Below are 57,671 nucleotides of genomic sequence, written 5' to 3'. Positions count from 1 at the left end.
GAGAGTATTGGTAGCAGGGGCATCCGGTGCCATTGGCGCCGCGATTGCTGAAAAGCTGAGTGATGAGGGTGATCAGGTTCTGACGATCAGTCGCTCGGGCGAGCCTTCATCGACGCATCTGGTGTGCGATCTGACTTCAGCCGAGTCTGCTGATCAGGTTTCGAGGTTTCTCGCAGAACGCGGACCGGTCGATGCCGTGTTCTGTTGCACGGGTATCCTTCACGGCGGTTGGAATATGCCGGAGAAGTCGTTGTCGCAGTTAACGGCAGAGTGGCTGCAGCAGAATATGTTGGTGAATGTGCAGACGCATATTCATTTAGCGCAGGCGGTTGCACCGCAGGTCACGCGTACCGCCCCCATCAAATGGGTGTCGTTGTCGGCGATGGTGGGCAGTATCGAGGATAACGGTCTCGGAGGTTGGTACAGTTACCGCATGAGTAAGGCGGCACTGAACATGTTTATCCGGAATCTCTCGATTGAATGGGGGCGTAAGGCACCGGGCAGTGTGGTTGTGGCGCAACACCCGGGCACTACAGAATCAGCCTTGTCAAAGCCATTTCAGGCAGGCATTGCAGATGGCAAGCTTTATACACAAGCGCAGACGGCGGAGCGTTTGATTGGCGTAATGCGCGGTTTGAACGCAGCACAGAACGGGCGCTTACTGCACTGGGATGGCAGTGTGATTCCATTTTGATGGATGTTTTGTATTGCGCTGGATTCCCTAGAAATTAATTCTCGCTTTCCAGCCCGGCAGTTTCATACCTTCTGCACTTAATTCAATGTCATCTGGCTCTGGCTGATTCTCTTTGTCGCGGTACGGCAGAGGGATGTTTTCTTTAGCGACGGCGCTCAGATACGCTTTTTGTTTCTCGCGTATTTTTTCATTTTTTGCGATGTACTGGTGCCACTCGTTCTGCGTGACCAGAGTTTGCAGGTGATCGCGACTTGCCTGTCCGCTGAGCACCCAAGCGCTGGCGTTATTACCGCCGAATCCTTTGCTGTTGATAAAGGCGAGCTGGATGTCGCTCTGTTCTTTGTGGGTGTGGGCGAACGGAATCTCCAGGTGCTCAAGTGTGACATCAGCCGCCACTTCCGGGGCTGTCGTAACACCGGGCAGAATACCGTAGTTCCAGCTTCCCAGCGTCATCAATAGCTGGTCGGCAGAAGCGGCGGAAATCGAGTGTCCGAGGTGAGCTTTAACTGCACAAATTGGCCAGCTTTCAATATCAAATGCTGTTGCCAGGCGGCTGAACATATCGGATTCGGTCGTTCTGTTCTGCGGGGTGCTGCTACCGTGGGCGTGAACAAAGCTCTGATTTAAGCAGCCTTTCCCCAGGGTGCGTTCTGCGCTCGCCAGGGCTTTTCCCATGGTGATGTAGTTGCCGATGCCGGGGGCTGAAATAGAGCGCTTATGGCCATCGGCGTGAATAAAGACGTCACCGACGCTTCCCAGAATGTTGAGGCCCAGCTCCAGTGCGGTTTCACGGCTGGTGAGAATAAAGCACTGCGCCGACTCGGCCATGGTAAAGCCAACATTCTGCGCGAAAGGGCGTGACGCTTTGCGCAGATCGGGCTGCTGATCGTCGCTCAGATTGTCCAGTTTTCTCAATCGCTCTTCGGTCGCCAGGGCGCCCATGGCATTAAAGCCCTCAACGATCCCCGGAATCAGTGGGGCCTCGCTGTTGCCTGTCAGCACCAGCTTGCGGCGTCCGCTGCGGATATCGTCGAGCGCCATGCGCAGGTTATAGAGGAAACTGGCGCAGGCACCGTTGTTGCTGCCTGTGCTGCCGGCGTTACCGAGCAGATACGCGTTAATAAAATCGGCCGGCATGGTCGAAATACCCATCGGTAACTGGCGTGAAGTATTACGCTGGCCGAGATAGGCAGAACAGAGCATGCCGCCGAAGCCTTCCATATCCAGCTGACCTGCGGTCGAGCCCATATAGACGGCGATATCATCCGGGTGCAGGTGTTGTTTGATGTCATCAGCGCTCATGCCAAGATTTCCAAGCGCATCAGCTGCCGCATACAGTGCCATCTGTAAACCGCGGGGATGATGGCGGGAGTTATATAAGCCCGACAGATTGAAGCCCCGGGGGAGTTGCCCGGCACTTTGTACATCGCAACGGCGGTGGTTTTCGCGATAAGTTTTTATACCGTTATCTATGTTCGATTTTTCACTATCAATGACTTCGTGATAGAGCATGGCCTCAGGATTCCAGCCACGCAGCTGCGGACAATCGCTGTCCCAGCGCCGGACCAGTGTGCCCTCCAGAGCTTCATGAGGCGGGCGCTCTGTCAGGTTGGCGATTTCATTCAATAGCTGTGCTTGTTGCACGGGTGAGAGGGCGTCAAAAACCACACGCCGGAATGCCTGGTGGCCGGAGCTGCGTCCTGCTGCATTGATGCCTCCTGCAGCAGCGATAACTACGTCAGTGATGTCGATTCTGGATTCAGACACAGCGGCCTCCGGCGGTTTCAGGTTGTGTGCCTGCACAGTGTGCGCCGGGTGAGTCTTGTTAATATAGAATAATAAAGACATATTATTGATCAATTAAGACTCTTCAGGGGCTGAAGATGCTGAAACGTGTGTCATTGCTGATGTTGGATCAGATGCTCTTTTCGAGCCTGGCGATGCCGGTTGAAATGCTGGAGACGGCGATCGCCCGTCATCGCGCAGTCAACAGGTCACAGACGGTGCGCCCGGTGATTGAGACGTTGGGGCTGGAAAAGCGCGTAACCCCGCTGGGCGGGTTTGGTATTCGCCAGGACCGGCTTATCAGTGAAGTGACAGCAACCGATCTGATCCTTATACCGGCCTTGTGGCGGAACCCCCGTAAGTCGGGAGCAGAGCAGCGTGAGATTCTGGATTGGTTAACTTCCCGGCATGCCGAAGGCGCAGCGATTATGACCATAGGCACGGGGGCCTGGTTGCCAGCGGCAGCGGGTCTGCTTGATGGTCAGGCGACCACCACACACTGGCATGCGCTGGATGCCTTTTCACAGCGGTTTCCGCAGATCAGACTGCAGCGCGATCATCTGCTGACGCAGTCTGGTCGGATTTATTGCGCCGCTAGTATTAACTCTGGCGCAGATTTGATGATTCATCTGATCGGTATCGTCTTTGGTGTGGATATCGCTCGTGCCGTTGAGCAACAGTTTTCTCCGGAAGTCCGCAACCCCTTTGAGAAGCGTGTATTCCGGGCTGACGCTCCCAGCCATGCAGATGAAGAGATGGCATTGGTGCAGGGGTATCTGCATCAACACTGGCAATCTTCACTGGATTCCTCCCGATTGGCAGAGCTTGCCGGGCTAAGCGAGCGCCAGTTGCTGCGCCGCTTCAGAAAGGCAACAGGAACAGCCCCCGGGCTGTATCTGCAGCAATTAAAGTGCCGTCACGCTCGGGAATGGTTACAAAGCAGTGACCTCGATATCACTGAGATTGCGCAGCTGTGTGGATTCGCAGACTCCAGCCATTTCGTCCGTACTTTCCGCCAGCAGAGTGGGGTGACTCCGGGGCAGTACCGCAAACAGGTCCGGGCGAAACTCTTCAGCGTCGATAAGACTCAAACCGATGGTCATTCGTAAGCGGGTGTACATTTCTAATACATTGTTCTGATAGGGTGCCCGGGTGCTGCGTGTTAGCGTTGTCTGTACATAAAAGGATCACTTATGTTGCGCAGGGGCCATAAATGGCGTCTTTCTGCGTATCAGCTAACCTTTAGTTACAGTTAACCGGATGACGGGGCAAGCGATGGCAGTGGCAGAGGATGCAGGGCTAACAGAGCTGAAAGCTGGCGCGCTCGATACTTTATTAGAAAGTACCGACCTGGGTATTGCTGTCTTCGACCACGAACTCAGGTACCGGCATATCAACCAGACGCTGGCTGGTTTTAACGGTATGAGCGCTGAAGACCATCTGGGAAAAACGGTCTGGGATGTATTACCTTCGCTGGCACCGGCGATTGTGCCTGAGCTTACCGCTGTTCTCGAAACCGGCATCGGCCTTCCCGATCTGAAGTTTAATCCTGGTGAAGAAAACGGTCAGGACTACTGGGAAGCCTCCTATCTGCCGATCAAAGACGAAGAGGGCCAGACCATAGGGGTGCTGGCTACCGCGACCAATCACACCATGGAATATGCTCTGGAGCAGGCGCGTCGCGAGTCGCATGATCTGGTACGGAGAATCATCGACAGTCTGTTTACCTTCGTGGGGATTCTGACTCCGGACGGCACTGTCGTCGATGCCAATCGCTCACCGCTTGAAGCTGCAGGAATTACCCTTGATGACGTCGTTGGCAAAAAGTATTGGGACTGCTTCTGGTGGAACTATTCACCGGCCGTGCAACGTCAGTTAAAAGAGGCCGTGCTGCAGGCGTCTGAAGGAGAGACAGTCCGCTACGATGTGGTTGTGCGGACGATCGGCGACACTCGCATCACGATCGACTTTATGCTCTCACCGTTACGCGATTCCAACGGCCGCATTACCTACCTGATTCCTTCGGCAAACGACATTACCGAGCGCATTGACCGGGAAAGCGAGCTCAGATTCAGTGAAGAGCGCTTCCGTCGGGTATTTGAGGCCACGGCAGATGGTTTGCTGATGATTGATGAAAGCGGAGCAATTACGCTGGTGAACAGCCGCGCCGCGGAAATGTTTGGCTATGAACAGAATGAGATGTATGACCTGAAGGTCGAAGATCTGGTGCCCGAAAGCCACAGAGAACGCCATCGCCACGACCGCACCCGTTATCAGAATATGCCGCAGCCACGAGCGATGGCCGCCATGCGCGAGCTGTTTGCTGAGCGCCGGGATGGCTCCCGATTTCCGGTCGAGGTAGGGCTGACGCCATTGGAATTCCCGGAGGGGACGAGGATTCTCGCCACAATCATGGATGTGTCCATCCAGAAGGATATCCAGAAAAGCCTGGTCGATGCCTTGCTGGAGAAAACCTCCTTGCTTAATGAAGTACACCACAGGGTGAAGAATAATCTTCAGGTGGTCTCAAGCCTGCTGAATCTTCAGTCGCGCGGTGTGCCGGAAGATGTGCGCAAACACTTTGATGAGAGTCAGGGGCGCGTTAAGGCTATGGCGCTGATTCACCAGCAGCTGTACGAGCAGAAAAGCTATGAGCAGATCGAGGCGGTTTCCTATCTGAAAAACCTGTGTGATCTGATGCGTCGGAGCTATACCGGGGTAACCAGTCATATTTCGATCGATATCCACTCAGATAATGGTCAGGTCTACCTGATGATGGATCAGGCATTGCCTTTCGGTCTGTTAGTCAATGAATTAGTTACCAATGCCATAAAACATGCATTTATCGGCCGGGAGAGCGGCACGATAGAAATCAGTCTTATTCAGGATGAAAAAATGACAGAAGTGATGGTCAGGGACGACGGCATTGGCCTTCCCGAAAATGTTGAGCTGAGTACCACAAGGTCACTGGGTTTTCAGTTAATCCCCGGACTGGCAGAGCAACTGGAAGCTGAACTGAGCTTGATCCGCTCGGAAGGCACGCGTTTTGAGTTCCGGTTTGCAACGCAGGCGGGCAGGAAATGAGCAAGCGAAGAATTCTTATTACTGAAGACGAGCGCATCACTGCGCTTGATCTGAAAATGGCACTCACCGATCTTGATTACGAAGTGGTCGGAACAGCGGATACTGGAGAAGATGCCATCATCGCAGCGAAAGAGCTGAAACCCGATCTGGTATTGATGGATATTCACCTGAAAACAGACATGCTGGGTACCGAAGCTGCCGCGAAAATTGTCGAAGAGCACTCTATTCCTGTTATTTTTCTCTCTGCATATTCGGATAAGAATATCGTCGACGAAGCAGGGAAAGCCCAAGCGTACGGTTATCTGATTAAGCCTTATGAAAAGCGCGAACTGGATGCTGCTATACGGGTTGCATTCGCCAAGCACTCAACGGACGAAGAACTCCGGCGTTCTGATGAACGACTGCGGATGGCGCTTGATGCCGCAAAAATGTCGATATGGGAGTGGGACCCGACCGGTGACATGGTGGCGGATGGGAAACCTCCTGCAGACAAAGGCGTGTTCAGTCAGTCACTCGATAAACTGGTCGAGAAAGTACATCCCGATGATCGCTCGATTATTTACGACAACCTGAAGGCCTCTTCCCGTATTCACTGTCAGATCAGAATGCGGTTTGAAGAAGGAGCAGACTACGATCATGCAGAGGTTTTCGCCGCGGTTTTTGAGTGGAACGATGGCAGCCGCAGGGTGATTGGTGTCGTACGCGATGTTGAAGACGACTTTCGTGCGCAGGAAAAACTGCGTCAGGCCCGAGCCGTTTTTGAATCAACGTCAGAAGGCATACTGATCACGGATAAATACCGCAAGGTAACAACTGCCAACCCAGCTTTTTTTGATATCACGGGGTTTTCCCTGGACGATATCATCGGGCGCGACCCCGATGAATTTTTACATGCCCGCCGCCACAGCGATCACTTTTATCCCCGCCTCACAGAAAAGGGATCTCACCACTGGAATGGTGAAATTGGCTGCAATAAAAAAGCGGGTGGGCGTTTTCCCGCCTGGGAGCATATCTCTGGAGTGTTTGATGATCAGGGGCAGCTGAGCAACTACGTATTCACCATATCAGATATCGGTGAACTGAGGCGGGCTGAAAAAAGTCTCGCGCGTATGGCTTTTCTGGATGCACTGACCGGTGTGGGAAATCGTGTTCATCTTGAGCGGACGTTAAAAGAAGCCCTCAGTCGCCGTGAAGAGACAGGTGAGCAGGTCGCTGTGCTGTACATAGACCTTGATGGCTTTAAAGCCATTAACGATACCCTGGGGCATGCCGAGGGAGATCGAATGCTACAGCAGGTGGCTGAGCGCTTTGTGACCTCGGTCAGAGACGATGACATTGTTACCCGGGTCGGCGGTGATGAGTTTGTGATTGTGGTACCCAGCGTCGATGATGAAGAAGGTCTTAAAGTAATGGCGTCCAAGCTGTTGCGCTCGGTATCTTCTCCCATGACGCTGGCGCGTGAAGTTGTCGAGGTCTCCGCAAGTATTGGTATCGCCATTTCAAGTAATAGTCTGTCTACTCATGAAGAGCTGATCACGGCTGCAGATACCGCCTTGTTTCATGCTAAGCACATGGGCAAAAACTGCTATTACTTTTACGATTTTAAACTCGCTATGGAATCCGGCGAGAAGCTCAGAATTGAGCGGAATATGAAAGGAGCCCTCAATAATCAGGAAATCTGCGTCGAATTTCAGCCTCTTATTGATCTGAAAAATCATCGGATATATGGGGCAGAGGCACTGTGTCGTTGGTACAGTCACGATCTGGGCGTTATTCCGCCGGAGAGATTTATTCCGATTGCAGAGCAGAGCAACATGATTCTGGAGTTGGGTGCGCAGGTGCTTGATGAAAGCTGTAAGGCACTGCGTAGCTGGATAAATTCGGGGTATAAAGACATGGTCGTTTCGGTCAATGTCTCGGCCCGTCAGTTAAACGACAAACGCTTCCCTGACATCGTCAGGGATACCCTGATCCGGCATGATGTTCCGGCGTCGGGCATTGAGCTCGAAATTACTGAAACCGCCATCCAGAATAATGATCGTGCCCGTGAGCAACTGGAGATTCTTGGTAAGCTCGGTCTGCGGTTTGCCATTGATGATTTTGGTACGGGATACTCTTCACTGAGCCGGCTCAAAACGTTGCCTTTTGACCGTGTCAAAATTGACCGGAGTTTCGTTACAGACCTGCCGGACAGTGAAAGTGATACCGAAATATGCCGGGCCATTTTTGCACTCTGCAATGTGCTCAAGCTCAGTGTGACGGCAGAAGGAGTTGAGAATGAGAGGCAATTATCTATTCTCAAAGAGATGGGGTGCGGCTGTGTTCAGGGATTTTATTTCAGTCGCTCAATGCCAGCGCAGGGCTTCCTGACCTGGGCCAATGATTACAACGCAAAGGCGGGCTGACACTCGCTCCTGAAGTCTGAAGTCGTTATCATAAAGCGATAGCAAACATCAGGAGTGGAGCATGGCAACACCACAAGCGGGACTTTTTAATGAGCCAGGCCGCAGTGCACAGTATCTTGAATATCAGTTTAATAATGCGACCGATCAGGACATCCGCTCAGCACTAAAAGCGGCTGCTACCCCCGTAGAGGGCGCCGCCATTCTTTTCGCTTTCAGTAAACATACCTGGGAAAGACTGGGTCCGGGTTGGACGCCGTCTGGCCTGCAGGATTTCACGGCGCTTTCTTCCGCAAAAGGCCACGTCATGCCAGCGACCCAACGAGATCTCTTTGTATGGATCGTAGGGGAAGATCGTGGCGATATCATGAATGCCGTCGTGCAGGTCACTCAGGCACTGGAACCTCTCGCTGAGCTAGTACTGGATCTCGATGGATTTAAAACCCGTGACGCCCGAATTTTAACGGGGTTTGTTGATGGAACGGGTAACCCTGGGACAGACGAAAAAAAGCGTGCCGCAGCGCTTATCCCTGAGGGTGAGCAAGGGGCCGGAGGCGCGTTTGTACTTGGCCAGAAATGGACACACCGTCTTGAGCCGTTCCTGAACCTCAGTGTGGTTGCACAGGAAAAAGTCATCGGTCGTACCAAAGAAACGAACATTGAACTCGAAGGCGCGGAACTGCCGCCTGAGTCTCACGTGGGGCGCACCGATATCGACGTCGAGGATGTTCCGATGAAGATGTACCGCCGCGGAACCCCCTACGGTGGTGGTTCAGACAAAGGACTGTATTTTCTCGCGTTTGCCTGCGATATGGGGCGCTTTACCCATGTTATCGACAGCATGTTGGGGAAAACCGACGGCGTGACGGACGCTATGATGGATTACAGCGATGCACTGACCGGCTCGTACTGGTTTATGCCATCGCAGGAAGATCTGGATTCTATGCTGGCAGGGTGATCTTCAGGGGGCTGGGTTCCCGCCCTGGCGGGAACGGCAGAGGCTGTGTCATCCCCGCGAAGGCGGGGATCCAATCAAGCGTTAACCGGTGAACCCCAAAGGTCATACTCATCCGAGTGTTCAATGGTTACTTCGACGAAGTCACCCGGCTGACAGTCAAAGAATTCGTTCAGATAAACCATGCCGTCGATATTGGGTGCGTCAGCGACCGTGCGGCCGATCGCTCCTTCTTCGTCTACTTCATCAATCAGAACCGTCATGCGGGTGCCAACACGGCGCGCCAGCTTACGGGTACTGATTTCCTGAGCTTTCTCCATAAAGCGGTCGTGACGTTCCTGTTGAATCTCTTCGGGTACATGGTCTGGCAGGTCATTCGCCTTAGCACCGTCCACAGGGCTGTATTTAAAGCAGCCGACACGATCAAGCTCCGCTTCATCAAGCCAGTCGAGAAGCGTCTGGAAGTCTTCTTCGGTTTCGCCCGGGAAACCCACAACAAAGGTTGAGCGCAGTACCAGTTCAGGGCAGATTTCCCGCCATTTTCTGATCCGCTCAAGCGTGTTTTCTGCATGTGCAGGACGCTTCATCAGTTTCAGAACCCGTGGGCTGGCGTGCTGGAAGGGGATATCCAGATACGGAAGAATTTTGCCCTCAGCCATCAGCGGGATGACTTCGTCCACGTGAGGGTAAGGGTAAACGTAATGCAGGCGAACCCAGACGCCCATTTTGCCCAGCTCCTGACAGAGTTCGAGCATACGGGTTTTCACGGGCTTGCCATCCCAGAAACCAGTGCGGTATTTCAGGTCGACGCCGTAGGCGGAAGTGTCCTGAGAAATTACCAGCAGTTCTTTTGTCCCGGCGTTGACGAGGCGTTTCGCCTCTTCGAGAACATCGCCCACTGGCCGGCTGACCAGTTTCCCACGCATGTCCGGGATAATGCAGAAGGTGCAGCTGTGGTTGCAGCCTTCAGAAATCTTCAGGTAGGAATAATGACGTGGCGTCAGCTTAACACCCTGTGGCGGAACCAGATCGGTAAATGGGTTATGTTCCGCTTTCTTTGGCGACCATTCATGCACGGCGGTCATGACTTCTTCATACGCCTGTGGGCCTGTGACGGCCAGAACGCCGGGGTTCTTGCTTTTAATCAGCTCGGCATCGGCGCCTTTCCCCATACAGCCGGTGACGATAACGCGACCGTTTTCGTTCATCGCTTCGTTGATGGCGTCGAGAGATTCCTGCTTGGCATCGTCGATAAAGCCGCAGGTGTTAACCACGACAACGTCAGCGTCGCCGTAGCTGTTAACGACATCATAGCCGTCCAGCTTCAGCTGAGTGAGAATACGTTCGGAGTCCACCAGGGCCTTCGGACAGCCCAGGGACACAAAGCCGACTTTTCCACTCGTCGGTACGACAGTACCTTCGCCGATAGGGGATTGAGAGTTCTGATCTGTCATGCCTTATACCTTCGCCGCGCGCCAGCTGTGTTGAATCCGGGGCGGCGATTGTACCTGTATTGAAAGAGATCGTCAGCAGCCCTTACAAACCGAGGCGCCAAGCCTGGAATCGCTTGAACAGGCGCCAGCGCCAGTGATTTCTCGGAGCGCCTGTTAACTGAGTAAAGTTGATTTTTCCACGATACAGCACGCTACGCGCATGACTGAAGTTCCTGAAACCTTCAACTCCATGGTAGTGGCCCATTCCGGAGGGGCCTACGCCTCCGAATGGCATATCATCGACTGATATATGGGTCATGCATTCATTAATGCACACTCCCCCAGAGATGGTTTCACTGATGACTTTATCGGCGCGGCTGCGCTTCTGGTCGAAGTAGTACAGCGCAAGGGGACGTTCGCGTTCGTTAATGTATCTGAACGCTTCGTCCAGAGTCCGATAAGTGATCACAGGAAGTATTGGCCCAAAAATTTCTTCGCGCGTAACACGCATATCGTCACTGGTATCGGAGACAAGCGTCAGTGGTCGTCGACATGGCTTTTCTGGGGTTTCGCCCGCAGGCCACAGAGCCTTGATTGTTGCACCTTTGGCTTCAGCGTCGGAAAGCAGGCCTTCAAGCCGATCGTCATGTCGGGTGTTGATGATGCTGGTGTAATCAGCGTTGTTGATAACCGTCGGATAACGGCGGCGGAATTCATCCTCTAGCGCTGCTAGCAGCTCGTCCTTTTTGCTCTCGTGAACGAGTACGTAGTCAGGGGATACACACACTTGCCCGCAATTGATGGCCTTACCGTAGACGATGTGGCCCGCTGCCGTCTCGACGGGATATTCCGGGTGAATCAGAGCAGGGGATTTGCCTCCGAGTTCAAGAGTGACAGGAGTCAGGTTGTCTGCGGCGGCTTTCATTACGGTAGGGGCGATGGTCGTGGCCCCGGTAAATACCAGATGATTGAAAGGCAGGTGTGTAAAAGCAACCGCAGTATCAATGTCTCCCTCAATAACACTGACCTCGTTGTCAGTGAAGGCATCACGGATCAGCCTGGCGAGTGCCGCCGATGTTGCTGGTGCGAACTCGGAAGTCTTTATCATCGCGAGGTTTCCTGCTGACAACGCAGTGACAAGAGGGGCCAGCGACAGATAAACAGGGAAGTTCCAGGGAGCAACAATGCCCACCAGCCCGACGGGCTGGTAAATAACCCGGGCGCTTCCGGGTTGCAGATGCATAGGTACATGCCGGCGCTGAGGTTTCATCCAGCGACGCAGATGGCGGCGGTGATATTGGATACAGGAGGCCAGGGCGTGTATCTCCGCTATTAAGGTGTCTGCCTCGCTGCGGCTACCATAATCCGTTTTCAGCGCCTCCTGTAATGCGTACTGATGCTCTTTCAGAGATCTCTGCAAACGGTCGAGCCGATTGATACGCACCGCCGCAGGTGTGTTGTTGGTATGTGCCTGTCGCAGTTTCTCGAAACTGCTGAGCAATGGATCAGAGGCAATAGCATTCATCGGCCGACTCCTTAATGTGAACCACTAAAGTACCGCCAATCATGAATGTTGGCCTATTCGGATATTTGGCTTAGTGTTAAAGAATATGAATAGCGATTGGTTTTTATTGGGTTACGCTATACAAAATAATTATTTCGGAGCGTGCTATGCGCATTAACTGTATGTACCCGGAAGGACGCTTGTCAGAGGACGATCGTCGTCTGTTTCAGCGGGCGCTGAAAGAAACCCTGGAAATATTCAACAGTGGCCGCAGTCCCCTTGTTCTCTGGTGCCGGCTAGAGGCCGACCACCTTTTCCGGGCTCGGGAGCAGTCAGGCCTTGTGTCTGTTTCTGTAATCCTGCCGGACGGAACAGATGCGAGAACCCGTACAGCTGTTCTTCAGTCAGTGAACAATCAATGGTTGGCTCTGGGTCACGATGACCGGGATCTGATGGTCGCTGCTCTTAACCAGTCCATGTTTGCGACGGTTCAACGGCAGATGCTGGCTCGCCTGAGCACATGCGCGCGCATCGGTTTCGTCCTGCGCACTCTGGTTAACCTGATCCGTAGTCGCCTCTCGACCGGACTGGCGGAATACACACTCAACTGAAAGGAAGTCTTTTTATGCCTCTCTACAATGTGGCGGTACGTGGCGAACTCACGCAGGCTCAGAGGAGTGCGGTTTCACTGGCAGTGATTAAGGCACACTGTGGCGAGACTGATGCGCCGGAACATTTTGTTAACGTATATGTTCAGGATCGGGTCAGCCTGAAAGCCGATACGCAATGTCACGTCAATGGCGTTGTGCGGTTGCGCGAAGCGTCGGATGCGAACTCCCGGATTGCGAGCGCAGTGTCCGCATCGATCGCATCATTACTGAACCTGGAAGAAACGACGATAGATATTGTGCTGACGGACATACCTGCCAGCTGGGCAATGGAGGGGGGCGAAATCCTTCCCGAGCCCGGCCAGGAGGGTGGTTGGCAAGGGTTGATGGAGCGTTATTAATTGGATTTATCTGATCTCTGGATTCTGGAAGTTATCTTCCGCGAAGGAAGTCTGAGCGAAGCGGCAGTTTCTCTGAATCTGTCGCAACCCACGCTTTCCCGTAAAGTCGACAGGATAGAGAGCCGGCTCGGCTTCAAGGTCGTACAGCGCGGTAGTACCGGCGCAAAGTTGACACCCGCCGGTGAGTTACTGATCGCTCAGGGTGCCTCTGTTCGACGGCAGATGACGGGGATTGAGAAACAGGCTCGTCAGATCGCCACCGGAGATCAGCGCAGTCTCACTGTGGCGATGGGGCCACTTATAGAACAACTGCTGTTTCCGAAGTTGCTGCAGGACTTTCTAGAAGAACAACCCGGCTGTCAGGTGTCACTGAAGCAGATGTCGGCTGACGACATGGTGAAGGCGGTAGAAGAAGGGACTGTGGATCTTGCATTGGGACCGTTTGACCAGGGGCAGGTTCCTGCTTCGTTGATTCGTGAAGCCCTGGTGTCTGCGCGCATCGTATTTGTGGCGAGGAAAGGTCACCCGCTGGATCAGGGTAGAGAATCACTGAATCTGTTCGACGTCATTGAATATCCGAGAATCGGCCCACCTTTGCCAGAGTACATGGCGAGGCAGTTACCAGAGAACCTGGTGAGGGGAGGTACTACTGTTGAGTGCGAGAACTATCGGATATGTAAAAACCTGGTCGCCAGCTCAGATTATCTCACCGGAGGTCCGGTTACTCTCTTCCGGGAAGAAATCCGACAGAACACTATGGTCGTGCTGCCGGTTAACTACCCGGTTGTGTGGCATTCATTTGCGTTATTCAGAAGCACCGGCCTGAGTGATACCGCCGATGTATTCTATCGTCTGGCGCGTGAGCACGCCGAGTATCTGAATCAGGATACGCCAGTCAGCCCAATTGAGTGAGTGGGCGAATTTCGTCCAGCATAGTACAGTTTCTGCCGGCATCTTTTGCCCGGTAAAGGGCATCATCAGCGCGCTTCAGAAGGGCACTGAAATCCGAGTCTGTATCCGTAAGTTCGGCAATACCGATACTGACAGTCACGGGGATCCCCGATGGGTGAAGCTCCGACACCTGATGGCGGATCACTTCTGCTTTGTAGTGCGCCTGATTGAGGCTGCAGGGCTCCATCAGGATCAGGAATTCCTCTCCGCCAAAGCGGGTGACGGTATCTTCAATTCGGCATTGATGGTTCAGAAAACCACCGACGTGTTCCAGAATCTGGTCACCGACGATGTGCCCGTGGGTATCGTTGATTTTCTTGAAGTGGTCCAGGTCAATAATCATCACGCTGAGCGGTGTGGAATGTCGACGGGCGCGGGCGATCTTACGGTCGACGGTTTCCAGCATGTAGTGCCTGTTGTACAGACCCGTCAGCTGATCGTGCATGGCTAGCTTGAGCAGGTGATCCTGCTGGCGCTTAAGCGTGATGTGTGTGTCTACCCGTGCCGAGAGAATCACCGGACGGATAGGTTTAGTAATATAGTCCACGGCACCGATCCTTAGTCCCATTTCTTCGTCTTCAATGTTGTCGCGCCCGGTAACGAATATGATAGGCACGTCCTGAGTTTCACTGAGGCGTTTCAGTTCACGACACACGTCATAACCACTGATACCGGGCATTTCAATGTCCAGCAGAATCAGGTCTGGTTTGTGTCGGATGGCCATTTCAATGCACTGCTGACCACTCGTGGCAGTCTTCACGCGATAGCGTTCCTGGAGGACGGCAGCCATCACACGAATGTTAGACGGCGAGTCATCGACAATCAGAACGGTAGACAGTGGCGAGTTACTAATCATTATTTTGGCTCTTTCATCTCTTCGAGCAGTCTGTTAAGCCTAGTCTGTGCCTGCGCGTTTTCAAATGCTGTGATCTCGCGCGCAAGTTTACTGAGTTCTTCTTCAATAACGGCGTCATTGTAGGAATAATTCAGGAATTCGAGACTTTTCTGACTAATGTAATCATTCTGCGCAAGATTACTGCGAATACTCAGCAGATTTGCCCGCAGGGTATGAGGGTTTCCGCGTTTAGCCGGAGGCTCCTGATCTTTGAAAAGAGTGACAAACCGTTCAGTTTCCTCTTCCAGCCTGGTCAGTGTCGCCTCGATATCTGAGGTATCTCCACTTCTCAGATCCGACTCAAGCTCAGCCGATATTGACTGTACATGTCGGATGCCGAGGTTACCGGCGACGCCCTTAAGGCTGTGAGCGATATCGGTGAGTGTGCTGTAGTCCCCAGCCTTGTATGCATCCCGCATTTCCTGGAGGCGGACAGGCTGTTCACTTCGGAACATGTTAATCAACTGGTTCAGCAGACTTTGGTTTCCGACAACACGGTTCAGCGCCTGAGCCCTGTCCCACACCTCAGTAATCTGTGGAGGGCGGTTCGCCTGCGCGAGGTCACCAGCAGGTCTTTCTGCTTCCATTGTTGCATTCCCCAACCAACGTTCGAGTAGTGTCAGAAGTTGCGAAGGATCCACCGGTTTTGGCAGATAATCGTTCATGCCGCTCGCCAGGCAACGTTCTTTATCGCCGGTCATCGCGTGAGCGGTCATAGCGATCACGGGCAGACTCTGGCAGATATCGCCAGCCTGACCATGGCGCAGTCTGCGGGTTGCTTCATAGCCATCCATGACGGGCATCTGGCAGTCCATCAGAATGAGGTCATAGGGAGGGGCCTTCTGCGACCCCAGAATATCCAGCGCCTGCTTACCATGCTCAGCGACATCCACCTGGATGCCAAAGGCAGTCAACATTTCTTCGGCGACCAGTTGGTTGACATGGTTGTCTTCGACCAGAAGCACGCGCTTGCCTGAAAATGTTGGCATACGCGCATTTTGGGTACTGTCCATAATATCGATCGGTGACTGATTCCGCTTACCCAGGAAGCTCTGCAGGTTGAGAATATTCAATGGTTTCTGGATATGACCGTGAAGATCGCCAGATTCCACAACGCGATAATTCTTCTGATAGGTGACCGGCACTGTCAGTAATCTCAGGGCGGTTTCACACGACGGTATTGTTGAAAGTTTTGCTGCGGTACGGCGCCAGTCGTCTCCTGGGATGTCGTAGTCCAGAAGAACAATATCGAAGGACTCCGTACTGGTTGCAGACTTCTGCGCTGCTTCCTGGCCATCCATTGCGGTCGTTACCTGGGCGCCGGATTCAGAAAAATGGTTGGCCAGAACCTCGCGTCCTTTGGGGTGGTCTTCAATCAGAAGAATCTTTTTGCCTTTCAGGCTTTCTCTGACCACCTCATGCTGACCAGCAGCCTGGCCCAGACTGACCGTGGCGGTGAAGCGACTGCCAACACCGGCCTTACTTTCTACTTCAATATCACCATCCATCAGTTCACAGAGGTTTCTCACAATGGCAAGGCCCAGTCCGCTGCCGCCGAACTGGCGGGTGGTGGATGAATCCAGCTGATTGAATGCCTTAAACAGATGCTCCTGCTTCTCCGGAGGAATACCGATGCCAGAATCTTCGACAATCAGCTTGGTCAGCCAGTGATTCTTCTGCCGCACCTGAGTCAGTGTCACAACAATGTGACCAGATGTCGTGAACTTCACGGCATTACTGATCAGATTCGTCAGAATCTGGCGTATGCGCCCGGGGTCGCCATTGACGAACGGGCTGTATAGCAGAGAAGTATCCACAATCAGTTCGAGACCTTTGACCTCCGCCTGACTGGCGAGGCTCTCGATACATTCCGTCAGTGTCTGGTTGATATCGAAATCAATGTGTTCCAGCTCCAGCTTATTGGCTTCGATTTTGGAGAAATCGAGAATATCGTTGATCAGGGCGAGCAGAGATTGCGCGCTGTTCTGAGCAATCCTGATCCGGTTCACCTGATCTTCAGACAAAGGCGTGTTCTGCAGCAGATTCAGCATACCCAGTACACCGTTCATCGGCGTACGAATTTCATGGCTCATGGTGGCGAGAAATTCACTCTTGGCGCGGGCGGCACTCTCGGCCTCACGCTTGGCCTGAAGAATGGCTTCTTCGCTTTCTTTCTGCTGTGAAATGTCGAGGTGCGTACCTATCATTCTTTTGGGTTTACCGTCGGCTGTCCACTCGACAACCCGGCCTGTATCGTGCACCCACACCCAGTGGCCATCCTTGTGTTTCATCCGCGCTTCGCAGGCGTACAGGTCGGTTTCTCTGTTCCAGTGTTTCTGCAGAGCTTCGTCGGAACGCTTAAGGTCATCGGGGTGGCATGCGCTTCGCCAGGTTTTGACATTCGCGGGCTCCAGCTCGGAAAGGTCGTACCCTATGATGTCGGCCCAGCGCTCACTGTAGGTCACTGCGTCCGTTTCGATATCCCAGTCCCAGAAACCGACAGCGGTGGATTCGACCATCAGCTGATGACGCTGAGCCTGTTCAATCTGCTGAGCTTTCGCTTTGCGCTGCTGTGTTATGTCCTGAAACGAACCGAACAGGCGTATACAGACGCCACCGGCCATTATGGCTTCACCGCGAGCGTGGACCCAGATGGGATTTCCTTTCGCGGTGACCAGTGGAAGCTCCAGTTCCCAGCTTTTGCCAAAAGAAACTGCCTCTTCAACGGCGGTACGAATGGTATCCCGTGCGGGCCCATCTTTATAAAAGTTGATGGCGGTAGCGACATCAGGCTGGTAGTCGTCATCGACTTCATGAATGACACGGGTCATGCGTGACCAGTGCAGCTCGTTGGTGCTCAGATCCAGCTCCCAGGCGCCGATTCTGGCCTGCTCACTGACGGAGTCGAGCAGGGCGCGCTGGCGGTCAAGTTCCGTATCTGTTTCGTGACGCGCAAAAGCATCTCCGATCCATTTGGAAAAAAGTTGAATCAGTTCGATTTCGCCAGAGCTGAAGGGACGTTCGCGAAAATCAGGTCCCGAAAAGTTAATGGTTCCGAAGGGAACGTCATTAACCATAAGTTGTGCGCCGATATAGGCCTCCAGGCCAAAACTTTTGTATGCAGGATGGCCGTTAAAATCACTCTCTGCGACGTGGTGGTACGCGACAGGAGCATGACAGGCCAGGGTTTGTGAGCAATAGGTGTTCCCCAGTTCGAAGGTATCTCCTGGGTTCAGGCCATCTCCGGGGGCGACACAGTAGCGCACTGTGTATGTATCGGTCGTAATGTGGGAAATGATGCCGATCGGCAGGTTAAATATCTCGCAGCCCAGCTCCAGAATCTGTTGGGCTTTCTGATTGACATCGGTCTCACGTGCAGAGGTGATTTCGTGCAGTCTGCGCATGGCCTCCAGCGTGCGGTGCTGGTCAGTGACATCAGTCCGCAGAGCGATATAGCCATCGGGATTACCCTGGTCATCCAAGAGCTGGGAGATGGTGGATTCTACCCAGTAGAGTTCGCCGTTTTTGCGACGATTACAGATCTCACCGCGCCATTGCCCTTCTTCATGTACCGCGCGGAACATTTCGGTGAAAAACTCTTTCGGATGAAAGCCAGAGTTAATCAGCCGGTGAGTGTTGCCGAGAATTTCTTCCCGACGATATCCACTGATATCGCAGAACAGATCATTGACGTAGGTGATCCGTCCCTGAAGATCAGTGATGGCGACGATGGCGTGCTTATCCAGCGCATATTTCTGCAGTGTCCACAGGCTTTGCTTTCCCTGTTGCACCGGGAGCTGGTCGGGCTTGGTCATTCACGACTCCGTTTTGAGACCTTGGGCGGTTTCCCGCGCTTACGCCGAAGTATAGACACTAATTCCGGTAGCGTAGGTTGCATCCTGAGCCTATGGTAGTATCCCGCCGTCTACTGGGAGATTTTGCGATGCGTTTCTGTGTGCTTTTGAGTCTGTTCGTCAGTGAGCTGGCACTCGCTGGAGGTGTGTATGTGTGCAAGCAAGCGGATGGCTCGACGCTTTACTCACAGATGCCGTGCCCGTCAGGCAGCGTGACCGCTGAGAAGAAGACGATTCAGGCTACGGCGCCCCAGAGTTCATTTTCTACGCCAGATCTTGATGCGATGGCTAACGATGTCGCAAATAACAATCGCCGTCTTGAGGCTGAACGAAAAATACGCAGCGCTGAGCGTCGGCTGACTAAGCTCGAAAAAGAGCGCGAAAGTATCGTCAGCCGGGGAACAGAACTGGCGAATTCTATCGCCGGAGTCAATGCAGCCAACCGCAGTCAGGCCGTGGTTGATCAGATGAATGCAGAGCGCAAGCGCGTCGACGACGCCATAAACCGTGAAAAAGAGGTCATTAACTCTGCTCGTGAGTCGATGGAAAGTGCGAGATCTCCCAGTGTAGAGCAGCATGAGGATGGATCGGTCCGTCTTGAGTACTGACAAACGTATTCTGCTGCTGTCTGCCTACCGCTCAGACAGTCATGCGGCATGGGTCACCTGGCTGACCCGACACCTCGACGTCGACTGGCGCGTACTTGAGTTACCGGGGCGGTATTTCCGCTGGCGCATCCGTGGAAACCCCTTATCCTGGCGCGAAGAACTCACCGAACTTTTCGCTGACTGGAAACCCGACCATATCCTGGCGACGTCTATGGTGGATGTCGCTACCCTGCGCGGGCTTCTGCCGGCGCTAGCCTCCGTTCCTCTGACCTATTACTTTCATGAGAATCAGTTTTCCTATCCGGTAGGTAAGGAACAACACTCATCGGTCGATCCGCAGATGGTCCAGTTGTACGGTGCGCTTGCGGCAGACCGATGCCTGTTTAATTCGCAGTACAACCTGAGCTCTTTCGTGTCCGGCGTGGATCACCTGTTGAAGAAGCTGCCCGATTGCCGGCCAGAATCCCTAAGACAGGAACTCGAAGACAAGTCGTCGTTGCTGCCTGTGCCGGTTGATGGCGTAGGCTCTGGGGCAAAAACTCAGGGCCTGATCGTGTGGAATCATCGCTGGGAATACGATAAACGCCCTGATCTGTTTCTCGCGATTCTGCAGAAACTGCGCCTGCAGGGCGTGCCTTTTACACTGGCATTACTGGGGCCGCGTCCGGCGAAAATACCGGCGACGCTGGAGGACATCCGCACGCAGTTTCACGAGGTGATTGTCGCCGATGGTCGCGTATCCAGAGCAGAATATTGCGAGCTGCTACGCCGGGCACAGGTAGTGATCAGTTGTGCAGATCATGAATTTCAGGGGCTCTCAATGATTGAGGCGGTCAGCGCTGGATGTATACCGGTCGCGCCTGACGCACTGTGCTACCGGGAGCAGTATCCGTCGGAGTGCCGGTATAAAGTGCATGATACCGACAGTGCGGTTGAGCGCATCAGGCTGGCATTTGATGGGCAGCTGCCTTCACCGGAGATTAGACGTTGGTTGTCAGAGGCGACCGCTGAACGTTGGCAACAATGGCTAAAGGACGACGTATGAATTCACAACAGGGCTCTATGCGCTGGCTGTCACCCAAATTCGTAGCAGCACAGATCATGGCCTTTGATGGGGCCGCAGAAGAGGAACGACGCGCGAGCCAGGCGAGTGACGCGGAGGGGCGTATTCGCGTCTGGAAGCTTCTGACCGTTGCTTGCTTGTGTCTGCTGCTGGTTCACTACGGAAAATACAGCGCCAACCTGACGGCTCTGGTGCAGTGGGCTGGCGATCTGACGGGCAATAATCAGCTCTATCAAGACTATCGGAAATACGAATTCCGGGAGTTGCTCGGCTATCTCTGGTGGGGAAGTATTAACCTGCTTGGGTTTATGATTATCCCGATGCTTACGGTGCGGTTATGGCTGAAGGAACCACTCAGCTATTACGGCTGGCAGTGGGGGACAGTGCATGAGCATTGGCGGGGTTATGTGTTTCTGGCCTTGCCTATCATGGTGTTTGCGATGATCGCGAGTTTCGGTGAAGATTTTTCCCGGCATTATCCTTTTTACAGTAAGGCCGAACGCAGTTGGTTTGATTTTCTGTCGTTTGAAGTGATTTACATACTTCAGTTTGTCGCGGTCGAGTTCTTCTTCCGGGGTTACCTGGTGAATGGATTACGACGGCAGTTTGGCAGTCTTTCTATCGCTATTATGTGTTTGCCTTATCTGATGCTGCATTTCCCGAAGCTGTGGCCGGAGTCCTTTGGCGCAATTTTATTCGGGTTCTTTCTTGGAGTACTCGCACTGATGTCGCGATCCATCTGGGGGGGAGTGGCAGTACACGTGTCGATTGCACTGACAATGGACATTGCGGCGATGCTGCAGACAGACGGACTACCAGATCACTGGTAGTCCGCCGGATTCAGACTCAGCGGCCGTTCAGCTCGTCGAGTTTGCGCAGCATGGTGCCCATGATCTGCTGATAAAGCATGTTGCCACTGTGCAGATCTTCGACGCCCATGTCGATACTTGGGTTGTCGTTCACTTCGATAATAACCGCCCGGTCGCCGCTGGCTTTCAGGTCAACGCCATAAAAGCCGGACCCCATGCATTTGGCCGCTTTCAGGGCAGTGCGGATGACATTCTTCGGCACTTTATCGATCGCGAATGCGTCTGCGTTGCCTGATTTATTAGCGTTACTTCGTGCGCTGTGGTTGTAAATCTGCCAGTGGCTTTTGGCCATAAAATAACGACAGGCATAAATCACCTGGTTATCAATAATACCTATGCGCCAGTCAAAGTCGGTCGGCATAAACTCCTGCAGAAGCAACAGCGCAGACCGTTCACCCAGGCGGGTAATGCATTCGAGCAGGTCTTCCCGTGTTTTGGCTTTCTCTACGCCAATGGAAAAAGAACCATCCGGAATCTTAACGATAACGGGCAGTCCGAGCTCTTCGATGATGTCGTCAATGTTGTAATTCTGCTGAACCAGAAGCAGGTGCGTCTTTGGTGTATCGACGTTATGACGCTTCAGGGTTTCATGCAGATAGACCTTGTTTGAGCAGCGCATGATGTCAGTCGGACTGTCGATAACAAACAGCCCCTGATTTTCGGCACTCTGCGCAATGCGGTAGGTGTGGTGATCTACCTGGGTCGTTTCACGGATAAACAGCGCGTCGTATTCTCCCACGCGGTTAGCATCGCGATGGGTAATAAAGTCGACATTCAACCCCAGCTCTTTGCCAGCTTTCTCAAACGCTTTCAGCGCTCCTTTATTTGAGGGCGGCAGCGCTTCTTCCGGGTTGACCAGAATCGCAACGTCGTATTTGTAGCGCTTGGAGGATCGGCGCGTACGCCAGATTTTATGGCTGAACGTATCCAGTGCTTCTGCAAACTCGGTTTGAGAAGCTTCTTCCAGCTCATCCAGTGCGCGCACCTGTACTGAGCTGATGACCCAGAGATTCGCCTGAACCCGGGTAAAGCTGACATCGACGACCGGAAAACCGAACACTTCAAAAATACGTCGCGCGATGGACGCCATTTCTGCGTTCTGCGTGATGCCAAAGAATGAACGCAGGTCCAGACGATCCGGATGGGTTTCGTCTTTGCGACTGATATTTTCCAGCGTGCGGCTGTGCTTCGGCAGCAGCGGCTGGCCGCTTTCGAAGCTGTTCAGTTCGCGGATCGCGCGGACACTCGGGAATACCTGCCCACCGCGGGCTTCCGCCAGCAGCGACCCGTAATAACCCGAACCAAGATAACTGTAATCGCGGCAAAGGTTGATGACGTAGCCTTTGGTTTCCGCATAGTCGCTGAGGTAGTCACTGATGGCGACGACCTGGTTGGTTGGGTAGTAGGGGCTCCAGTCGGAGATCTGGTCGACCAGAACGAGCAAAGGTTTCATAGGCTCCCTTATGATATGAGTTTTGTGAGTCCGCATATTAGAAACAGGTTTCCTGCTTCGCTAACAGTTTTTTTTTGTCGTAGAGAGTGATATTTCTCGTGAAACTCACTGTATCCCTGGTTTACTAAGGGCTCTACTATAGCGTTCATCACGAACTCCAGGGCTCTAATCCGCATGATCCCCAGACAGGCCGTCAGTGCAGACCTTCCACGACTGACCTCTATCGAAGAAAACTCTTTTCCGGGTGACCGTTTGTCAGCACGGAAATTCCGCCATTTTATCCGCAGTGAGCTGTCGGAGCTCTGGTGCGTGGGCGAGCCACTGTCTGCGTATGCGCTGGTTCTCTTTCATCGCGGGACGTCGCTGGCCAGGCTCTACTCCATAGCCGTTGATCCCGCCGCCCGTGGCCAGGGACTGGCGCAGCAGCTGCTTGAATGGTGCGAACAGCAGGCGGTAAAGCGCGGAGTGCTGTTTATGCGTCTGGAAGTCAGGCAGGACAATACGCACGCGCTGGCTCTGTACCGACGGGCAGGGTATTCCGTTATCCGTTCACTTCCGGCGTACTACGATGATGGTGCTGATGGCTGGCGTCTCGAGAAACACCTGTCACTTGGGCGTAAGGTGCCTGAGCAGCTGCCTTTTTATGCTCAGACCACCCCATTTACCTGTGGCCCTTCGGCGCTGCTGATGGCGATGCAGAGCCTGAACAGCGACAGAACTTCCTACTCAGTTCCCGACAGAATTCAGGAGCTGGATATCTGGCGTGAAGCGACAACCATATACCTGACAACCGGGCACGGCGGCTGTTCCGCACAGGGGCTCGCACTGGCGGCTGATAAGCGTGGGCTGGACGTCAGAATTCTGGTCTCTGATCGTTCTGTGCCATTTCTGGAAGGGGTCAGAAATGCGCATAAGCGGGAAGTATTAACACTGGTCAGTGATGAGTTTCAGAGGCGTTGTGATGATGCCGGCATTGAAACCCGTGAGTCGCAGTTTACGGCGGATGAATTGCGGGAGGCTCTGGCGGATGGTCAGCGGGTTCTGCTTCTTATCAGTACGTATCGCCTGAACCGCAATAAAGCCCCACATTGGGTCTGGCTGGTGGCGATGGACGACCGGTTTGCGTACATCAATGATCCGGATGTTGACGAAGAGCTTGATCAGGCAGAGGCCGATAATCTGTATGTACCGGTCAGCCTTGATAACTTTTCAGCCATGGTGCAGTACGGCAGGCGCAAATACATGGCCGCAGTTCTTTTAAAACGCTGATTATTGCGCCGCGTGAATGTAGGGCTCGGTGCGGCTGGGGTCGGCGAGTTCATCCAGTTCAGGCGTGCGTTCTGCGCGTAAGGCTACCCAGGCGGCAACATCTGCTTTCCACTCTTCATTGGGCCGCAGTTGTGGAGCTGCCAATAGCTTCGCTTCGGTACCGCGACCTGCGAATACCAGAATTTCCTGAACTTTGTATGCTCGTAATGCCATAAGGGACCTCTTTTCGCGCTGTTATAGCAAAGTGAGTGAGGGATCTCCAGTATCAGCTCGTCCGGTGAAAGGGGAGTTGTGTCCTGGCTGCCTGTTGATACTGAAGTATGTGCTGCCGCTCTTCCTGAACAAAGTCGCCCACGGCCTGATGAAATCCGGGATGCGCCAGCCAGTGGAAACTGTGTGTCAGCACGGGCTCGAAACCACGGGCGATTTTATGTTCGCCCTGGGTGCCGGGATTGAACGCTTTCAGGCCTTTCTCTATGCAGAACTCTATGCCCTGGTAGTAACAGGCTTCGAAGTGCAGGGCATCCGCGTGTACCAGTGCTCCCCAATAGCGGCCGTAGAGGTGGGTCTGATCGTAAAAACAGAGCGCGGCGGCCGCTGGCCCCTCGCTGTTACTGCAGATAACAAGCAGCATCTGATCATTCATCTGCTGCCGTAGCTGCTGAAAGAAATCTTCATTCAGGTAAGGCGTCGAACGTCGTTCCCGGTAGGTGTTCAGATAGCACTGGTAAAAAAAGTGAATATGCTCAGCCTCGATATCGGTTCCCGTCAGGCGCTGACAGCGATAGCCCTGCCCGGAGACTGAGCGCCGCTCTTTCAGGGTGTTTTTGCGTTTACGGCTGACGAAATGCGCCAGGTAGTGCTCGAAAGACTCGTAGTCGCGGTTAAACCAGTGAAATTGCACCCCGGTTCTCTGATGGGGGCCGTCAGGCATCTGCTGCTGTTTCAGCTGCTCTGTCAGTGCGCTGTTGGTGAAATTCAGGTGCCAGCCAGACAGCTGTTGGGAATGGCAATGTTCATTGAGCACAGCAGCGAAGTTGTCCGGAAGTTCATTACCCCCGGAGGTCGCCGGCCCCGGGACGGGAGTAAAAGGCACCGAGAGCAGCAGCTTAGGGTAGTAATCCATACCATAACGCGCATAGGCCTCTGCCCAGCTCCAGTCGAACACGTATTCACCGTAGCTGTGGTCTTTTACGTAGGCAGGTATGAGCAGGTCGTCGTTGCAGAAGTGAGAGGGTGTCCAGCCCGTGCCGGGGCCCACACAACCGTTTCGCTCAAGCGCGGCGAGAAAGGTCTGACGCATAAAGGGCGTGACTGGTGTGTTCGGCCAGACCCCCGCAGGAGCGCTCTCTATGTCACTCAAACTAATAAATTCCGTCATAAATCAGTGACCTGCGTTGGGCGGGGTTCTATTATTAATGTTTACACCGTGTTCCGGGCGAGTCACAGCCCCGGCAGTTGAGGAGAGTTATTATGTTCCGCTTAGACAAACGCCTGCAAGGCGACACCCTGTATCTGGGGCGTTTCCCACTGTGCCAGGCACTGATGATGAATGACAGCCGCTACCCCTGGGTAATTCTGGTGCCTTGCCGTAATGACATCCGCGAGTACTACCATCTTTCCCAGCAGGAACGCGCACAGTTAATGGAAGAGTCTGCCTGGGTGGCGGAAAAAATGAGCGATTTCTTTGAAGCAAAATCGATGAACGTTGCAGCACTGGGCAACGTGGTTGCGCAACTTCATGTTCATCATATTGCACGTTATGACGACGACCCCGCGTGGCCCGGACCTGTCTGGGGGCATAGCCCAGCGGTACCGTTTTCTGAGGCCGAGAAAGCGGAGCGTGTTGAGGCCCTGCAGGATCTGTTTTCCAGCCATTTTATTGATGAATCGTCACTTCATGACGACTCAGACGATACGGTTTACTGGTAAGCAGAGTCAGAAGGCGGGTAACAATGAAGGTGTTCCGACGTTTTATGCATAATCCACTCAGGAATTTTAATTACCTGATTGGATGTGAAGAAACAAAACAGGCGATCGTGCTGGACCCTCTTGATGGCGACGCAATGCTGGCATTGGCTGAGGAGCAGGGCTACAGCATACGGCTGATCATAAACACGCACGAACACCATGATCATATCGAAGGAAACCCGGTTGTTAAGGCGGCAACCGGCGCAGAAATCTGGGCGCATGAAAATGCGGTGAACCGGATACCGGATGTTGACCGGGGTCTTAAACCCGGCGACAGAATTGAGCTGGGCTCGCTGCGTCTGAAAGTTCTGCATACCCCGGGACACACCCCAGTGCATGTCTGCCTACTTGTTGAGGCAGAAGATAACAACGGAGTACCTGTGCTGTTTTCGGGCGATACCCTGTTTAATGCCTGTGCTGGAAACTGTCGTAATGGTGGCAACGTCGACGAAATGTACGACAGCTTTGTCTCGCAGTTGCAGCCGCTGCCGGACGAGACCCTGTTATATCCGGGGCATGATTATATGAAGAATAATCTGGCGTTCGCAGAAACGCGGGAAGCCGGTAACGCAATGATCTCTCATTGGCAGAAACAGGTAGAAAGCTTCGCACCGGATGACATGCCGGTAATGACGCTGGGGCAGGAGCGTACCTACAACCCGTTTCTGCGACTGCATGAGCCGGCAATTAAACACAGATTACAGGAAGAATTTCCGGCGCTTGGACTGGCCGACCCGGATGTCTTCAGAGCCCTGCGGCAACTGAGGGATCAGTGGTGAAACAGGAGTACTGACGTACTCCTGTCATAAGGCAGCGTCTGATCAGACGGCCATATCTTTCAGCTTCTTCAGAGGAAGCACTTTAACGCGGGTCGACGCTGGCTTAGCTGCAACATCCATGGTTTCGCCTGGGCGGAATGGGTTTGGCACGTTTTTGCGTGCTTTCTGTGCAGGCTTCTTGATGGTCTTGATTTTCAGCAGGCCTGGCAGAGTGAACTCACCCACGGCACGCTTTTTAATATGGCGTTCAATGACGATACCGAGTTCTTCCAGAACTGCGTTGACTTCCTTGCGTGTCAGGCCGGTGTTGTCTGCGATTTCATTCAGAATCTGAGTCTTTGTGTATCGCTCACTCAGTGCAGTCACTTTGCGGGCTTTAGGAGCTGCCGCTTTTGCAGGCGCTGCTTTGGCAGCAGGTGCTTTCTTCGCAGCTGGCTTCTTAGCCGCTGGTGCTTTCTTTACAGCCATAATCATTTCCTTCTTGTATTGGTAGCGTCGTTTGCGAACTCAATGAGAGCCGTGTTTTCCCTTCGATTGAGTGCTGTTCGATTTTTATGCAAAAAAAAGGGGTTAGCAAGCCGCTAACCCCTGTTTTTTCGGGCATAGATCACTTATCAGCCTAATTTTTTCAGTGCCCAGCCGAAAATATCGGTATAGCGCACCGGGAACAGGCGCTGAATGCGATCCATCAGACGGGCGTCCGAGCCGATCAGAATACGGCGCTTACCGTCTTTCACACCACTCAGAATGGTGTCAGCTGCCTGGGCCGGAGTCGTGCGGGCAATCTTTTCAAAGTGCTTTGCCTGCTGTTCGAGCGTCTGATTGTCGCCAGTCATGCTGGTTTTCATACGACCATTGCGCACGATATTGGTTTTGATGCCGCCAGGGTGAACGGTGCTGACAAATACGTTGGTATTTTTCAGTTCCTGACGCAGCGATTCGGTAAAGCCACGCACCGCGAATTTAGTTGCGTTGTACGCTGCCTGAGTGGGCAGTGCGATAATACCGAAGATGCTGGAGACGTTGATGATGGCCGCTTCCGGGCGTTCTTTCAGATGTGGCAGGAACGACTTAGTGCCGTAGACGACACCCCAGAAGTTGATGTTCACAATCCACTCCATGTCTTCGTAGCTCATGCGCTCGACCGTTTCAGACAGTGCAACGCCAGCGTTATTGATGATCATATCGACCTGACCATGATCGGCGACTACCTGTTCTGCGTATGCTTCCCAGGCTTCGCGGTCGGCTACGTTCAGCTGCTGAGTTGTGACCTTACCTGAGCCACGGAGCATAGTGCGGGTTTCTTCCAGTCCATCGAGATTAACGTCGGACAGAGCGAGGTGGGCTCCCTGCATGCTCAGTTGTTGAGCCAGTGCCCGGCCGATACCAGAGGCGGCACCTGTCACCACCACAACTTTGTTTGCGAAAGACTGCATGAAGCATACTCCTGAGTGAAAGTTATTATTCGTCGGGCGATGAGATTACCGGGATAACACGCCAACTCAAGGTGCGATTGTGTCGTACTTGGGTGGAATATGGGTTCCTGGCGCGAGAATGGCACTTCAGGCCCGGTGAAGAGTCCTTAACCCGGGCGCCCTGATTCGTTATAATGCGCGGCTTTCACTCGACAGCCGGTTGCCGTATGTTACGGCGCTGAACTTTTTACGACACCGGCGGCGAACGGGCCGCTTTATGACAGGATTGGGACATAGCGATGCGCACACATTACTGTGGTGATATCAACGAAACACTTATCGATCAGACCGTGACCTTCTGCGGCTGGGTACACCGTCGCCGCGACCACGGTGGTGTGATCTTCCTTGACGTGCGCGACCGTGAAGGTCTGGTGCAGGTAGTCTTTGACCCTGACACTGTTGAAGCATTTGCCACTGCCGACAGCGTTCGCTCTGAATTTGTCGTACAGATCACTGGCCGTGTTCGTGGGCGTCCGGAAGGCACAACCAATGCGAACATGAAGACCGGTATGATTGAAGTACTGGGCAAAGAAATCGCTATCCTCAACAAAGCGGTAACGCCTCCGTTCCCTCTTGATGGTTACACTGATGTGGGCGAAGACATCCGCCTCAAGTACCGTTACATGGATATGCGTCGCCCTGAAATGCAGGACAAGCTGCGCTTCCGCTCTAAAGTGACTTCTACCGCACGTCGCTTCCTCGAAGACAACGGCTTCCTCGATATCGAGACCCCGATTCTGACCCGTGCAACACCAGAAGGCGCGCGTGACTACCTGGTACCAAGCCGTACTCACGAAGGCTCGTTCTTCGCATTGCCTCAGTCGCCACAGCTGTTTAAACAGCTGCTGATGGTGTCTGGCTTTGATCGTTACTACCAGATTGCTAAATGCTTCCGTGACGAAGATCTGCGTGCTGACCGTCAGCCGGAATTTACCCAGATCGATATCGAAGCGTCTTTCATCAATGAAGAAGACATCATGGGTCTGGCTCAGGGCATGATCAAAGAGATCTTCCTCAAAGAGCTGAACGTTGATCTCGGCGACTTCCCGCGTATGCCTTTTGCAGAAGCGATGAGCAAATACGGTTCTGATAAGCCGGACATGCGTATTCCGATGGAAATCGTGGACGTCGAAGAATTCCTGCAGGACATCGACTTCAAAGTGTTTGCAGCACCAGCGAAAGATCCTAAGTGCCGCGTTGCTGCACTGAAAGTACCAGGCGGCGCAGAGCTGTCACGCAAACAGATTGATGAGTACACGAAATTTGTAGGCATTTACGGTGCAAAAGGTCTGGCGTGGATCAAGGTCAACGAGATCGAAAACGGCGTTGAAGGTCTTCAGTCACCGATCATCAAATTCATCGGTGATGACAACACCATGAAGATCATGGAAAAACTCGACGCGAAGAACGGTGATATCATCTTCTTCGGCGCTGATAAAACCAAGATCGTGTGTGATGCACTTGGTGCCCTGCGCTGCAAAGTGGCAGAAGACCTCAACATGTACACCTCTGAGTGGGCTGCTCTCTGGGTTGTCGACTTCCCGATGTTCGAAGAAAACGACGATGGTTCGCTGACAGCGCTGCACCATCCGTTCACAGCACCAAGCTGTACTCCTGAAGAAATGGCAGCGAACCCAACCGCAGCTCTGTCCCGTGCGTACGACATGGTACTCAACGGCTGTGAGCTGGGTGGTGGTTCTATCCGTATCCACGATCAGGACATGCAGGCCAAAGTATTCGACGTACTGGGCATCAGCGAAGAAGAACAGCGCGAAAAATTCGGCTTCCTGCTGGATGCCCTGAAGTTCGGTGCGCCGCCACACGGTGGTCTGGCATTCGGGCTTGATCGTCTGATCATGTTGCTGACTGGTGCGAACAGCATCCGTGAAGTGATTGCCTTCCCGAAAACTCAGTCTGCAGCCTGTGTCATGACACAAGCGCCGGGCGAAGTCAGCAACGCGCAACTGCGCGAGCTGAACATTAAACTGCGTGAGAAGGCTAAGCCTGCTGAGTAATCGGCCAAACGCTGTTTTTCTGAAAAAGCGCCTTCGGGCGCTTTTTTTGTATTAGACCAGCATGGACATGGAAAAGAAGGATGGCAAGGTGATTGCCTATGCCTTCTGACTGATAATCAATTTCTGTACAAGTGTCGCTATTTGCAAATATATCAATAAACACTTTGGAGTAGGCTGCTGGATGCATCATCCGATGCAGACAACAAGAATACACAAAGGATCTGATATGAAACTGCGACAATGGATGCCAGCGGCTCTTGCCATGGCCATCGTTTCTCCAACACTCGTTCAGGCTTCGACAGACGTCGACATTGATAATGACGGCCTGATTGAAATATCAACACTCGAACAACTCGACCTGATGCGTTATGACCCAGCGGGTACCAGCCTCAATGGTGATAGCACGGGTTGCCCAGCCACTGGTTGTAACGGTTATGAGCTGGTTGCTGACCTGGATTTTGACACCAATGGAAATGGTGTAGCCGATGAAGGGGATCTTTTCTGGAATGATGGTGCGGGTTGGCTGCCGGTAGGTGATACCGATGGCGCCGCTGCTTACGCTCAGAAGAAAGTAACTGGTGCGGTTACTGCAAAATTCAATGGTAATGGGTTTCAGGTATCTAATCTGTACATAAGCCGAAGTGATCGGAGCTGGGTGGGTCTTTTCGCGAATATGTACGAGAGTGAGGTCAGTAATCTGGTACTTAGAGGTGCTGAGGTTACTGGTGGCGATGCAACCGGTGTCTTGACCGGTGGTAGTAATAATACTGACATTAAAAATGTTCGCATTGTCGATAGCTCAGTTACCGGGATCGATGAAGTCGGAATGGTCGCTGGCCGAGTGTTTGGAGACGGAGATCTATTAAGTACGATTAATGTCGATGGAAATGTTCAGGGGGTTAAATACTCTGGCGGTGTTGCTGGCTGGGTTGAGTCTGACTCACAGTCTCTATCTGAATCACATCTTGTGTTCGGCGATGTAATTTCTACGGTGGAGATTACAAACAACTACTATACAGGTTGTATTTTAGGCCTCGGCCGAGGAGTGGCAGTAACTCAGATAATCTCAAAATGTTCGATAGATTCGACATCAAACTACAACGGTGGCGTTGTAGGATCTCTGAGCGATGGCTCTATCAATGATGCTTATATCGGTAGTCATATTACTGGTACGCATGACGTCGGTGCCGTTTTGGGAAGTGGCAGCGGTGTTATTATTAGAAACGCTTCTGTGGGTAGCGAGTCTTCAGTTTCAGCCAGGCACCCAGGTGGGATGTTCGGGCAACTGCGTAATTCTCACGTTTCCGATTCATATGCCTTTGGAGCAGTAATAGGGACCTGGAGTGCGGCAGGTCTGGTTCATCGTGTAAGAGAAGAAGTGACAATTGAAAATGTTTTTGTTGCTAACTATTTGACCGTTACCGGTAAAACTGATCCAGAGTTTAAAGCTGGATTAATAAGAGAGATTTATACGCCAGGGATTGCTCTGTCGGTAAATAACGCTTTCTGGGACGTTGAAGCTACAGGCACTGTTTTATCTGTGGAAGGCTATGGGGAAGGTAAAACTACTTCGGAGCTCACTTGTCCTACGCTTTATCCCGATGCTTCTTGTGACACGTCACTCTTCACTCTTTGGAGTAATGACGATTGGGACTTCGGAACGTCTTCTGACTATCCAGTTCTACGCTGATTATTTGTAGTATTCAGCAATAAAATGCGGGCACCTTGTGTGCCCGCTTTTTTTTCTCAGCGGGCATCCCCTCGTAACGCCTGAACTCTGTCTTTCAGAACCTCTGGCGTAGCCTGGTCGGCGCTGACGACTTCACCTGCAACAAGGTCGACTTTAGACCAGAAACGCTTTGGCCAACGCGTCATGGCAGGCTTGCCCATATGGCTGAAGAAACTTCCCCATAGGCCCCGTAATGCCATCGGTACGACCGGTACCGGTGTTTCTTCGAGTATTCTGCTGACGCCATTTTTAAATTCGTCTATCTCGCCATCGGTGGTCAGCTTGCCTTCGGGAAAAATACATACGACTTCACCAGCCTGAAGCTCTTCGCGGATCTGGGCGAATGCGCGCTCGTAACCTTCCGGATCGGCTTTCTTGCTATCAATCGGAATTGCTTTGGCCGTTCTGAAAACAAAGTTGAGCACCGGAAGATGATAAATAGGTTTGAAGGTCACGAAACGGACAGGGCGACGGCACGCACCGCCAATGATCAGTGCGTCCATAAAAGAGACATGGTTGCAGACCAACACACATGCGCCTTCGTCGGGGATGTTGTCGAGGTTGATGTGGCGTACACGGTAAACCGTGTGGGTGATCACCCAGATGATAAACCGCATCGCAAACTCTGGAATGGTCCGGTAGATATAAATAGCTACCAGGGCATTGAGAATAGCCAGAAGTAAAAAGAATTCCGGAATACTCCACTCCAGCACACCAAGGAAGACGATCGCGGTAATCGCCGAGACCACCATAAACAGCGCGTTCATAATATTGATCGCAGCAATAATCCGGGAGCGGTGTTTCTCATCGGATCGGGCCTGAATCATGGCGTAGAGCGGGACGATATAAAATCCACCAAAGACGCCTATCATAAGAAAATCAAACACGATTCTCAGGTTGCCAGCCTGGCTGAGAAACTGGGAGGCCGATATCAGCGTTGCTGAATCCGGGCTTGCGGTGTGAAAGAAAAGGTCCGCCCCGAAGATGGTCAGCCCGATAGAGCCCAGAGGCACGAGTCCGAGCTCGACTTTATGCCCGGACAGTCTCTCACACAGGAGAGAACCAAGAGCGATGCCGATCGAAAATGTGCCCAGGAGTATCATCACGACACTCTGGTCGCCCTTAAGAATGTCCGAGGTAAAACCATAGATCTGGGTAAGGTACGCAGCGCCGAGAAACCAGAACCAGGAAATGGCGAGTACCGCGAGAAAGATACTTCGCTGCTCTCTCGCAAAGCCGATAGTGCGCCAGGTTTCGGTCAGAGGATTAAAGTGGATTTTCAGTTCAGGGCTGGGCGAGGGCGCTGAAGGTATCGCACGGCTGGCGCCGTACCCGAGAATAGCTACTGTGACAACAGCAATCCCCGTGATCAGAGCACCGTTCTCGGTCGTCGCGATGGACGTCGCTGCGAGCGTACCCAGCAGAATAGCCACAAAGGTGCCCATCTCCACCAGTGCGTTACCACCAACCAGTTCATGGCTGTCCAGATGCTGAGGAATAATGCTGTATTTAACCGGGCCGAAAAATGCCGACTGAGTACCCATCAGAAAGAGCAGTAGCATGAGCCCCCACGTGGCGCCCGTGATAAAAGCAAAGGCACCGAGCCCCATGATGACAATTTCGAGCAATTTGATTTTGCGAATCAGAGACGACTTTTCGTATTTGTCGGAAAGCTGACCCGCAAGCGCAGAAAAAAGAAAGAAGGGCAGAATGAAGAGCAGTGCCCCCAGGTTATTCATCAGGCTGAGGTCTGCGCTGCTGGATAGCACTCCAAATGTAATCATCGCCATCAACGAATTTTTATAAACGTTATCGTTAAAGGCACCGAAAAACTGGGTGAAAAAGAACGGAGCAAACCGCTTTGACCCCAGCAAGGTAAACTGAGAGTGATCTTTAGGAGAACCTGAATTTTCCATCTGATGTCCTTATTCTGAGCCTTTGGCCTGCGAGATTCTGAACGTGAGAGTCTGATAGCACCAAAAGATCTGTTGGTTGTATTCCGTACTGAAGCGTGATGTTTCTTCGACGATCAGTTCATCGTCTGTCACCGTATAGTGCCTGAAACTGCCGTCGGCCAACCGCTGACAGAGTTCACCGGGGCTGGCTGAATAGAACAGAAAATTACCGACACTGATGCCGCGCTCCGGAACCGCCTTAACAGTAATTGGGGCGAGGTCGCAGGTTTCAATATCAAGATGCAGGATAAGGCCGGCATCGTTGTGCACTGAAGTTGCGTGGGTTGTGGGCAGGGGCAGTGTAGCGTGCTTCCTGTCCTGTAATCGTGCGGTAACGGTCACGTTCAGCTGCAAAATAGGGGCACTCGTATCTGTATGACAGGCTGATAGTAATGGAAAACTCCGGCCGCTGCTGTAACAGACACAAAAAAACCGCCCGAAGGCGGTTCTTTTCAGAGCTAAGTCTGTGACTTATTTCTGGTAGTCGTAGGCAGAGAACCAACCGTCAGTCACATGCTGATCGTGTTCTGCACCATCGAAATAAGAGTATGCGTCAGTGTTACCTTTCAGCTGAACTTCAAGGAAAGCAGTAACCAGTGTGCGGAACTTCGCTTTTTCATCCTGGTTGTTCTGACCAAACCAGTCGAAGTGGCTCGCACCTGCGTAGATGGCTACACCTTTCTCGATATCCGCAGGCAACTGTGAATAGTAGTCTTCGGTGTAGTACGCCAGTTCGTCGTTCTCAGCACCCAGCATCAGCATAGGAACTTCAATCGCTGAATAATCAACGTTGTAAGCACCCAGCCATGGCGCCAGTGCAATCGCGCTGGTTGGAGCATCGCCCATTTCTTCAGCGGCCAGAATAACGCCGCCACCGCCCATGGAGAAGCCCATGATGTTGCGCTTGCTCAGGTCGATTTTACCTTTCAGCGGGCTGTTGCTACGTGCGTTCTCGTCAGCCAGCTCAGCAAAGCCGCCCAGCTGAGCATCACGCCAGCCTGGTGGAACACCCAGAGTGTTATTCGGGGTCATAGTCAGTACCACGTAACCGTGTGAGGTCAGGTGGTCTGCCAGCCAGTACATCTGTTCTTTCGTGTTAGTGAAGCCACCGGTCAGTGTCGTTGCTGGCAGTGGACCGCCACTCAGATCACATGGGTATGACATGCGAGCAGAAGCGTAACCTTCGTTATCCAGTTCAGCGTCGTATGAACAGATCTCATAAGAGCCCGGGTTGGTCAGGTCCTGTGCTGTCGGATCGTTCGGGTCAACCGGATCGGAACCACCAAAACAGCCCTGAAGCAGAACGGCTGCCGCCAGAGGAAGAGTACGCGCAATATTCTTATACATTTTGAACTCCAGACTTATTTTTGTTTTTAGGAGGTATCAGAGTACGCAATGTTAACCCGGGGCCACGTTCAAATGTGGCCTTATGAGCAACTTGGCTCATGCAGTTACACTTTTGGCCGTTTTTTCCGAAAAAAGGCACGAAAGTCATGCTTTGTATTAGTGTAACTATATGATTTATATCGAATTTTTCCGATTTTTCCGTTGCCTGTTTTCAGGTCAACCTGGTGTATTCAATTGGCGGATAACTGTTATTCAGCCGGGTGATAACCGGGGCGCAGACGGCTCCAGATCAGGAAGCGATGCCACATTTCTGGCATGGCTCTGAACAGAAGCAGGCACACGACCGCGTTAATAAGGGCGAGCAGAAGGAAGAACTCCGGAATCGTCCAGTGCAGTGTGCTGATAATCACCAGCCCGAAGATGGCAGAACCCACCATGGCGAGCGCACTGAGAATGGCTCCCGCGGCAATGATTCGTGACAGGTGAGCGGCTTCTCCACGTTTCTGCACCATAGTGAACACAGGCACGATATAGAACCCGCCGCACGCGCCCAGTACCAGGAAGTCAGCAACGATTTTCCAGGAAGAGGGGGCTGCCATAAATTCGCCGACGCTGATCAGCTCGGTGCCATGGGTTGGCAGAGGATAAAAGTAGAGATCAATGCCTGCGAGGGTCAGACCTATCGCCCCCAGAGGCACCAGTCCTAACTCCAGACGCCCACCAGAAAGCCGGTTACACATCAGCGACCCGACGGCGATTCCCACAGAAAACATGGTCAGCAGAAGCGTGACGACTGACTGGTCTCCGTAAAGGTAGTCTTTCGTGAACACGAACAGCTGAGTCAGGTTTGCGGCACCGATAAACCAGAACCAGGCAATGGCCAGCGTCCCGATGAACACAGAGGGGTTACGACGGGCAAAGCCCAGCGTGTACCAGCTGGAGGTGATGGGGTTGAAGTCTATCTTCAGGTCAGGATTAGACGACGGGGCTGGCGGAATCTGGCGGCTGGCGAGATATCCGGCGACCGAGAGTGCCAGCACAAATAAAGACGTGAGCAGAATGCTGTTCTCAGTGGTACTGATCACCCCGGCGGTCATGGTGCCCGTCAGAATCGCCAGAAATGTTCCCGTCTCGATCAGGGCATTACCGCCAACCAGTTCTTCATCTTTCAGATGTTGAGGAATGATCCCGTACTTGGCCGGGCCAAAGAATGCCGACTGCGAGCCCATCAGAAACAGCAGTATCATCAGCCCCCAGGTATGTTCGAAAAAGAAGGCGGCGGCCCCGGCGGACATAATGGCGATTTCTGCCAGTTTAATCCGTCGCATCAACCAGGCTTTGTCATATTTATCGGCGAGCTGTCCGGCGAGTGCGGAGAACAGAAAAAAGGGAAGAATAAAGAGCAGGGCACCCAGATTATTCATCTGATTAAGGTCAAGAGACGCCTGCAGTACGCCGTATGTAACCATCCCCATCAGGGCATTTTTATAGATGTTGTCGTTAAACGCGCCCAGATACTGAGTCAGGAAAAACGGCAGAAAACGGCGGTTTGCCAATAGTGAAAACTGTGAAGAATGCTTCTCTGGGCCAGACATGGCGGGCTCCGTATGAGTACTTTGTTATTTTGCCCGGCAGTTTACCACCGACTCAAAACGTTTGCTGAACGGGATCTCACGTTTGCTGACCTGAGTTCCCGGAACAGTTTTTTTCTTTTGTCTCAGGAACGACCTTATCCCGTCTGTATTCCTACTGGGGCCATGATAATAACGAGGTACTTACGATGAAGAAGACAGGTTTTTTGGTAATCGCATCTATGTTGGCCAGTGCTCCAGTGTTGGCAGAACCTATGAAAGATTCAGACGCACCGGATGTATTCGTCGGCGGAGCGTTGTCCTACGGTAAACTCAGTGATCTCAAGGTCGGTGGTAACGACGTTGACGACCTTGGTGACCTCGATAACTTCGAAGACGACCGCAACAGCTGGAAGGTGTTTGCCGGTGTCTGGTTCACTCCCTGGCTGGGCCTGGAGGGGCAGTATCTCGATCTCGGCAAGTACAAAGATAATGGGGTGAGCATTGACCCCGAAGCTAAAACCGCCTCCGTATTATTGGGCCTGCCACTTGCCGAACACTCCCGTGTGTATGTCAAAGGCGGGCGCATGTGGTGGGAAGCCGAGACCAACGGCCCACTGGGATTCAGCGACAAACGCGAGGGGGACACCATGTTCTACGGAGCAGGTGTGAGCACCGCATTGTTGCCGGTGTTAAACCTTCGTCTGGAGTATGAACGCGCTGCCTTCGACGACGATAACATCGAGGCCGATCTCGATTTCGCCAGCGTCGGCGCAGAATTTATTTTCTGATCGACAGTGCTTAAAAAATGCCGCCAGTGCGGCATTTTTTTATTGCTCCAGCGTCAGTTGGTAGCTGGTAAAGCCGGGCTCACGTTTTTCTTCTTCGCTTAAGGTGATAGCAGACGTTGCATCGGCTTTCAGAAAGCGGTTCAGCCAAGCAATGGTCAGGCGGGTATAGCTGTCCCGGTTTTTAGTGATTTCAGGCCGGTACCACTGCTGATGCCGGCCATCGGAATATACCGCCAGAAAATGATTATCAGCGCTGGCTGACACACTCGCGTATATCTGCTCGATGGATTCATTGGTCACGAGCAGGTCTCTGGCCCCAGCAAGAATCATAGTCGGAGCGGTCGGGCTGACAGCACGTTGTTCTTCAAGAAGGAAAGGCGCAAAAGCGGCAAGCACTTTAACCTCGTCACCCAGTTCCGTGCCGGCGAGTAAGGTTCCGCCACCGCCCATAGAAAACCCGGCGATCCCCCGGCGTGAGGTATCAATATAGCCACTCAGTGGCGATTGCTCCGCCGTCGCTGTCGAGACAAGTGTCTTCTGTCCTGCAAGATGAGCGTCTCTCCAGCCTTCGACCTTGCCGTAGATATCGGGGGGAGTCATCGCAAGTACAACATACCCTTGCTCAACGACGGCATCCGCCAGCCATTGCATATTCCGGTAGGTATTGCTGTAACCACCGGTCAGGGTGATTGCGGGAAGCTCAACGGAAATATCACACGGATAAAAAAAGACGGCCTCTTTGTAGGCCTCTGTCGGCGCTATTTCGTGCTGGCACACCTCGGCCGAGGTTGAGAAAGACAGAAACAGGCAGGAAGTAAACGCAGAAATCAGAAACTTGTTAGACATTATTATCTTCTGTAAGAACTGGAACCTGCTCCGAGGGTACCAATTCATTCAGGATCTTGCCCGGAAAATGTGGTCATTTATCCGGGGTGCATAAAAAACCCGGCAATTGCCGGGTTTTTGGTGCTTAAACTCAAAAGTCAGCTCAGCTGTTTGCAGCAATAATATCGCGCAACACCATTGGCAGAATGCCCTTATGGCGGATCTGCTCAAGCTCAGATGAGGTGTCCACCCGAGATAACAGCGTGTGCTGTTCGGTTGAACCGTCTTTGCGCTTGATCGTCAGCGTCACAGAGCCACGTGGCTGCAGTGCATCGATACCCGCCAGATCGAAGGTTTCAGAGCCATCCAGATTCAGAGAACCCAGCGTCACGCCTCCTGGCAGTTGCAGTGGCAGTACGCCCATGCCCACCAGGTTGGACTTGTGAATGCGCTCGAAGCTCTCAGCAATAATCGCTTTCACCCCCAGCAGAGCAGGGCCTTTGGCCGCCCAGTCACGTGATGAGCCGGTACCGTACAGCTTGCCGCCGAATACCACCGATGGCGTGCCTTCCTGCTGGTAGCGGGAGGCCGCATCGTAGATCGACATCTTTTCAGCGTCGCCATTGGCGTTGTAATAATTCGTCACCGCACCCGTGGTGCCCGGCAGCATCAGGTTGCGGGCTTTTACGTTGCCGAAGATGCTGCGCAGCATGACGTGGTGATTACCACGACGAGCGCCCAGAGAGGTCAGGTCGTTGGCATCTACACCGATCGACATCAGGTACTCGCCCGGAGGAGAGTCAGGGCGGATACGGCTCACAGGTGAGATGTGGTCAGTGGTGGTGTTGTCATCACACATCACCAGCATACGTGCGTCGCTGATGTTGTTCAGTGAATCCTTCGGAGTTTCCAGCGCGAAGCCATCGAAGAACGAGATTTCCTGAATGTAGCTCGACTTCTCGTCCCACTGATACACAGGGCCAGTCGGTGACTCCAGCTTCTGCCAGGTTTCCGGGCCACCCATGGAGTTTTCATAGGTTTCGCGGAAGGCGGTCGGGTCCATGCATTCGTGCATGGTCTGAGTAATTTCGGCGTTGCTTGGCCAGATGTCTTTCAGGAACACATCATTACCCTGAGCGTCTTGGCCCAGCGGCTCTTTGGTCACGTCGATGTTCACGTTGCCCGCAATCGCCATAGCAATCACCAGCGGTGGCGACATCAGGAAGTTAGTGTCGACATCCGGGTGCACACGGCCTTCGAAGTTACGGTTACCCGACAACACAGACGACACAATAATGTCGTGGTCACGCAGCGCCGCTTCAATGCTTGGCGCCAGCGGCCCAGAGTTACCAACGCATGTAGTACAGCCGTAGCCTGCAGTGTTAAAGCCCAGCGCATCCAGATGCTCCTGCAGCCCAGCCTTGGTCAGGAAGTCTGTCGCTACCGGTGAGCCAGGAGCCATTGACGTCTTAACGCCGTCTGGCACTTTCAGGCCCAGCTCGTTGGCTTTCTTCGCCAGCAGGCCAGCGGCAATCAACAGGCCTGGGTTAGAGGTGTTAGTACAGGCGGTAATCGCAGCAATCACGATATCGCCGTCTTTTAAAGTGCGCTCTGGCAGAGACTGGAAGATACCGTTCTCGTCGGCCTTAACCGGCGTAACGGTGACTTCTTCAGGGATACGATCGCCAGCGCTCGCTGCCTGCTGGAATACCTTACCGATACCACCCAGCGGCAGACGGTCTTGCGGGCGTTTTGGCCCGGCAACAGAAGGCTCAACGGTAGACAGATCAAGATGCAGCAGGTCGGTGTAGCGCGGCAGTTTCTGACCCGCTTTCCACGCCATGTTCTGCGCCTGGTAATACGCCAGCGGCAGATCGCCATCGCGGCCGGTTGCCTTCATATAATCAGCAGCGATTTCATCAAACGGGAAGAAGCCCATAGTCGCGCCGTATTCAGGCGACATGTTAGCGATGGTCGCACGGTCAGGCAGAGACAGGTTCGCGCTGCCTTCACCCACGTATTCAACGAACTTACCGACAACACCGCGTGGGTACTTACGCAGCATTTCAGTGATGGTCAGTACCAGGTCGGTTGCGGTCACGCCTTCTTTCAGAGCGCCCGTCAGCTCAACACCTATAACCTCAGGGGCAAGCATTTCCATAGGCTGGCCCAGCATAGACGCGCCAGCTTCAATACCGCCGACACCCCAGCCAACAATACCCAGCGCGTTAGCCATAGGCGTGTGGCTGTCCATACCAATCAGGGTATCTGGGATCATGAGGTCATCTTGGTTTAAGTAGCCTTGCGCCAGATACTCCAGATTCACCTGATGCACGATGCCAGTTTGCGGCGGAATAATACGAATAGTGTTAAACGCCTGCGCACCCCACTTAAGGAAGGCATAACGCTCGGTGTTACGGGCAGCCTCCAGCTCACTGTTAATGCGCAGTGACGCCGGGCTACCAGTGTTATCCATCGTCACCGTGTGGTCGATCACCAGATCTGCACGCACCAGAGGCTCAATAATGGAAGGGTTCAGGCCCATACGCTCAACCGCAGAGCGCATCGCCGCGAAATCGACGATGGCAGGCGTACCACTCAGATCGTGCATGATCACACGACCCGCTGTGAACGGAATCTCTACCGGTTCGGTACCCTGATGCGCTGGCCAGTTACCCAGCGCCTGCAGCTGCTCAACCGTGATGCCGTTTTTACCGACATTACGGGCGATACCCTCAAGAATAGGGCGCAGAGAGAAGGGTAGTTCATCCAGATTGATACCTAAACGTGCGGCGGTGTCTGGCAGGCTGTGATAACGATGAGACGTGCCTGGCAGCGTCTTGATTGAGCTGGATGGATCAAATGAAGTCATGCTGGATACCTAGCAGGATGAGCTGATGTTTGTAGATTGTCCGCAATTTTAATGGTTAAAGGGGCTAAATCAAGGTGAACAGCCGCTGTTTGGGCGGGATTGTATACAACTTTGCGAAATTCGAGCGTGTGCCCCCGTACACTGAGTGTCAGGTCGCGGATGCAAGAGCAATAAAATATCGCAGCCCGCGACCAACCCCTTCCGACCGCAGGCAGTTCTTGGCGAGTAAATCGCTCAAGTCACGGGTCGCGGTGGCCTTGGAGCATTTGCCAAGCGCGGCGTACTTTTGCGCACTAATGCCATTCGGAAAGCCTTCCTTCCCGGCTTTAAATACCTTGTTTAGTACCATCTTCTGGCGTTCTGATAACTCCGTATTCTTGTGTTTTTGCCAGAACGCGGTTTTCTCAAATATCGTCGCTACCTTACCGGCGGCTTCTTGTTGAGCTGCGATCAGTGTTTCGATAAACCAGCTGAGCCACTCAGTGATATCAAGTACGTCAGGATCTTCCAGTTCAGATACGTCGCAGCAACTGGCGGTATTCAGCTGGCGATAGTATTCCTTTTTGTTCTTTTCGATATGCGTCGACATGCTGAGCACGACTGGCATGCCCAGGTCCTGTGCCAGTGCGTATTCGATGATGGCACGACCGATACGGCCATTACCGTCATCAAATGGGTGAACGACCTCAAACCACAGATGAGCGATACCAGCGCGGATGACGCCAGGTATCTGCCGGCTCTCCTGCTGATTGAACCAACTCAGAAACTCAGCCATTAAGGCATCAACATCCTGAGCAGCAGGTGCCTCATAATGCACACGCTCATAACCAACAGGCCCTGAGACAATTTGCATGGGTTCGGGGCTGTCTCGCCATTGGCCGACGGTCAGGTCGCTGTGGAGGATATTGTCTTCAAAGCCAGCGAGCACCATACGGTGCCAGTTGAACAGCACCTCTTTGTTTAGGGGCTCATTGAAGTGTTTGCGCACATCCACAAGCAACGCAGCCATACCCTCTGCCTTAACATCAGCGACATTGATCGGAGTGGGTGACAGATTCAGGTAGTTCTGCAATGAAGAACGCACGCTGGCCGGATTCAGGCTCTCACCCTCAATCAGGCTGGTATGGATCGCCTCATCCACCATCAGGTCTAACTGAGCGGTAATAGAGTCCCCGTCATCCGTCTGCGACAAGCGGCCCGACAGCTGGGAGGCTTGCTTGGCGTACTGGTAGGCAAGCGCCGACAGCTTGCTGCTGTCGTAGCTGAACTGGGGCCAGTATTTGTGTTGCCAGATGTAGTTCATGGGCTGTCCGGGTGGTAGTGATGCGCAATATATGGTGTCGTGAGCCGCAAATTTCAAATTTGCGGCTCATTATTGTTGGTTATATGAGCCGTAAAGGCAAGGTTTGCGGCTCAAGGTGGATTGTTGGATGAGCCGGGAAGAGGGTTTTGTGGACCGCTTAGAGACGAGCGTCAGTCAAGGGAGGTGTTTGCGTGGGTGTCTGGGTAGCTGGCCGCTAACGTGGGTGTCCCGATAGTAGTGTCCCGATAGTAGTGATGAGCCGCAGATTTCGTATTTGCGGCTCATAAATGAGCAATACTTGAGCCGTAAAACGGACGTTGGCATATCATCGCAGGACATAGTGCTAATGTGCGTGTCGTGATAGTGTGAAATAGTGCACTCTTTACATTTGAACTTGCTCGTTTTTCAGGTGAGTGATAGCTTGAAATCAAGGTAAATCAGAGAGTTAACACTTTGGCTTAAAAGTTAATGTGCAAGCCCTTTCCTGATTAATAGGCATGCACACTAATACGCAGTTAGCTTTTTATAGAAATGAGTGTCACTAATGTCAAATTTATCATCAGATAAAGAAGAAAAACCAAAACATAAAAAATTACTTTCTATCATTGATGAGTACCTTGTTGATCTTGAATGTTTGAGAGAAATGCACGCTAGTGTCGTTCCTGTTTTGCAAGCTCAAGACAAAGAGCGGAAAGATGCACTAGCTGAGATATTTAGATTCGCTGAAGAAAAGGGGAAAGAAAAAAGTGGATTGCAAAAAACGAATGTAGCGCTCCACGATGGTAACGAAAGCATAGACGAAGCTGATGACGATGGTAACGAAAGCATAGACGAAGCTGATGACGATGGTAACGAAAGCATAGACGAAGCTGCTGACGATGGTGAAAAAGAAGAAAAGAAAATCACTTTAAAATTTAAACGCACAGATCTTGAATATATAACAACTAATGTGAAAAAAATTGAAAAGGCTGAGAAGCTATTCGAAAAACAGTTAGTAGTGACATTGGTTTCTAGATTTGACGAGTTTCTAGGAAAAATTTTAAAGCTAATTCTTGAAAAAAACCCCGAGTGGGTTATTTCTGATGACAAAACAATTAGCTATAAAGATCTAATTGCTTTGAAATCAGTAGATAAAGCTATCCAGGGTATTATCTATAAAGAAGTGGAAGACTTATTGCGAGATTCTCATGAGAAACAGATCCAATATATTGATGATAAACTAAAGCTAGGTATTAAGGAAAACTTCTCAAAACTAAAAGAGTTTTTAGAGGTTGCAGAGAGAAGAAACCTATTTGTTCACACTGGTGGAACTGTTTCTAGTCAATATATTGATAAATGTAGAAGCTTTGGCTGTAAAGTGGAAAGTACATTGGGTGATAAATTGGGTTCTAATATTGAGTATTTTAATAGTGCTTTTCTTGTATATTTCGAGATAGGACTTCGAATTGGACAGGCCTCATATAGAAGAGTATTTGAGGATGAGATAGAGATAGCAGACCAAGCATTAAACAATCTTGCGGTAAAATTCATGAATTTAGGGGAGTACTCATTAGCTGAAACTATTACTGAATTTGATCTTGCAATCCCTGAGAAGCTTCGCTCATCAGATACTGAATTTTTATACTTTGCAAAAATTAACAGAGCAGTGTCTCAAAAATTTCAAGAAAAAGATTTTGAAAAAGGCTTATCAGAAGACCCGTGGAAGGTTTTTCATCCAAAATATGCGCTTTCAATTCATGTTTTAAGAGAAGAGTATTCAGCTGCTGCGAAATTAATGAAGAGTGATGAAATTAAATCTAGTGTTGGACAGGGTGGACTTAGAGCTTGGCCAGTGTTTAAACTCTTTCGTGAAACAGATGAGTTTAAGGAGTCTTATAAAGAAATTTATGGAAATGAATATGTACCTGATTTTGAAAGAGATTCTGAGTTGAAAGAAGAACAAGAAAATAAAGCACTGGAAACCGAAAGCTAACAATTCCGTAAACTCGGACGTTTTATTTTTCGCTACGCTCACAAAAAATCCGTCGGTTACGGCTGGCTTTAGCTCTATTACCTCTTGGCCCGTCCATCTGTACCTTTTGGAATTTTGGGCACATCAAAACTTGTTGCATCGTGCTCTACAACTACGATTCTTAAAGCGCCTTTGATCGCTGTTAAATTTCTCCATAAAGGGAAATAGGGCTAAAGTTCACCAATGTTCCCAATCCGATCAGTTACATACTGCTTCATGTTATTGCTAGGAACCACAAGGAAACTACCAAGTAGATCAGTTTCCTGCATAGCAAGAAATAATTTAATAAGTGCCCTATGACTTGAGGAAATATTCCCGGTTTCCCATTCAAATGCTATGTAGCCCTCCGATGTCATTTTGAGAGCGTCTAGGTCTCTGGTACCAAGAACAGATGCTTCTATATCTGGTAGGCTTTCAGTTTTCCAATCGTCATTTTTTAAAGAATGCATACAAGGAATCTTTATTGGTTTAACACCATTTCCTTGTCCACGCTTTTTATCGCTTTCTGGATAAGTTGTTACTAACTATGACCGTCCATGTAACTTTTCGACGCAGCCCATGAAGTGAAGTCGAAAATCACCAAGTTTTGAGACGGCCAACGAGAACGAAGGCGAGCGGCAGGCATTGCGGCTTGTAAACTGCGCCTTTCTTAAAGACTCCTATCCACCGTGATCCCCCATCAGAGTAATCTGAGATTCCGGTTCGCCTGAAATATGGCTTTTTCGTCTCAAAAACCGCGACTTCAAGGCATTGAGAGGCTAGCCAAACCAACTAGAACGACCGGCGTAATTTTGAAGCAGAAGCCAAGGCTTTTTCTCTAACTATGACCGTCCATTTAGGTTCACATTTAGGTTCTAATTAGACTCCTTGTTGTCGAAAAAGGCGTGCCCTCTACTGGGACGTGGTTTGCTACAAACCGATAACGTCATTGGGGTGGCATCACAAAGAGGTAAGTTAGTCTAATTACATGAGCATCTACGTGATTTGAAATAGAGAATAATTGATACTCACCAGTCCATATTTGTTGCTGCGTCCATCCGACTCTCAATATATTCTATGAGTTCTGACATGGCCTTATCTGAGCGCATGGCTTTTGAATATGTAGAATCAGCCACGAAAGTAAGTATGCTCGGTACGTTGCTAAATAGGTGTAATTTTACTGGAGAAAACTTACTTGACCAAAAATCATCCAAGAAGGAATCAATATTCTTGATCGCCTCTGCCTCATCAAATTCGGGCGCCCCATCTAGTGAATAACAATTCGTTTCAGATTCAGATAATAGCACTGGAACTGCCCCAGCACCCGAGTGAAAGGAAAATGCCTCTCCACGTTTACCAAAAGCACCATGGGCCATGAAATTTCTCATCTGAATTCTGAGTATTAGTAGCTTGTCGTAATGTTTCTTAAAGTAAGAGTCATCTAAATCCAATGCTTCTCGGAATTTCTCTTTCCAATTGGCCGAAGCCAGTTCAGCGACTTGATGTCCGTTCTCTATTCGCCCCCTCAAAATTGCAACATGAATAAAAGCATGCTCAGTCCAGCTAAAAAATGCGTCGACGGCGGCCTGAGCTATCCAGTCACTCTGAGAGGTAAGCTCCAACAGCCCTGAATTAAACACCCGTTGCAGTGAAAGGAGATCAGAGGAATCTTTCCCTTGTCTTAGCTCTGCTCTCTTGTTCTCAGCTTCAGCCTGTTGTTCTATAAATATATCTTTAAAATATAGGTAACGATCAAAGAGCCATTTACTATGGTTTGCAACGTTAAGCCTGTTACCTTTGGCCTCTTGTTTTGCTCGCCAATCAAAATACGGTCTTGCTAAATCTACAGCTTTGCGTATTTTATTCGCTATCAAATCTGAGTCTGCTTCCTGTTGCTCAGTCGGACGAGCGCTGATACGAGCATCGGGATCCTCATTTGGAGCACAAATTCGAAGTCCCATCTTTTGATGCTCAATAGCATATAGCCTGTCCTTGTACCTGAATGGCACAGTCCATGCGCTTTTTTCCCATGCGCCCATCCTTGGGAACTGTAGAAAATCAACGAGCAGGAAGTAAACAAGATAATAAGGAGGGAGCCTCTTACTGGCTCTCGTTGTGGATGAAAGCATCAGTGCCGTCGGTTCATGATTCGACCGAGGTTTACCTGCTGGCTCGATACCATCCAGCGCATCCAGCACCTTTTGCCTTAATTTTGAGATGTCTTCTGGTATTTCTTCAGCCTTTTCGTCCAATGATTAACCTCCGGCGAGCACTAATTCTAAGAATCGAATCAGCTCACTGTCTATTCGTGAGCGTTCTTACACTCCGCTTCCCTTCGATTCCCGAGCATAACTCCCCGTGATCACTATGAAAAGTGCCTGAAGCGACGCCTTTTGCCAGTGTGGACGCTGGAACAGCTAAATTCTGCTAGACACAAAAAAACCGGCGCCTCTCACGAGTGCCGGTTTTCTACTTGCTTAACCCTCTGCCTCAACCAAACGGTCAGGGCAGTGGGCTAGTCGCCTCAAAAACTGTTAATTAAACAGCTTTCAGAGGGATCGCTGGGCGAGCCAGGTCTTTCGATGGTGGTGCGAAAGAAGTCAGGTTGATACCTTCAACTGCTGCTTTGTACTCTTCCAGAGTCGGGAAGCGACCCAGGATAGTGCCCAGAACAACCATTGGGGTAGAGCCCAGCAGTGACTCACCTTTCTTCTCAGCGCTGTCTTCTACAACACGGCCCTGGAACAGACGGGTAGAAGTTGCCAGTACGGTGTCACCTGGCTCTGCTTTTTCCTGGTTACCCATACACAGGTTACATCCAGGACGCTCCAGGTACAGCTGGTTTTCGTACTTGGTACGAGCTGCTTCTTTCGGATTTGCATCGTCAAAGATGAAGCCAGCGTACTTAGCCAGGATGTCCCAATCGCCTTCTGCTTTCAGCTCGTCAACGATGTTGTACGTTGGTGGCGCTACAACCAGTGGAGCCTTGAACGTGATAGGACCGTTCTTCTCCAGGTTACGCAGCATCGCAGCGATGATCTGCATGTCACCTTTGTGAACCATACAAGAACCAACGAAGCCCAGGTCAACCTGACGGCCATCGTAGTAAGAAGCCGGACGGATTACGTCGTGGGTGTAACGCTTAGATACGTCTTCGTTGTTTACGTCTGGGTCAGCAATCATTGGCTCGTCGATTGCGTCGAGGTCAACAACTACTTCAGCGTAGTACTTAGCGTTGTCGTCTGGAGCCAGAGCAGGTGCAGTGCCTGATTTCACTTCTTCGATACGCTTGTCAGCGAGGCCGATCAGCTTCTGCAGCATGCCAGCTTCGTTTTCCATACCTTTGTTGATCATGATCTGGATACGTGACTTAGCCAGTTCCAGAGATTGGATCAGGGTTTCATCGGTAGAAATACAGATAGAAGCTTTCGCTTTCATTTCTGCAGTCCAGTCGGTGAAGGTGAAGGCCTGGTCAGCCAGCAGAGTACCGATCTGTACTTCGATCACACGACCCTGGAAGACGTTTTCGCCGTTGAACTGCTTCAGCATCTGCGCCTGGGTAGCGTGTACGATGTCACGGAAGTCCATGTGCGGCTTCATGTTGCCTTTGAAGGTAACTTTCACAGACTCTGGGATTGGCATGGCAGCTTCACCAGTCGCCAGTGCGATAGCAACAGTACCGGAGTCAGCACCGAACGCGACACCTTTAGACATACGGGTGTGAGAGTCACCACCGATGATGATCGCGCGATCGTCAACAGTAATGTCGTTCAGTACCTTGTGGATTACGTCGGTCATTGGAGGGTAAACACCCTTAGGATCACGTGCAGTGATCACGCCGAACGCGTTCATGAACGCCATCAGCTTAGGCGTGTTGGCCTTAGCTTTGCTGTCCCATACAGAGGCAGTGTGACAGCCAGACTGGAACGCACCATCAACGCTTGGAGAGATGGTAGAAGCAGCCATTGCTTCCAGTTCCTGAGTAGTCATAGGACCAGTAGTGTCCTGAGAACCTACGATGTTCACTTTAACGCGAACGTCAGAACCAGCGTGCAGTGGAGTCTTGGAAGTTACACCAACAGCGTTGCGGTTGAAGATCTTCTCAACAGCAGTCAGGCCCTGGCCTTCGTGAGAGATTTCTTTAGATGCAGCGTAAACAACGGGTGCTTCAACGCCCAGAGTTTCAGCAGCGAAGGTCTGAATTTTCTTACCGAAAGTTACTGCGTAAGAACCGCCAGCTTTCATGAATTCCACTTTCTGTGGAGTGAAAGCAGATGCTACGTCAACCAGTTCGTTGCCTTCGCTGTCGAGCAGTTTCTTGGCTTTGGTGTCGATGGTCAGAACGGTGCCAGTCTTAACAGAGAATTTCTCTTCCAATACTGGGTCGCCGTTAGCGTCACGTACGATGTTGCCGTTTTCGTCTTTCTTCTGTACCCAGTTTTTCAGGTCCAGACCGATACCGCCGGTTACGCCAACAGTCGTCAGGAAGATAGGCGCGATACCGTTAGTACCGGCAACCACAGGGCGGTTGTTGATGAACGGGATGTAAGGAGAGGTTTTTTCACCCGCCCACAGTGCCACGTTGTTCACACCAGACATACGGGAAGAACCCACACCCATGGTGCCTTTCTCAGCGATCAGCATCACTTTAGCGTCTGGGTTGTCTTCGCCCATTTTTTTGATTTCTTGCTGAGCTTCAGGAGAAATCATGCACAGGCCGTGCAGTTCACGGTCAGCACGGGAGTGAGACTGGTTGCCCGGAGACAGCAGGTCGGTAGAGATATCACCTTCAGCAGCGATGTAGGTGATAACTTTGATTTTTTCTGGGATGTCGTCCAGCTTGGTGAAGAATTCTGCTTTGGCGTAGCTTTCCAGAATCTCTTTAGCAACGGCGTTGCCTGCTTTGTAAGCAGCAGCCAGACGATCAGTGTCAGCTTCGTACAGGAATACCTGGGTTTTCAGAACGTCTGCAGCCGCTTTTGCGATAGCAGCGTCGTCGCCCAGTGCCAGGTCCAGCAGTACTTTGATAGATGGGCCACCGCTCATGTGAGACAGCAGTTCAAATGCGAACTCCTGGCTGATTTCTTCTACAGAAGCCTGACCCAGAATGATTTCTTTCAGGAATGCAGCTTTAACGCCGGCCGCAGGAGTCGTACCTGGAAGCGTGTTGTAGATGAAGAAGTTCAATGAATCTTTACGGTGTTCATTGTTAACATCTTTGATCTGTTCGATGATTTCAGACAGCAGTTCTGCGCTGTCGATCGGCTTAGGGTGCAACCCCAGCTCACTCTTACGAACCTCAATTTCTTTCAGGTATTCTGAATACAGACTCATTTCCGACCCTCTCTCAAAGCCTTTGTGTGCAACGTCAAGGCACTTTAGTTCAACAACGAAAGAAGAAGTTCGCTGTCTAGCTTCGGCACCGCTATGTCCAGTTAGGAATCCACTATAGAGATGAAAGTCACCTCAAAAAAACAGATCGCCTACTTTTACTGGGCGGAAGTATACCGGAATTCTGCAAACAGATTCATTTGCGCCCCTGATACGCACTATTCACGCTGTTTATGATAGCCAGACTTGATATTTTCCCGGTTTATCAGATCGTCGACGGCTTTTCGTTGCGACCGGGCCGCGCACGTAACTTTGGCACAAAAGGCCTGTTCCGAGCCATTGGGCAACGAGTATAGTCAGCTAAAACAATAAGTCCGGTCGCCGTCTGGCGATCAGCAGCCAGGAAATCAGCATGACCATTCAGACACATAAACGCACCTGCAGCCTGTGTGAGGCTACCTGTGGCATTGCAGTCCAGCATGAGAATGGCCGGATTCTGTCCATCAAGGGCGATAAGGATGATCCGTTCAGTAAGGGTTATATCTGCCCGAAAGCGACGGCATTGCAGGACCTTCATGAAGATCCCGACCGCCTGCGACAGCCGATGATCCGCAGGGGTGATGACTGGCAGGAGGTCAGCTGGGACGAAGCTCTGGATTTTACTGCCCGTGAGCTGATGCGTATCCGCGATCAGTATGGCCGGGATGCCGTCGCGTCTTATCTTGGCAATCCCAATGTTCACAATTACGGCAATATGCTGTTTGGTCCGATGCTGTTGAAGGCGATCGGCTCGAAGAATAAGTTCTCGGCAACGTCTGTCGATCAGCTTCCGCATCATATGGCGAGCCTGCAGATGCTTGGGCATCAGTTGTTGCAGCCGGTTGCTGATATCGATCGAACGGATTTTCTGATCATCATGGGCGGCAACCCACTGGCGTCGAATGGCAGCATGATGACCGTGCCGGATTTCCGTGGTCGTATCAAAGCGATTCAGGCGCGTGGTGGTCGTGTTCTGGTGATTGATCCGCGGGTAACTGAAACTGCCAAAGTTGCCGATGAGCACTGGTTTATCCGCCCCGGTCAGGACATTCAGCTGCTGCTCGCTGTTCTCCATGTCTGGGTGCATGAATTGTCTGCTCAGTTGCCGGCATTGCCCGACTATGTCACGCCGACCGATCTGAGCGCGATCTGTGCGGGCATAACGCCAGAACATGCCGCGGAGCGGACTGGCATCAGTGCCGAAGCGATCCGTCGGCTGGCTGGTGACTGGCTGAGCGCGAAGTCGGCCAGCGGTTACGGCCGTATGGGCTTGTCAGTGCAGCAGTATGGTGGACTGTGTCAGTGGCTGATCATGTTGCTGAATATCGTCAGTGGTAATTTTGACCGGGAAGGCGGATTGATGCTGTCCCATCCTGCGGTGGACCTGCCTGCGATTCTTGCTGCGCGCGGCAGTCGTGGAAACTTCAACCGCTATCAGAGTCGTGTGCGTGGGCTGCCTGAGTTTGGCGGAGAGTTGCCGGTATCTGTGCTTGGTGAAGAGATTCTGACGCCCGGAGAAGGGCAGGTAAAAGCATTGCTGACGATGGCCGGGAATCCGGTTGTCTCGACACCCAACAGTGCCCAGTTGGTGACGGCGCTGGAATCACTGGAGTTTATGGTATCCATTGATTACTACCTCAATGAGACGACCCGTCATGCCCATGTGATTCTGCCGCCCTGTGGACCACTGGAGCGTGACCATTACGATCTGATCTTTAACAGCTTCGCTGTTCGCAATGTCGCGAAGTACGCGCCTGCGTTATTTCCGCCGGCCAAAAATGTCAAGGAAGACTGGCAGATTATTCACGGTCTGTTGAAACGCATGGGCCGTGGCAGCCTGAAAGCCCGTCTTCAGGGCCGCCTCGTACTGGGCATCATGGGCTGGATGAAGCCGTCAGGTATTCTTAATACGATGCTCAAACGTGGCCCTTATAAACTGTCACTGAAACAGCTGAAAGCTGCCGAGTCAGGAATGGATCTGGGGCCGTTGCGCCCAAGTATGCCGGGGCGCTTGTTTACCCGGGATAAAAAGCTGTATCTGGCGCCTGATCTGTATCTGCAGGAGCTCGATAAGGTGCGCCCACAGTTGCTGGCGCAGAACGTCGACGATCTTGTGCTGATAGGGCGGCGGCATGTGCGGTGCAACAACAGCTGGCTGCATAACAGTCGCCGCCTGATTAAAGGGCCGCGTCGTGACCGCTTGATGATTCACCCTGATGATGCCGTGCGTTTAGGTATTGCTGCGGATGCGGCTGTTGAAGTCCGCTCGCGCGTCGGAAAGCTGGTGACTGAGGCTGAGATCACCGAAGAAGTCATGCCCGGTGTGGTGAGTCTGCCGCATGGCTGGGGACACAACGTCGATGGCGTGCGTCTGCAGACTGCACGTGAGGCTGGCGGGGTGAATACCAATGTGCTGACGGATGATGCGCGTCTGGATGGGCTGACCGGAAATGCGGCGCTGAATGGAGTGCCGGTGTCAGTATCAGCCGTTGCCGGATGACGCTCTGCCGTTGCTAGCCGTTGTCATTGTGGCACTCAGTTGCCACAATGACGTCCTCTTGCCAGATCAGGATTACCACCAGTGCGGATCGTAGCCGACGAAAATATCCCTTTAATTGATCAGTTCTTCGGAGAGTTCGGAGACATTACCCGGGTGACCGGCCGCACCATGACCGCAGCCGATGTGGCCGATGCCGATATTCTGCTTGTGCGTTCGGTTACGCAGGTGAACGAAGCACTGCTTGCAGGCAGCAAGGTCAAGTTCGTTGGCACGGCGACCATTGGTGAAGATCACATTGATCGGGAGTATCTGAAGTCCCGCGGCGTAGGTTTCGCCAGCGCGCCGGGCTGTAATGCTCAGGCGGTTGTCGATTATGTGATGAGTGCGCTGAGTGTTCTGGTTGATACCCGAGGAATTGATTTCAGTGATCTCACCGTGGGTATTGTCGGGGTCGGCAATGTCGGGCTGCTTCTGAGGCGCCGGCTGGAAGAAATGGGGCTGTCGGTACTGGCCGTCGATCCATTCCGCGATGAAGAAGACGTTGGTGAGCTGTCCTCACTTGAGCAGGTGCTGCAGGCTGACGTCGTGACGCTGCACACCCCGCTCGAAAAAGAAGGGCAGCACCCTACCTGGCATCTGATCAATGAAACTACTCTGAATCAGATGAAAGATGACGCCTGCCTGATCAACGCCTCCCGCGGAGCTGTGGTGGATAACAAAGCGTTGCTTGAGCATTTACGCACGCATGAAGATTTCTGCGCCATTCTCGATGTCTGGGAGAATGAGCCGGAGCTGGATCGCGAGCTGCTGAATCACTGCGCACTCGGTACGCCTCATATTGCGGGCTACTCGCTGGACGGAAAAATGCGGGGAACGGAGCAGGTGTATCACGGCGTATGCGAGTTCTTCGGTTTGCCTGTCCGCGGCAAGCTTGCGCAGTTTCTTCCTGAGCCCGGCATTAAGCGCGTGGATTTCAGCGATCAGGTGCCTATGCATCAGGCTCTGCGCACCGCTATTCGTGCTTCCTATGAAATCCGGGTCGACGATGGCGTGATGCGTTCTGAAATGCGTCACAGCAAAGACCTGAAAACATCCTTCGATAAGTTGCGCCGCGAATATCCATTGCGACGTGATACTCCGACACTCCGGGTTGGGGTGCCTGCGCGGGCGCACGATCTTCAGGATGTGTTAGAGGCGGCAGGGTTCGACGTCAGAACCCGCTAATACTCTTCCGGGGCCTGTTTAATCCGTGTAATCAGGCTTCAATACCCACTGACTCAGCAACTGTGTGAGTTGCGTGGAGTTTCCGTCGGTTCTGGCGTCGTAAAGGGCGCGGAAGACAGGCGTCTGCGTATCCGGTAGCTGGCGGATCAGGCGTGTGAATGCTTTTGAGGTCAGGATAAATTCGTCGACCGATTCCTGTCTGTCCGGTGTTCCGAATCTGATATAGCCTTCATCTTTCAGCCATACCAGTGTCCCCAGTGCCTCCAGATGGCGACGTGAGTGCAGCCCGAATTCATCCATGTCATCCGGGCCGCTGATGTCTTCTATGAACAGGGTGATGGGCACCGGAAACTGCTGTATTCCGGTGAGCAGGATGGCAGAAGCATCTTTGAAAAAATCATCGATGTGAACATCAAGCATCCTGAATATCCCGGTCAGAGTTGCTGGTAGCTCTCGAAGAAATGCTTCATTTTGCGCATTGCGCTGGTCAGATCTTCCGGGCGGGGCAGGAAGACAACACGGAAGTGATCCGGTGACTTCCAGTTAAACGCCGTGCCGTGTACCAACAGAATCTTCTGTTGTTCCAGCAGATCGAGCACCATGCGCTCGTCGTTGTGAATGTTGAATTTCTTCACGTCCACTTTCGGGAAACAATACAGCGCTCCTTTCGGTTTGACGCAGCTGACTCCCGGAATATCGTTGAGCATCTCATAAGCGATATTACGCTGTTGCAGAATGCGACCATCGCCGTTTACCAGGTCAAAAATGCTTTGATAGCCGCCGAGAGCGGTCTGAATCGCATGCATTGACGGCACGTTGGCGCACAGGCGCATCGTGGCGAGCATCTCCAGGCCCTGGATGTAATCGCGGGCTTTATGCTTGGCGCCACTGATGATCATCCAGCCGGAGCGGAAACCGGCCAGACGGTAGTTTTTGGACAACCCGTTAAAGGTGATAATCAGCAGGTCATCGGCGAGAGAAGCTGTTGATGTGTGTGTGACACCGTCGAACAGTATCTTGTCGTAGATCTCATCCGAGAAAACGATCAGGTTATGTTCACGCGCGATCTGCAGCATGCCTTCGAGGATTTCCGTCGGATATACGGCGCCTGTCGGGTTGTTCGGGTTGATGATTACCATCGCACGGGTTTTATCCGTGATGCGGCTGCGCATATCGTCGAGATCGGGAAACCATTCTGACTGCTCGTCGCAGATGTAGTGGACTGCTTTACCACCACTCAGGCTGACCGCTCCGGTCCAGAGAGGGTAATCCGGTGCCGGAACCAGAACCTCGTCGCCGTTATTGAGCAACCCCTGCATACACATAACGATGAGTTCACTTACGCCATTACCGACAATAATGTCTTCAATGCCGACGTTAGCTATTTCTTTCTGCTGTGCGTACTGCATAATCGCTTTCCGCGCAGAGAAAAGGCCTTTTGAATCGCAATAGCCTTCGGAATCAGGAAGGTTATAGATTACGTCCTGAATGATTTCTTCTGGTGCATCGAGGCCAAAAGGTTTCGGGTTACCAATATTCAGTTTCAGGATGCGATGGCCTTCTTCTTCCATGCGCTTGGCGGCGTCCAGCACTGGTCCACGAATGTCGTAAAATACGTTCGCCAGTTTGTTGGATTTGAGTATCTCCTGCATGGAACTTCGCCTGCCTGTTAAAAACTAAAAAGAAAGTGAAGCATCATACTCCGGACCGGAGTTGTCTGAAAGTGGTTAAGGTCATGAAAAAAATAGTGAAAACGCCAGAGGAGTGGCGCACTGAACTGTCACAGGAAGCCTATCGTGTTACCCGGGAAGCGGGTACCGAGTTGCCGTTCAGTGGTCAGTATTATGATTTCAGGGAAGAGGGGACTTATCACTGTATCTGTTGCGGCGAAGCACTCTTTCTTTCTGGTGAGAAATTCGACTCAGGGTGTGGCTGGCCAAGCTTTGCTGCGCCTGCTGAGGCATCTGTGGTGGAAGAGCGCGTCGACACCAGTCACTTTATGGTGCGTACCGAGGTTGTCTGCAGCCACTGTGATGCACACCTTGGTCATGTGTTTACTGACGGTCCCGCCCCTGGCGGCCTTCGTTATTGCATCAACTCCGTTGCTTTGAAATTCGAGCCCGATAGCGAGTAAGGCGCTATTGGGTCTTGATCGACTTACGTCTGGCTGATATAAATTGTGCACAATATAATTTTGTAAAATTAAAGGAGCCGGCTATGTCAGTACTTTCCCACACCATGCCATTGCTTAATGGACAGCCTCAGGACCTGAGTGAGTACCTCGGCAAGGTCGTTCTGATTGTAAACACCGCCAGTAAGTGTGGTTTTACTTATCAGTACGAAGGTCTTGAGAAGCTTTACGAGCAGTACAAAGACAAAGGATTGGTGATTCTTGGTTTCCCGTGCAATCAGTTCGGTAAGCAGGAGCCAGGGTCTGAGTCTGATATCGGTGCCTTCTGCCAGAAGAACTACGGCGTTTCTTTCCCGATGTTTTCCAAAATCGAAGTCAATGGCCCTGACAGTGCGCCTCTTTATTCCGACCTGAAAGAGCAGGCACCTGGTCTGATGGGTACGAAGGCGATTAAGTGGAATTTCACTAAGTTCCTGATTGGTCGTGATGGCAAGGTGCTTGATCGTTACGCGCCGACCTCTAAGCCTGAGGCGTTGGTTGCTGACATTGAGAAAGCGTTGGGCTGATGACTGACACCCTGAGACCCGCGCCGCAGCTTCACCTGGATAATCAGGTGTGTTTTGCCGCCTATGCTGTTTCAAGACGCATCACTCAGGCGTATCAGCCCTTGCTTGCAAAGCTTGGGCTTACCTATCCGCAATACCTGGTGATGTTGGTTCTGTGGCAGAAGCGGGAGCAGTCGGACGACAGTATGCGGGTCGGGGAGTTGTGCGACGTCTTGATGTTAGACACCGGGACTGTGACTCCGCTTCTGAAACGCATGGAATCTGCCGGGCTGGTCAGTCGTAGACGTTCAGACAGTGACGAGCGGGTTGTGGTGGTTGGTCTGACGGATGAGGGAATTCAGTTACGCGAGCAGGCGATTTCTCTTCCTCTGGAGGCCCTGTGTCAGCTGCAGATGCCGGTTGGTGAGGCGTTATCTCTCAAGGCTCGTTTGTGGGACTGGTTGCGCAAGTGGAAGTGATCAGTCGTAGTGCTTTTTCTTCCAGGCATCGTCTTCTTCCGTCAGCTGATCTGTAGCATCGGCCAGTCTTGACGTAGTGTTGCTCTGATAGCGTTGCTCTTCCAGTTCACTGATGTCTTTTTGCATGATCTCAAGATCGGATTTCATATCATCCGGCAGATCAACGACTGAGCGCATAGCGGTTTCTGCGCGTTTCAGAAAGTGCAGTGCCTGATTGGGGGAATTCTGAGCCAGTGATGCCTTCGCTCTGGCCCGGTATGCGCTCACACAGATGCGGGCATTCAGCAGTTTTGCCTCTTTTATCCGGTCTTTGGCTGCTGGAGTCGCAATCAACTGCTGATGATGGGCCGATTTAATCAGTTCAAGGTAGTCCATCAGGATGGTTCTCAGGGACTTTGCCTCTTTGAGCTGCTGTGGAACGGGCTTATTCGTTGAAGGGGGAGGGGCGACCAGCCACTCTTCGGCAAGTGCACTCGCGCGCTCGCTTCGCGGAGTGCCCGGAACTTTTAACTGGGCGAGCTTCTGCGCATGAAACTGGATGAATTCACCCAGAAAGCGCTGTGCATCGGCGCTGAGCCATGGCATCAGTGCTTCTCCGAATGAACTGGCCCGGGACATCTCATCGGTGTGAAGCAGGGCTGCGCGCATCCGTTCCAGCCGACGCTGCTCCAGCCACCGGTTAAGTACCAGGGCACCGACGGCAACGGTACCCGTGATAATGGCCAGTCCTATCATGATGTTCGTGTTCATGCCGTGTGTCCCTGTTGTTTGGGGCTGGTTCGTTGGAACGAGGGCAACTCAGAACGCTCCAATTATAAGCGTAGGCGAGATTTACAGAAATGGGGTATTGACGTGCGCTCATCGGGGCCATAGAATTCGCGTCCTCTTTGAGACGTCCCCATCGTCTAGAGGCCTAGGACACCGCCCTTTCACGGCGGTAACAGGGGTTCGAATCCCCTTGGGGATGCCAT

The 57,671-nt window shown here is 52.2% G+C and carries 45 protein-coding genes, 1 tRNA gene and 1 pseudogene (1 of these 47 running past the window's edge); 24 read left to right on the top strand and 23 right to left on the bottom strand.

Features of this window, described 5'->3' with window-relative positions:
- Positions 1 to 694, top strand: partial view of an SDR family NAD(P)-dependent oxidoreductase gene (locus tag Q1L85_RS05920; RefSeq protein ID WP_300426502.1) — the 3' portion only. Its footprint begins 2 nt before the window's first position; 694 of the gene's 696 nt are visible here — the last part of the coding sequence; the start codon is cut by the window's left edge — 1 of its three bases falls inside, at position 1; its stop codon occupies positions 692 to 694.
- Positions 695 to 721: 27 nt separating this feature from the next.
- Here the strand turns inward: Q1L85_RS05920 and Q1L85_RS05915 are convergent, their stop codons facing one another.
- Complete coding sequence (locus Q1L85_RS05915; protein WP_300426501.1) at positions 722 to 2,461, bottom strand: beta-ketoacyl synthase; 1,740 nt, start codon at positions 2,459 to 2,461, stop codon at positions 722 to 724.
- Between the two features lie 116 nt (positions 2,462 to 2,577).
- Between Q1L85_RS05915 and Q1L85_RS05910 the strand changes: the two genes are divergently transcribed.
- From Q1L85_RS05910 to Q1L85_RS05895, 4 genes are all read left to right on the top strand, one after another.
- Positions 2,578 to 3,588: a GlxA family transcriptional regulator gene (locus Q1L85_RS05910; RefSeq protein WP_300426500.1), complete on the top strand. Its 1,011-nt coding sequence runs from the start codon at positions 2,578 to 2,580 to the stop codon at positions 3,586 to 3,588.
- 166 nt (positions 3,589 to 3,754) lie between these two features.
- Complete coding sequence (locus Q1L85_RS05905) at positions 3,755 to 5,563, top strand: PAS domain S-box protein (RefSeq protein WP_300426499.1); 1,809 nt, start codon at positions 3,755 to 3,757, stop codon at positions 5,561 to 5,563.
- Complete coding sequence (locus tag Q1L85_RS05900) at positions 5,560 to 7,968, top strand: EAL domain-containing protein (RefSeq protein ID WP_300426498.1); 2,409 nt, start codon at positions 5,560 to 5,562, stop codon at positions 7,966 to 7,968. Before Q1L85_RS05905 ends, Q1L85_RS05900 begins: the two co-directional genes overlap by 4 nt.
- Before the next feature lie 61 nt (positions 7,969 to 8,029).
- Complete coding sequence (locus Q1L85_RS05895; RefSeq protein ID WP_300426497.1) at positions 8,030 to 8,923, top strand: Dyp-type peroxidase; 894 nt, start codon at positions 8,030 to 8,032, stop codon at positions 8,921 to 8,923.
- Positions 8,924 to 8,997: 74 nt separating this feature from the next.
- Here the strand turns inward: Q1L85_RS05895 and rimO are convergent, their stop codons facing one another.
- Positions 8,998 to 10,374, bottom strand: a complete 1,377-nt coding sequence (rimO, locus tag Q1L85_RS05890; RefSeq protein WP_300426496.1) for a 30S ribosomal protein S12 methylthiotransferase RimO — start codon at positions 10,372 to 10,374, stop codon at positions 8,998 to 9,000.
- 82 nt (positions 10,375 to 10,456) lie between these two features.
- Complete coding sequence (locus Q1L85_RS05885) at positions 10,457 to 11,878, bottom strand: coniferyl aldehyde dehydrogenase (RefSeq protein ID WP_300426495.1); 1,422 nt, start codon at positions 11,876 to 11,878, stop codon at positions 10,457 to 10,459.
- Positions 11,879 to 12,024: 146 nt separating this feature from the next.
- Here Q1L85_RS05885 and Q1L85_RS05880 point away from each other — a divergent pair, with 146 nt between their 5' ends.
- The 3 genes from Q1L85_RS05880 to Q1L85_RS05870 are packed head-to-tail and all read left to right on the top strand — an operon-like array spanning position 12,025 to position 13,778.
- Positions 12,025 to 12,468, top strand: a complete 444-nt coding sequence (locus tag Q1L85_RS05880; RefSeq protein ID WP_300426494.1) for a hypothetical protein — start codon at positions 12,025 to 12,027, stop codon at positions 12,466 to 12,468.
- A 14-nt stretch (positions 12,469 to 12,482) separates the two neighbouring features.
- Positions 12,483 to 12,866 (top strand): hypothetical protein, encoded by a 384-nt coding sequence (locus Q1L85_RS05875; protein WP_300426493.1) that lies wholly within the window; start codon positions 12,483 to 12,485, stop codon positions 12,864 to 12,866.
- On the top strand, positions 12,867 to 13,778 hold the full coding sequence (locus Q1L85_RS05870) for a LysR family transcriptional regulator (RefSeq protein WP_300426492.1): 912 nt from the start codon (positions 12,867 to 12,869) through the stop codon (positions 13,776 to 13,778).
- Here the strand turns inward: Q1L85_RS05870 and Q1L85_RS05865 are convergent.
- The gene (locus Q1L85_RS05865; protein ID WP_300426491.1) at positions 13,762 to 14,673 is read right to left on the bottom strand and encodes a diguanylate cyclase; all 912 of its coding nucleotides are present in this window, start codon (positions 14,671 to 14,673) and stop codon (positions 13,762 to 13,764) included. The genes Q1L85_RS05870 and Q1L85_RS05865 overlap by 17 nt on opposite strands.
- Positions 14,673 to 18,527, bottom strand: a complete 3,855-nt coding sequence (locus Q1L85_RS05860; RefSeq protein WP_300426490.1) for a PAS domain-containing protein — start codon at positions 18,525 to 18,527, stop codon at positions 14,673 to 14,675. Before Q1L85_RS05860 ends, Q1L85_RS05865 begins: the two co-directional genes overlap by 1 nt.
- Positions 18,528 to 18,619: 92 nt before the next feature.
- Between Q1L85_RS05860 and Q1L85_RS05855 the strand changes: the two genes are divergently transcribed.
- Genes Q1L85_RS05855 through Q1L85_RS05845 form a run of 3 tightly spaced genes read left to right on the top strand, consistent with a single transcriptional unit; the run spans position 18,620 to position 21,067 of the window.
- Complete coding sequence (locus tag Q1L85_RS05855; protein ID WP_300426489.1) at positions 18,620 to 19,174, top strand: DUF4124 domain-containing protein; 555 nt, start codon at positions 18,620 to 18,622, stop codon at positions 19,172 to 19,174.
- Positions 19,164 to 20,219: a DUF3524 domain-containing protein gene (locus tag Q1L85_RS05850; protein WP_300426488.1), complete on the top strand. Its 1,056-nt coding sequence runs from the start codon at positions 19,164 to 19,166 to the stop codon at positions 20,217 to 20,219. The genes Q1L85_RS05855 and Q1L85_RS05850 overlap by 11 nt, the downstream gene beginning before the upstream one ends.
- Entirely contained in the window at positions 20,216 to 21,067 is an 852-nt protein-coding gene (locus Q1L85_RS05845) for a CPBP family intramembrane metalloprotease (RefSeq protein ID WP_300426487.1), read from the top strand. The genes Q1L85_RS05850 and Q1L85_RS05845 overlap by 4 nt, the downstream gene beginning before the upstream one ends.
- 16 nt (positions 21,068 to 21,083) lie before the next feature.
- On the opposite strand, the gene Q1L85_RS05840 is transcribed toward Q1L85_RS05845, so the two are convergent.
- The gene (locus Q1L85_RS05840) at positions 21,084 to 22,559 is read right to left on the bottom strand and encodes a RimK family protein (protein ID WP_300432558.1); all 1,476 of its coding nucleotides are present in this window, start codon (positions 22,557 to 22,559) and stop codon (positions 21,084 to 21,086) included.
- A 174-nt stretch (positions 22,560 to 22,733) separates the two neighbouring features.
- Between Q1L85_RS05840 and Q1L85_RS05835 the strand changes: the two genes are divergently transcribed.
- The gene (locus Q1L85_RS05835; RefSeq protein WP_300425779.1) at positions 22,734 to 23,828 is read left to right on the top strand and encodes a GNAT family N-acetyltransferase/peptidase C39 family protein; all 1,095 of its coding nucleotides are present in this window, start codon (positions 22,734 to 22,736) and stop codon (positions 23,826 to 23,828) included.
- Here the strand turns inward: Q1L85_RS05835 and Q1L85_RS05830 are convergent, their stop codons facing one another.
- Entirely contained in the window at positions 23,829 to 24,041 is a 213-nt protein-coding gene (locus tag Q1L85_RS05830; RefSeq protein ID WP_300425780.1) for a hypothetical protein, read from the bottom strand.
- A gap of 52 nt (positions 24,042 to 24,093) precedes the next feature.
- Positions 24,094 to 25,209 carry a GNAT family N-acetyltransferase gene (locus Q1L85_RS05825; RefSeq protein WP_300425782.1) on the bottom strand — a complete coding sequence of 372 codons (1,116 nt, stop codon included), beginning with the start codon at positions 25,207 to 25,209 and terminating at the stop codon, positions 24,094 to 24,096.
- Between the two features lie 92 nt (positions 25,210 to 25,301).
- On the opposite strand from Q1L85_RS05825, the gene Q1L85_RS05820 reads away from it, so the two are divergent.
- Together Q1L85_RS05820 and Q1L85_RS05815 are read left to right on the top strand one after the other, a co-directional pair.
- Entirely contained in the window at positions 25,302 to 25,760 is a 459-nt protein-coding gene (locus Q1L85_RS05820; protein ID WP_300425784.1) for an HIT domain-containing protein, read from the top strand.
- 23 nt (positions 25,761 to 25,783) lie between these two features.
- Complete coding sequence (locus Q1L85_RS05815) at positions 25,784 to 26,578, top strand: hydroxyacylglutathione hydrolase (RefSeq protein ID WP_300425785.1); 795 nt, start codon at positions 25,784 to 25,786, stop codon at positions 26,576 to 26,578.
- Between the two features lie 42 nt (positions 26,579 to 26,620).
- On the opposite strand, the gene Q1L85_RS05810 is transcribed toward Q1L85_RS05815, so the two are convergent.
- Positions 26,621 to 27,046, bottom strand: a complete 426-nt coding sequence (locus Q1L85_RS05810; protein WP_300425787.1) for an HU family DNA-binding protein — start codon at positions 27,044 to 27,046, stop codon at positions 26,621 to 26,623.
- A 146-nt stretch (positions 27,047 to 27,192) separates the two neighbouring features.
- Positions 27,193 to 28,014 (bottom strand): SDR family oxidoreductase, encoded by an 822-nt coding sequence (locus tag Q1L85_RS05805; RefSeq protein ID WP_300425788.1) that lies wholly within the window; start codon positions 28,012 to 28,014, stop codon positions 27,193 to 27,195.
- A 278-nt stretch (positions 28,015 to 28,292) separates the two neighbouring features.
- Between Q1L85_RS05805 and aspS the strand changes: the two genes are divergently transcribed.
- Both aspS and Q1L85_RS05795 read left to right on the top strand, forming a co-directional pair.
- Positions 28,293 to 30,068 carry an aspartate--tRNA ligase gene (gene aspS / locus Q1L85_RS05800; RefSeq protein WP_300425790.1) on the top strand — a complete coding sequence of 592 codons (1,776 nt, stop codon included), beginning with the start codon at positions 28,293 to 28,295 and terminating at the stop codon, positions 30,066 to 30,068.
- A gap of 226 nt (positions 30,069 to 30,294) precedes the next feature.
- Positions 30,295 to 31,758, top strand: coding sequence for a hypothetical protein (locus tag Q1L85_RS05795; protein WP_300425792.1), 1,464 nt, complete (start codon positions 30,295 to 30,297; stop codon positions 31,756 to 31,758).
- 56 nt (positions 31,759 to 31,814) lie between these two features.
- Here the strand turns inward: Q1L85_RS05795 and Q1L85_RS05790 are convergent, their stop codons facing one another.
- The 4 genes from Q1L85_RS05790 to Q1L85_RS05775 form a co-directional block, all read right to left on the bottom strand.
- Positions 31,815 to 33,713 carry an MFS transporter gene (locus tag Q1L85_RS05790; RefSeq protein ID WP_300425793.1) on the bottom strand — a complete coding sequence of 633 codons (1,899 nt, stop codon included), beginning with the start codon at positions 33,711 to 33,713 and terminating at the stop codon, positions 31,815 to 31,817.
- A gap of 9 nt (positions 33,714 to 33,722) precedes the next feature.
- A complete protein-coding gene (locus Q1L85_RS05785; protein WP_300425795.1) occupies positions 33,723 to 34,022 on the bottom strand; it encodes a hypothetical protein in 300 nt (99 codons plus the stop codon).
- A gap of 201 nt (positions 34,023 to 34,223) precedes the next feature.
- Positions 34,224 to 35,099 (bottom strand): hypothetical protein, encoded by an 876-nt coding sequence (locus Q1L85_RS05780; protein WP_300425796.1) that lies wholly within the window; start codon positions 35,097 to 35,099, stop codon positions 34,224 to 34,226.
- 248 nt (positions 35,100 to 35,347) lie between these two features.
- Positions 35,348 to 36,694: an MFS transporter gene (locus Q1L85_RS05775; RefSeq protein ID WP_300425798.1), complete on the bottom strand. Its 1,347-nt coding sequence runs from the start codon at positions 36,692 to 36,694 to the stop codon at positions 35,348 to 35,350.
- A 185-nt stretch (positions 36,695 to 36,879) separates the two neighbouring features.
- Here Q1L85_RS05775 and Q1L85_RS05770 point away from each other — a divergent pair, with 185 nt between their 5' ends.
- On the top strand, positions 36,880 to 37,461 hold the full coding sequence (locus Q1L85_RS05770) for a porin family protein (protein WP_300425800.1): 582 nt from the start codon (positions 36,880 to 36,882) through the stop codon (positions 37,459 to 37,461).
- A gap of 39 nt (positions 37,462 to 37,500) precedes the next feature.
- On the opposite strand, the gene Q1L85_RS05765 is transcribed toward Q1L85_RS05770, so the two are convergent.
- From Q1L85_RS05765 to Q1L85_RS05755, 3 genes are all read right to left on the bottom strand, one after another.
- Positions 37,501 to 38,307: a S9 family peptidase gene (locus tag Q1L85_RS05765; protein ID WP_300425802.1), complete on the bottom strand. Its 807-nt coding sequence runs from the start codon at positions 38,305 to 38,307 to the stop codon at positions 37,501 to 37,503.
- Between the two features lie 142 nt (positions 38,308 to 38,449).
- Complete coding sequence (gene acnA, locus Q1L85_RS05760; protein ID WP_300425803.1) at positions 38,450 to 41,158, bottom strand: aconitate hydratase AcnA; 2,709 nt, start codon at positions 41,156 to 41,158, stop codon at positions 38,450 to 38,452.
- A gap of 148 nt (positions 41,159 to 41,306) precedes the next feature.
- Positions 41,307 to 42,461: a Fic family protein gene (locus Q1L85_RS05755; RefSeq protein ID WP_300425805.1), complete on the bottom strand. Its 1,155-nt coding sequence runs from the start codon at positions 42,459 to 42,461 to the stop codon at positions 41,307 to 41,309.
- Between the two features lie 544 nt (positions 42,462 to 43,005).
- Here Q1L85_RS05755 and Q1L85_RS05750 point away from each other — a divergent pair.
- Entirely contained in the window at positions 43,006 to 44,433 is a 1,428-nt protein-coding gene (locus Q1L85_RS05750; RefSeq protein WP_300425806.1) for a hypothetical protein, read from the top strand.
- 209 nt (positions 44,434 to 44,642) lie between these two features.
- On the opposite strand, the pseudogene Q1L85_RS16725 reads toward Q1L85_RS05750, so the two are convergent.
- The 3 genes and pseudogenes from Q1L85_RS16725 to Q1L85_RS05740 all read right to left on the bottom strand — a co-directional run.
- Positions 44,643 to 44,945: pseudogene (locus tag Q1L85_RS16725) on the bottom strand (restriction endonuclease); the annotation flags it as partial.
- A 534-nt stretch (positions 44,946 to 45,479) separates the two neighbouring features.
- Entirely contained in the window at positions 45,480 to 46,703 is a 1,224-nt protein-coding gene (locus Q1L85_RS05745) for a hypothetical protein (protein WP_300425808.1), read from the bottom strand.
- 286 nt (positions 46,704 to 46,989) lie between these two features.
- Positions 46,990 to 49,785, bottom strand: a complete 2,796-nt coding sequence (locus tag Q1L85_RS05740; protein WP_300425810.1) for a bifunctional aconitate hydratase 2/2-methylisocitrate dehydratase — start codon at positions 49,783 to 49,785, stop codon at positions 46,990 to 46,992.
- Between the two features lie 409 nt (positions 49,786 to 50,194).
- On the opposite strand from Q1L85_RS05740, the gene Q1L85_RS05735 reads away from it, so the two are divergent.
- Entirely contained in the window at positions 50,195 to 52,321 is a 2,127-nt protein-coding gene (locus Q1L85_RS05735) for a molybdopterin-dependent oxidoreductase (protein WP_300425812.1), read from the top strand.
- A gap of 81 nt (positions 52,322 to 52,402) precedes the next feature.
- Positions 52,403 to 53,545 (top strand): 4-phosphoerythronate dehydrogenase PdxB, encoded by a 1,143-nt coding sequence (gene pdxB / locus Q1L85_RS05730; protein ID WP_300425814.1) that lies wholly within the window; start codon positions 52,403 to 52,405, stop codon positions 53,543 to 53,545.
- 18 nt (positions 53,546 to 53,563) lie between these two features.
- On the opposite strand, the gene Q1L85_RS05725 is transcribed toward pdxB, so the two are convergent.
- On the bottom strand, positions 53,564 to 53,965 hold the full coding sequence (locus tag Q1L85_RS05725; protein ID WP_300425815.1) for a hypothetical protein: 402 nt from the start codon (positions 53,963 to 53,965) through the stop codon (positions 53,564 to 53,566).
- Positions 53,966 to 53,979: 14 nt separating this feature from the next.
- Positions 53,980 to 55,197 carry a pyridoxal phosphate-dependent aminotransferase gene (locus Q1L85_RS05720; protein WP_300425817.1) on the bottom strand — a complete coding sequence of 406 codons (1,218 nt, stop codon included), beginning with the start codon at positions 55,195 to 55,197 and terminating at the stop codon, positions 53,980 to 53,982.
- 83 nt (positions 55,198 to 55,280) lie between these two features.
- On the opposite strand from Q1L85_RS05720, the gene msrB reads away from it, so the two are divergent.
- The 3 genes from msrB (at position 55,281) to Q1L85_RS05705 (ending at position 56,700) form a co-directional block, all read left to right on the top strand.
- Entirely contained in the window at positions 55,281 to 55,679 is a 399-nt protein-coding gene (msrB, locus tag Q1L85_RS05715) for a peptide-methionine (R)-S-oxide reductase MsrB (RefSeq protein ID WP_300425819.1), read from the top strand.
- An 83-nt stretch (positions 55,680 to 55,762) separates the two neighbouring features.
- Positions 55,763 to 56,242 (top strand): glutathione peroxidase, encoded by a 480-nt coding sequence (locus Q1L85_RS05710; protein ID WP_300425821.1) that lies wholly within the window; start codon positions 55,763 to 55,765, stop codon positions 56,240 to 56,242.
- Complete coding sequence (locus Q1L85_RS05705; protein ID WP_300425822.1) at positions 56,242 to 56,700, top strand: MarR family transcriptional regulator; 459 nt, start codon at positions 56,242 to 56,244, stop codon at positions 56,698 to 56,700. The genes Q1L85_RS05710 and Q1L85_RS05705 overlap by 1 nt, the downstream gene beginning before the upstream one ends.
- Here the strand turns inward: Q1L85_RS05705 and Q1L85_RS05700 are convergent, their stop codons facing one another.
- On the bottom strand, positions 56,701 to 57,450 hold the full coding sequence (locus Q1L85_RS05700) for a hypothetical protein (protein WP_300432549.1): 750 nt from the start codon (positions 57,448 to 57,450) through the stop codon (positions 56,701 to 56,703).
- Positions 57,451 to 57,594: 144 nt separating this feature from the next.
- Between Q1L85_RS05700 and Q1L85_RS05695 the strand changes: the two genes are divergently transcribed.
- Positions 57,595 to 57,670 (top strand) — tRNA-Glu (locus Q1L85_RS05695).
- Position 57,671 lies beyond the last annotated feature (1 nt).

The sequence above is a fragment of the uncultured Thalassolituus sp. genome (assembly GCF_950066645.1).
In the GTDB taxonomy this organism is placed as follows: domain Bacteria; phylum Pseudomonadota; class Gammaproteobacteria; order Pseudomonadales; family Oceanobacteraceae; genus Thalassolituus.
Note: the sequence above shows the minus strand (reverse complement) of the source record. Positions and strands in the feature narration are given on the sequence as shown.

What these genes read in the sequence shown, in the direction of transcription:
- msrB (WP_300425819.1), top strand. Translation starts at nt 55,281, where the DNA reads ATGAAAAAAATAGTGAAAACGCCAGAGGAGTGGCGCACTGAACTGTCA.
- Q1L85_RS05905 (WP_300426499.1), top strand. Translation starts at nt 3,755, where the DNA reads ATGGCAGTGGCAGAGGATGCAGGGCTAACAGAGCTGAAAGCTGGCGCG.
- Q1L85_RS05895 (WP_300426497.1), top strand. Translation starts at nt 8,030, where the DNA reads ATGGCAACACCACAAGCGGGACTTTTTAATGAGCCAGGCCGCAGTGCA.
- Q1L85_RS05815 (WP_300425785.1), top strand. Translation starts at nt 25,784, where the DNA reads ATGAAGGTGTTCCGACGTTTTATGCATAATCCACTCAGGAATTTTAAT.
- Q1L85_RS05840 (WP_300432558.1), bottom strand. Translation starts at nt 22,559, where the DNA reads ATGAAACCTTTGCTCGTTCTGGTCGACCAGATCTCCGACTGGAGCCCC.
- Q1L85_RS05780 (WP_300425796.1), bottom strand. Translation starts at nt 35,099, where the DNA reads ATGTATAAGAATATTGCGCGTACTCTTCCTCTGGCGGCAGCCGTTCTG.
- Q1L85_RS05880 (WP_300426494.1), top strand. Translation starts at nt 12,025, where the DNA reads ATGCGCATTAACTGTATGTACCCGGAAGGACGCTTGTCAGAGGACGAT.
- Q1L85_RS05770 (WP_300425800.1), top strand. Translation starts at nt 36,880, where the DNA reads ATGAAGAAGACAGGTTTTTTGGTAATCGCATCTATGTTGGCCAGTGCT.
- Q1L85_RS05700 (WP_300432549.1), bottom strand. Translation starts at nt 57,450, where the DNA reads ATGAACACGAACATCATGATAGGACTGGCCATTATCACGGGTACCGTT.
- Q1L85_RS05775 (WP_300425798.1), bottom strand. Translation starts at nt 36,694, where the DNA reads ATGTCTGGCCCAGAGAAGCATTCTTCACAGTTTTCACTATTGGCAAAC.
- Q1L85_RS05720 (WP_300425817.1), bottom strand. Translation starts at nt 55,197, where the DNA reads ATGCAGGAGATACTCAAATCCAACAAACTGGCGAACGTATTTTACGAC.
- Q1L85_RS05900 (WP_300426498.1), top strand. Translation starts at nt 5,560, where the DNA reads ATGAGCAAGCGAAGAATTCTTATTACTGAAGACGAGCGCATCACTGCG.
- Q1L85_RS05910 (WP_300426500.1), top strand. Translation starts at nt 2,578, where the DNA reads ATGCTGAAACGTGTGTCATTGCTGATGTTGGATCAGATGCTCTTTTCG.
- Q1L85_RS05735 (WP_300425812.1), top strand. Translation starts at nt 50,195, where the DNA reads ATGACCATTCAGACACATAAACGCACCTGCAGCCTGTGTGAGGCTACC.
- Q1L85_RS05810 (WP_300425787.1), bottom strand. Translation starts at nt 27,046, where the DNA reads ATGGCTGTAAAGAAAGCACCAGCGGCTAAGAAGCCAGCTGCGAAGAAA.
- Q1L85_RS05755 (WP_300425805.1), bottom strand. Translation starts at nt 42,461, where the DNA reads ATGAACTACATCTGGCAACACAAATACTGGCCCCAGTTCAGCTACGAC.
- rimO (WP_300426496.1), bottom strand. Translation starts at nt 10,374, where the DNA reads ATGACAGATCAGAACTCTCAATCCCCTATCGGCGAAGGTACTGTCGTA.
- Q1L85_RS05705 (WP_300425822.1), top strand. Translation starts at nt 56,242, where the DNA reads ATGACTGACACCCTGAGACCCGCGCCGCAGCTTCACCTGGATAATCAG.
- Q1L85_RS05830 (WP_300425780.1), bottom strand. Translation starts at nt 24,041, where the DNA reads ATGGCATTACGAGCATACAAAGTTCAGGAAATTCTGGTATTCGCAGGT.
- Q1L85_RS05805 (WP_300425788.1), bottom strand. Translation starts at nt 28,014, where the DNA reads ATGCAGTCTTTCGCAAACAAAGTTGTGGTGGTGACAGGTGCCGCCTCT.
- Q1L85_RS05860 (WP_300426490.1), bottom strand. Translation starts at nt 18,527, where the DNA reads ATGACCAAGCCCGACCAGCTCCCGGTGCAACAGGGAAAGCAAAGCCTG.
- Q1L85_RS05820 (WP_300425784.1), top strand. Translation starts at nt 25,302, where the DNA reads ATGTTCCGCTTAGACAAACGCCTGCAAGGCGACACCCTGTATCTGGGG.
- Q1L85_RS05865 (WP_300426491.1), bottom strand. Translation starts at nt 14,673, where the DNA reads ATGATTAGTAACTCGCCACTGTCTACCGTTCTGATTGTCGATGACTCG.
- Q1L85_RS05740 (WP_300425810.1), bottom strand. Translation starts at nt 49,785, where the DNA reads ATGAGTCTGTATTCAGAATACCTGAAAGAAATTGAGGTTCGTAAGAGT.
- aspS (WP_300425790.1), top strand. Translation starts at nt 28,293, where the DNA reads ATGCGCACACATTACTGTGGTGATATCAACGAAACACTTATCGATCAG.
- Q1L85_RS05725 (WP_300425815.1), bottom strand. Translation starts at nt 53,965, where the DNA reads ATGCTTGATGTTCACATCGATGATTTTTTCAAAGATGCTTCTGCCATC.
- Q1L85_RS05765 (WP_300425802.1), bottom strand. Translation starts at nt 38,307, where the DNA reads ATGTCTAACAAGTTTCTGATTTCTGCGTTTACTTCCTGCCTGTTTCTG.
- Q1L85_RS05835 (WP_300425779.1), top strand. Translation starts at nt 22,734, where the DNA reads ATGATCCCCAGACAGGCCGTCAGTGCAGACCTTCCACGACTGACCTCT.
- Q1L85_RS05750 (WP_300425806.1), top strand. Translation starts at nt 43,006, where the DNA reads ATGTCAAATTTATCATCAGATAAAGAAGAAAAACCAAAACATAAAAAA.
- Q1L85_RS05855 (WP_300426489.1), top strand. Translation starts at nt 18,620, where the DNA reads ATGGTAGTATCCCGCCGTCTACTGGGAGATTTTGCGATGCGTTTCTGT.
- Q1L85_RS05790 (WP_300425793.1), bottom strand. Translation starts at nt 33,713, where the DNA reads ATGGAAAATTCAGGTTCTCCTAAAGATCACTCTCAGTTTACCTTGCTG.
- Q1L85_RS05825 (WP_300425782.1), bottom strand. Translation starts at nt 25,209, where the DNA reads ATGACGGAATTTATTAGTTTGAGTGACATAGAGAGCGCTCCTGCGGGG.
- Q1L85_RS05875 (WP_300426493.1), top strand. Translation starts at nt 12,483, where the DNA reads ATGCCTCTCTACAATGTGGCGGTACGTGGCGAACTCACGCAGGCTCAG.
- Q1L85_RS05795 (WP_300425792.1), top strand. Translation starts at nt 30,295, where the DNA reads ATGAAACTGCGACAATGGATGCCAGCGGCTCTTGCCATGGCCATCGTT.
- acnA (WP_300425803.1), bottom strand. Translation starts at nt 41,158, where the DNA reads ATGACTTCATTTGATCCATCCAGCTCAATCAAGACGCTGCCAGGCACG.
- Q1L85_RS05845 (WP_300426487.1), top strand. Translation starts at nt 20,216, where the DNA reads ATGAATTCACAACAGGGCTCTATGCGCTGGCTGTCACCCAAATTCGTA.
- Q1L85_RS05885 (WP_300426495.1), bottom strand. Translation starts at nt 11,878, where the DNA reads ATGAATGCTATTGCCTCTGATCCATTGCTCAGCAGTTTCGAGAAACTG.
- Q1L85_RS05710 (WP_300425821.1), top strand. Translation starts at nt 55,763, where the DNA reads ATGTCAGTACTTTCCCACACCATGCCATTGCTTAATGGACAGCCTCAG.